Genomic DNA, 57479 nt, shown 5'->3' with positions numbered 1-57479 from the left:
TGCGACCTGGTGGCGGTGCACAAGCGCTGAGCAGCACCGCCGAGGGAGCGGCGGGGGAGCACGCAGGAGGGCAGGAGCCCCTCTTCGCGGCCCCCGCCGTTCCTGTTCCCGCCTCCCCGCCGGCCGCCGCGCCGAGCGACCCGGGCCGCCCTGCCGCGGCCCGGGCCTCCGGCCTGCGCACCACCGCCGGCTTCGACGTGGTCGAGGAGCTCCCGGTGGCGAGCGTGCGCCTGGTGGGAGTGCTGCCTCACCTGGACCGTCCCTTCGAGTACGCCGTCACCCCCGCCACGCAGGCCGCAGGGCCCGGGATGCGGGTACGGGTGCGCTTCTCCGGCAAGGACACCGAAGGGATCGTGCTCGGGCGCCACGCCGCGCCGACCACCGATCGCGCCCTCGCCCCGCTGCACCGCCTGGTCTCCGAGGACGTCGTGGTCCCGCCCGCGATGATGCGCGTGTGCGAGGAGGTCGCCGAACGCTGCGCCGGGACTGTCGGGGACGTGCTGCGCCTGGCCCTGCCGCCGCGCCACGCCCGCGCCGAGAAGGCCGATCGGGCCGCCGCCGAGAAGGAACCCGAGGCGGGCGAACCTGCTGAACCCCGTCGGCCGCGACGCCTGACGCGGACGCACAGCCCGCCCCCGCCCGCCCCGGGGACCGTTACCCGGGACTCGCCGCCCTGCTCGCGCGCGCCGGCAGCCAGGAGGGACCGGTGCCCCGCGCCAGCCTCACCCTGGACGCGAACGACACCTGGACCGAGATCGCCGCCGATGCGATCGGAGACCTCGATACCGAGCAGGGAGCGCTCGTCATCGCCCCCGATCAGCGGGACGTCGCCCGGCTGAGCCGGGTGCTCGACGAACGCGGCATCGCGCACGAGATCCTCGCCGGCACCGAGGGCCCCGAGAAGCGCTACCGGACCTTCCGCCGGATCCTTCGCGGCGCGACCCGCGTGGTGCTCGGCAACCGCTCCGCCGCCTTCGCCCCGGTCCAGGGGCTGGCGCTGGTCATCTGCTGGGACGAGGCGGACGATCTGCTCGAGGAGCCTCGTTCTCCCTACCCGCACACCCGCACCGTGCTGCAGTGCCGCTCCGCCGAGGAGCGCTGCGCGCTGCTGTTCCTCAGCGCGAGCGACTCCGTGACGCTGCGGGCCCTCGGCGATCTGGGCTACCTCGCGCGCCTGGAGCCGCTGCCCGGCCCCGTCACCGCGGTGCGACCACGGATCGTGGCGATGGACGAATACCTGCGTGAGCGCGAAGGAGCCTCGGGACGCTCACGGCTGCCGCAGGAGGCGATGCGGGTGATCCGCCGCGGGCTCGAGAAGGGGCCGGTGCTCGTCCAGGTGCCTCGCTCCGGCTACGCGCCCGCGATCGCCTGCACCTTCTGCCGCACCCGGGCCCAGTGCCCGCACTGCTCCGCCCCCCTCTCGCAGAGCGGCCGCAACGGACCCCTCCACTGCCGGGTCTGCGGCCGCCGCGAGGACGGGTACCGCTGCCCCGAATGCGACCGCACCCAGGTGCGGGCCATGGTCATCGGATCCACCCGCACCGCCGAGGAGCTGCACCGCGCCTTCCCCGGTACCACGCTCAAGGTCGCGGGCGGGGCGCACGGCGCCGTCGAGGACGACGCCGTGCCGGACCAGGCGATCATCGTCGCCACCCCGGGCGCCGAACCCGCACCCCCGGGCCGCTACGCCGCCTGCCTGCTGCTGGACGCGGACGCGCTGCTGGGACGCGCCGCCTTCGACGCGGACATCGAGGCGGTGAGACGCTGGCGCGGCGCGATCGCCCTGGTGCGCAGCGCCGACGAGGGCGGGGAGGTGCTGGTGGTGGGCACCTCCACGCTGCCCGCGATCCGGGACCTGGTGGCGCACCGCTCCACGTTCTTCCTCGACCGGGTGCTCGAGGACCGCCGTGAGCTGGACCTGCCGCCGTTCCGCCGCGTCGCGGAGATCGTGGGAGACCGCGAGGCCTGCCGCGCCTTCCTGGAGGCCGTCGAGCTGCCGGACGGCACCGACGTGTTCGGCCCGGTCGATCTCGAGGGGCCCGATGCCGCAGGCCGGGCCCGGGCCGTGGTGCGCATCGAACCGGCCCGCTCGCGAGAACTCGCCGTCGCGCTGCGCGCCGGAGTCGCCGCGCGCAGCGCCCGTAAGGCACGCGGATCGCTGCGTGTGCGGCTGGACCCGCCCGACGTGTTCTGAGCGGAATCTGCGCCGGTTCCCTCCTGCTCCCGTAGTGTGCGGTGTCACACGTGCCACACCGCGACGATGCGATGCAGGAGACATGATGACGCCCCACACCGGGAGCACGCCGCAGGAGTCCTCGACGGAAGACCGTCCCGATCTCTCCGAGGGGGAGCGCGCACCGGCGGAATCCGGCCGCACCCTGCTCGTGCGTCGACTGGGCCTGGCGCTCGGGCCGCTCTTAGCGGTCGCGATCTACCTGCTCATGCCGGCCGATGTGCCCCACGGGGCCAAGCTCACCGCGGCCATCGCGATCCTCATGGCCGTCTGGTGGATGACGGAGGCACTGCCGATCCCCGCGACCGCACTCGTGCCGCTGGTGGTCTTCCCCGTGCTGAACTCCGAGGTCGCGGTCGATGACGTGGGCGCCTCCTACGGCAACAACGTGATCTTCCTGTTCATGGGCGGGTTCATGCTCGCGCTGGGGATGCAGCGCTGGAACCTCCACCGACGGATCGCCCTCGCGATCGTCGGCTCGATCGGCGCCAGCCCCTCCCTGCTGGTGCTCGGCTTCATGGTCGCCACCGGCTTCATCTCGATGTGGGTCTCGAACACGGCGACCGCGGTGATGATGCTGCCGATCGGGCTGTCGGTGCTGATGCTGGTGAACAAGCTCCGCCTGGAGGACGCCGCGGCCAAGGGCGAGGAGCCCGGCGAGGGCGTGGACCCCCATCCGGAGGAGGGAGCCCCGGGCCCCTCCTCGGAGGCCGTGCGGTCGAACTTCGGCACCGCCATGATGCTCGGCATCGCCTACGCCGCCTCGATCGGATCGCTCGCCACGATCATCGGCACCCCGCCCAACGCGCTGCTGGCCGCGCACATGAGCCAGGAGTTCGGCATCACCCTCGGATTCGGCCGCTGGATGCTGGTGGGGGCCGCTGGCTGTGATTTTCATGGTCATCGCCTGGCTGCTGCTGACCAAGGTGCTGTTCAAGCCCGAGATCGCCGAGATCCCCGGCGGCGCCGAGCTGATCCGTGAGGAGCGGCGCAAGCTGGGCCCGCTCTCCTCCGGTGAGATCCGTGTCGCGGTGATCTTCGTGCTGGCAGCCCTCTGCTGGGTGTTCATCCCGCTCATCTCTGATGCCCTCGGTGCCGAGGACCCGCCGATCTCGGACGCCGGGATCGCGATGCTCGTCGGCCTGGTGCTGTTCGTGATGCCCGCCGGCGCCGCCCGCGGCGTGCGCCTGCTGGACTGGGATGCGGCGGTGAAGCTGCCCTGGGGCGTGCTGCTCCTGTTCGGCGGCGGCCTCGCGCTGTCCTCGCAGTTCAGCTCCTCGGGCCTGACCACCTGGATCGGCGAGGTCACCGCCGGGCTCGGCGGCCTGCCGGTGGTGCTGATCGTGGCCATCGCTGCAGCCGGCATCCTCTTCCTCACCGAGCTGACCTCCAACACTGCCACCGCCGCCACCTTCCTGCCGGTGGCCACCGCGGTCGCCGTGGGCATCGGCATCGACCCGATGCTGCTCGCCATCCCGGTGGCGATCGCCGCGACCTGTGCCTTCATGCTCCCGGTCGCCACACCCCCGAATGCGATCGCCTACGGCTCCGGCTATGTGCAGATCCCGCAGATGGCGAAGGCGGGCGTGGTGCTGAACCTCATCGGGATCGTCCTGATCACGGCCGCCACCATGAGCATCGCCGTGTGGGTGTTCCAGCTCGTCTACTGACCAGTGACGCCGCCGTAGACTCGGGGCATCATGCGTCTCCTCTTCGCCGGCACCCCCGAGGCCGCCCTCCCGTCCCTGCGCACGCTGCTCGACTCCTCGCACGAGGTGGTGGGCGTGCTGACCCGACCCGACGCCCCCTCCGGCCGCGGCCGCAGGCTCGCGCCGTCCCCCGTCAAGGCCCTCGCCCTCGAGGCGGGGATCCCGGTGCTCACCCCGCGCACGCTGCGCGACGACGCCGTCCAGCAGCAGATCCGCGAGCTCGCCCCCGACGCCGCGCCCGTGGTCGCCTACGGGAACATGGTTCCGGCCGCAGCGCTCGAGATCCCCCGCCTTGGCTGGGTGAACCTGCACTTCTCACTGCTGCCGGCCTGGCGGGGTGCAGCCCCCGCCCAGCGCGCCGTCCTCGCCGGACAGCGCAGCACCGGCATGAGCGTGTTCCGGCTCGAGGCGGGCCTGGACACCGGTGACGTGATCGCCACCGAGCAGACGGCCGTCGGCGAGTTCGAGACCTCCGGCGAGCTGCTCGAGAGGATGTCCATCGACGGGGCCGCAGTGCTGCTCCAGGCGCTGGACGCCCTCGAGGACGGCACCGCCGAGCTCACCCCGCAGGACCACGACGCCGCGACCCACGCTGCGAAGCTCACCACTGCAGAGGCGCGGATCGACTGGACCCGCAGCGCCGACGAGGTCAGCGCCCACATCCGTGGCATGAGCCCGCAGCCCGGCGCCTGGACGCTGCTGGACGGCGCCCGTGCAAAGATCCTCGGCGTCGAACAGGCCCCGGAGCACGCACCGCTCCCACCCGGTCGGATCGAGGCCACCAAACGCCAGGTGCTCGTGGGCACCGGCACCGATGCCATCGCCCTGTCCACCCTCGCACCGGCCGGGAAGCGGCCGATGCGGGCGGCGGACTGGGCCCGCGGCGCGGCGCTGGACGCCGAAGCCCGATTCACCGACGAGCTGCAGGACGGAGAGAGCGCATGAGCGAGGAGCGACGGGGAGGTCAGGACCGCGGCCGCCGCGACGAGGCCAGGGGAGCAGCCGCGGCCGAGGACGCGACGGGGACCGCTCCCGCGACGCCCAGGGCCGTGAACGCTCCGGCTCCCGCGGCCAGGGCGGCCCGCGCCGTGGCTACTCCACCTCCCGCCCCTCCGAGCGCTCCCGCAGCTCGACCCCCTCCCGCCAGGTCGCCTTCGAAGGGCTGCGCCTGGTGCGCGAGGAGGACTCCTACGCCAACCTGGTGCTGCCGCGCCTGCTGCGCAGCCACCGCGTCTCGGGGCGTGACGCCGCCTTCACCACCGAGCTGTTCTACGGCTCGCTGCGCGCACAGGGACGGCTCGACGCGATCCTCGCCGCCTGCGTGGACCGCCCGCTGAAGGAGGTCGATCCGGCGCTGCTGGACGTGCTGCGGCTCGGCGCCTACCAGCTGCTGGACATGACCGTCGCACCGCACGCCGCGACCTCCGAGACCGTGGCCCTGGCCCGCGCCGAGGTCGGCGCAGGTGCGGCGAGCTTCGCCAATGCGGTGCTGCGCAAGGTGGGACAGCAGGATCTCGAGCAGTGGATCACCGAGGTCGCCCCCGACCGCGAGAAGGACCTCACCGGGCATCTCGCCGTGGTGCACTCCCACCCGCGCTGGGTGGTGCGCGCCCTGACTGACGCGCTGGCCGGTCACGGACGCTCGCGCGAGGAGATCGACGAGCTGCTCGCCGCCCAGAACGCGGCTCCGGCCGTGTCGCTGGTGATGCGTCCCGGCCTCACCGACCTCGACGAGCTGATCGATCACGGTGCGAGCCAGGGACGGCTGAGCATCTTCGCGGCCTCCTGGCCCTCCGGCGACCCCGGCGGCATGGACCCGGTCAAGGAGGGCCGGGTCGCGGTCCAGGACGAGGGCAGCCAGCTCGCGGCCCTCGCCCTCGCCCTCGGCGCCGACGATCTGGTCCTCGCCGAGGACGAGCACTGGCTGGATCTGTGCGCGGGCCCCGGCGGCAAGGCCGCGCTGCTGGGCGGCCTGTCCGTCGGCCACGACGCGGATCTGCTCGCGGTCGAGCTCCAGGAGCACCGCACCGAACTGGTGGACCGCGCCGTGGCCACGCTGCGCGAGGCCGGTTGCGAGATCACCACCCGCACCGCCGACGGAACCACCCTCGGCACCGAGCAACCTGGACGCTTCTCCCGGGTCCTCGTCGACGTCCCCTGCTCCGGCCTCGGCGCGCTGCGCCGCCGCCCCGAGGCCCGCTGGCGCCGCACCCCCGCGGATGTCGGCCAGCTCGGCGGGGTGCAGCGCGCCCTGCTCGCCTCCGCCCTCGACGCGGCCGCGCCCGGGGGAGTGGTGGCCTACGTGACCTGCTCCCCGCATCTGGCCGAGACGCGGCTGATCGTCGCCGATGTGCTCAAGCGGCGCGATGACGTCGAGCAGCTCGACGCGCGCGAGGCCGTGCGCGCTGGGGTCCTGCCCGCCGCACAGCAGGACATCGAGCTCGGCGAGGGCCCTGCAGTCCAGCTGTGGCCCCACGTCCACGGCACCGACGCCATGTACATCTCCCTGCTCCGCAAGCAGCACGCACCCACCGAGGAAGGACTCCCGACGGCATGAACACCCCGTACTCGACCGACGGTCACTACATCCACCCCAGCATCCTGAACGCCGATTTCATGACGATCGGCACCGAGCTGGACAAGATCTCCACCGCCGACAGCGTCCACGTCGACGTGATGGACAACCATTTCGTCCCGAACCTGACCTTCGGCCCGTCCATGGTCGAGCAGATCGTCGAGCGCAGCAGCATCCCGATCGACGCCCATCTGATGATCGACGATGCGGATGTCCAGGCACCCGTCTTCGCCGAGGCCGGCGCCTCCTCGGTCACCTTCCACCTCGAGGCCGCCCGCGCCCCGGTGAAGCTGGCCCGGGACCTGCGCCGCAAGAACGCGCAGGCGGGCATCGCCCTGCGGCCCGCCACCGCGGTCGAGCCGATCCTCGACATCATCGGCGAGTTCGACATGCTGCTGATCATGACGGTCGAGCCCGGCTTCGGCGGTCAGAGCTTCCTGGAGACGATGCTCCCGAAGATCCGCCGGGCCCGCTCGGCGATCAGCGAGTCGAACCTCGAGGTGTCGATCCAGGTCGATGGCGGGGTCAGCCGCGAGACCATCGAGCGTTGCGCGGAGGCCGGGGCGAACGTCTTCGTCGCTGGTTCTGCGATCTACCGCGCGCAGGATGCGGCCGAGGAGATCTCCGCCCTGCGCGAGCTCGCCCGGGGTCACGCCGCCCACTGAGCGACGCGGCCCAGCGCCCCACCGTTCACGGCCCCGTCACAGGTGTTCACCCCCACACCCGGTGACGGGGCCATCGGTCTAAGATGACCTGGTCACAACCAGTGACGTGCTCCGGGGTCGGTGAAATTCCGAGCCGGCGGTGATAGTCCGCGACCCGCTTCGGCGGTGGAGCCGGTGAAATTCCGGCACCGACAGTACAGCCTGGATGAGAGGCGCACGTCCTGCAGGTCCTCGGGGCGCTCTGCGCGCGCCGTGATGCCCTGCCGGAACCCTTTTCCCCCGGAGCCACTGCATCCGACGGCGAAAGGACCGACATGGATCTCCTGCAGTGGCTCTTCGACGCGCGAATCGATTTCGCGGGCGGACAGTTCCTCCTCCTCAGAGAGGTGCTGGGCAATGTCTTCGGACTCCTCAGCGCCCTGGGCGGCATGCGACGAAAGGTCTGGGCCTGGCCCATCGGGATCGTCGGCAATCTGCTGCTGCTCACGGTCTTCATGGGCTCGGTGTTCGGCAGCGCGAACACCGTGGACCTGCTCGGCCAGGCCGGACGACAGGTCATGTTCATCGCGACCAGCGTCTACGGCTGGGTGCGCTGGCAGCAGGCCAAGCACGAGGGCGGCATCGCAGTGGAGCCCCAGTGGGCCTCCTGGGGTACCCGCGCCCTGCTGCTGGTCGCACTCGTCGGCGGCACCGCCGCACTGACCCCGCTGTTCCGGATGCTCGGCTCCTACGAGCCGGTCTGGGCCGATGCCTGGATCTTCATGGGCAGCCTGCTGGCCACCTTCGGGATGGCCAAGGGCTGGGTCGAGTTCTGGCTGATCTGGGTGGCGGTCGACATCGTCGGCGTGCCCCTGCTGCTCAGCGCCGGCTACTACGCCAGCGCCTTCATGTACCTGTTCTACGGAGCCTTCACCCTGGTCGGCTTCTTCGTCTGGTGGGGCGTGCGCCGACGCCACGATGTCGATGAATCCCGGGTGACGGTGGAGACCGCCCACCTGGATCCCACGGTGCGCCGGGAGTGAGACTCCTCCCGGCAGGCGGTCCGATGAGCGGACCACCTGCCGGGGCGCGTACTCTGGGCGCGTGAAGGATTTCGAGGCACTGTTCGCCGAGCTCACCGAGAAGGCCCGCACCCGACCCGAGGGGTCGGGCACCGTCCGCGAACTCGATTCCGGCGTGCATCAGATCGGCAAGAAGATCGTCGAGGAGGCCGCCGAGGTGTGGATGGCCTGCGAGTACGAGTCCAAGGACGATGCGGCGATGGAGATCAGCCAGTTGCTCTATCACCTGCAGGTGATGATGATCGCCAAGGGCATCTCCCTCGACGACGTCTACCGCCAGCTCTGACCCCGGCGGTCGTTCCGCGCCGCCCCCTCTGTCGTCCCTCCCTGTCCACCCATCTCGTGGCCGCTGCGCCGGCCGAGGAGGATCTGTGCTCCGCATCGCCGTGCCCAACAAAGGCGCCCTGTCCGACCCCGCCGCCGACCTGCTGCACGAGGCCGGGTACCGCCGCCGCGGCACGGCCAAGGAGCTCGTCGTGGTCGACGAGGAGAACGACGTCGAGCTGTTCCACCTGCGCCCCCGGGACATCGCGGTCTACGTAGGCTCCGGCACCGTGGACGTCGGCATCACCGGGCAGGACATGCTGCTGGATTCGCGCACCCCGGCCGATGAGATCCTGCCGCTGGGCTTCGCCCGCTCCACCTTCCGCTTCGCCGCGCCAGCCGGGACCCGCACCGACGTCTCCGAGCTGCAGGGCGCACGCATCGCGACCAGCTACGAGAACCTCGTCGAGGATTATCTCGCCGAGCGCGGTATCACCGCAGAGGTCGTGCACCTCGACGGCGCGGTCGAGTCCTCGATCCGGCTGGGCGTCGCAGATGTCATCGCCGATGTGGTCGAGACCGGCACGACGCTGCGCCAGGCCGGTCTGGAGCCGTTCGGCGAGCCGATCATGACCAGCCAGGCCGTGCTCTTCTCGCGCCCCGGGCTGGAGCTCGACGAGAAGGGCGCGCACGTGCTCGATGTCCTCGCGCGCCGCATCCGCGGTGTGCTGGTCGCCCGTGAGTACGTGATGCTCGACTACGACATCCCCTCCGCGCTCCTCGAGCGTGCCGTCGAGATCACCCCGGCCTGCAGTCGCCGACGGTGTCCCCGCTGCACGGCGGCGAGTGGTCTGCGGTGCGCGCGATGGTGGACACCCGCTCCGCCCACCGCATGATGGACGAGCTCTACGACGCCGGCGCCCGCGCCATCCTGGTCACCGCGATCCAGGCCTGCCGCATCTGAGATGCCGATGAGCACCCCGGAGCGCTGGACGGGCACGGGGACGGGAATGCCACGATCGTGCTGCGTCCCCGCGCAGTGCGCGTGGCCGCCTATCTCAGCGCCGCGATCGTCATGGCCGGCATGATCGCCGGCGCAGTGATGATCACGAGCTTCCAGCTCGGCGGCCGCATCGGGCTGCTCCTCATGGGCGTGCTCGTGGCCGTCTTCTGCCACCTGGAGGCCTCGGTGATGGTCACTGCGCGACCCCAGGAGCTCGTGGTCCGCAATCTGATGCGCACCCGCACCCTGGAATGGCCGGAGGTGATCGGGATCAGCTTCCCGATGGGTGACCCGTGGGCGCACCTCGATCTCGCGGACGGCACGACCCTCGCCCTGCATGCGGTGCAGCGCTACGACGGGCAGCGGGCGATCGCTGCGGCCCATCTTCTGCGCCGCCTCGTACGCGAACGAGGAGAGGCCAGTCGCGGGGACTGACGTCTCAGTCACGCGCGGCGAGGGTCGCGGCGCAGCGACCGGCGAGGGCCGCGTACTGGAACGCCGCGGGATCCTCCGCCAGGGTGCGGCCCATCGTGGTCATCCGCACGGGCATCTCCTCGAGCGCATCGCGCAGTCCCTTGGCGTCGACCTCAATGAGGTGGTGCAGCACCCCCGCTTCTTCGCCGGCTTGAGGATCGTGGTTTTCACCTGTTTCCGCACGGACTCATGAAAAGGGTTGTAACGGCTGTCGTTCCGGGGAGCACGGGGAGGTGCACGGGTGCCAGGAGCGCGCGGCCGTAGGCGGTCGAGGAGTGGTGCGAGAGGCCTCGGTGGCGCTTGCGCTCGTCGGCCCCGGAGACCCTGAGCGTCGCGACCGGCCGGCCGCCCAGCACTGCGGCGGCATGGATCGCTTCCGCGGCCTGCACTCCGGAGAAGCCCCAGCCGGTCCCCGTGCCGAGGTTGCCCGGGCCCTGGATCACGATCGCGACATCAGCGCCCACCACGTGCTTCGCCCCGAGCAGTGCGGAGTGGACGGTGACCGCTTCGAAGTCACCCCCGAAGGACTGACCGGCGCTGATCACTGCGGAGAGCAGATCCGCGGAGCGGAGTCGGGCGGCGCTGCGCGAATAGGCGGCCGGCAGGGCGGCGGCGTCGGTGTGCACGTAGGCGATCTTTGCCGAGCGTCGCTCGGCCCGGATTCCCGCGATGATGGCCGGCAGCGAGGAATGGAGGTCCGCGACCACCACCGGCATCCCGTCGATCCCCTTGGCGGTGCGGATGGTCTCGTAGTGCTCGCTTTCGGGATCATCCAGCGCGTTGACCATGGTCTGCATGGGCGTGTAGCGGGCCTTGACCATGTGCCCGCCGATCTCCTCGGGCTCGGGCAGCACGTCGAGGCGGGCCACCACCATGGCGTCCCCGCCGGTGCCCAGCTCGCGGCGCAGGGCGTTGGTGTTCAGCAGCACCCGCTCACCGACCCGGGGCTGTCCGGTCAGCTCGCGGTACGCGATCGCGGTGATCGTGCCTGCCTCGTCCTCGAGCTCGATCTCGAGCCGATCCACACCGTGCCAGGAGCTCAGCGCGTCCTTCACGGTTCCCCGTTCCCATCGCAGCATGGGCCCAGCCTAGGGCCGACGGGTGCAAGCGGCCCACTCCCGGTGCTCGGCCCGTTAGTCTGACCATGTGGCTTCGAAGAATGTGGAGAGACTCCTCAACGTCATCATGACGATCGGATCGCGGCGCCGGATCGACCGCGCCAAGCTCTTCTCCGTCATCCCCGATTACGCGAATGCAGTCTCGGACCAGGCTGCGGAGCGCATGTTCGAGCGTGACAAAGCGGCGATCCTCGAGCTCGGGCTGCCCCTCGCCACCGAGCGCGACGTGCTCGACGAGAACACCGTGTACTACCGGATCGAGACGGCGCAGTCCGGTGCGGTGCTCGATCTCACCACGGAGGAGTACACCGTCCTGCTCGCGGCGAGCCGCGCCTGGGATGCCGCGGCGGCCGGGGAGCGGCCCGCCGGGTCCGCTCCAAGCTGCTCAGCCTCGGGCACGACGCCGACCCAGATCTGCTGCGCCGTACGCCGCGCGGCGCGATCGAATCGCTCCCCGTGCTCTCGCCGCTGCTGGACGCGGTCGTCGCCGGCCGCTCCGTGCGGTTCTCCTACCGGGGCACCCATGGCACCCCGTCCGAGCGCCGCGTCGAGCCCTGGGTGGTCGGTGTCCACGACGGGCACTGGTACGTGTACGGCTGGGATCGCGATCGCTCCGCGCCGCGACTGTTCCGTGCTTCCCGCATCGAGTCCTTCCCCGCTGACGGCCCCGCCGCCCAGCAGGCCCGTCCCGAGGTCACGGATCTCTCCGCGATCCTCGAGCGCATGCTCGACAGCGACGACCGGGCCTCCGCCGTGCTGCGGGCCGCCCCCTACAAGGCGCTGTCCCTGCGTGACCGTGCCGGTGCGGCGATGGAGGCCGAGCAGCTGGTCCTGCCGAGCCTCCCGCGCCCGGCCGCACGTCGCCTGCTGCTGGGCGACATCCGCTGGGTCGAGCTGATCGAGCCCTCGCCGTGGCGGGAGGAGCTCGCGCAGGTGCTGCGCACCATCGCCGATCTCCACGAACGACAGGCTGATCTCTCGATGCTCGAGAGCGCCCCCGCGCGCCCCTCGCCGCGCATCCGGCTCACGCCGCAGAGCGGTGATCATCTCTCCCGGCTGATCTCCGCAGCGTCCTACGTGATGAGCCGGGGCGAAGCCGATCTGTCGGAACTCGCCGAGGCGCTCGACATCAGCGAGAAGCAGCTCGTGACGGACCTCCAGGTGCTCTTCGTCTGCGGTGACATGGGCGCGGGCTGGGAGGACCTGATCGAGGCGGAGTGGGAGCACGGCACGGTGCGCGTGCGCAATGCCGAACCGCTGCGCCGCGCGCTGAGCCTCAGCGCCGTGGAGATCACCGCCCTGCTGGCCGGGCTCGCGGCCCTCGAGCCCGTCGCGGGCCGGACCGAGGAGATCGTCGCCGGAGCGCGGGAGAAGCTGCTCGCCGGCATGCACGACGCGCCCGCCGATCCGGCGCGGGCCCCCACCCGCACCGAGCTCGCCGAGGCGCTCAGCGCCGATGAGATGGCCGCCCGCACCGCGGATCGCGCCGAGGCGGTCCTTGCCGCCGTGCAGGCCGCACTGCATGCCGAGACGGACGCCGAGGGCTCCTCGCTCACCATCCGGTACTCCTCCTCCGATCGGCCCGGCACCAGCGTGCGCCGGATCCGTCCGCTGCGCATCGAGACCGGTGGCGCGAGGTCCTACCTGCTGGCGGATTGTGAGCTGGCCGGTGCCGAGCGCAGATTCCGCCTGGACCGGATCGTCGAGATCCTGCCTGCCGGCACGGCGATGAGCCACGCGGACGCCGGGGAGGTGCCGCGCTCGCGGGAAGGGTCGACGGCGAGGTCTGGCTCCGCCTCGAACCTGCCGGACACTGGATCGCCGAATCGTTCGGGGCAGCCTCCCTGCGCGACGGCGAAGAGGACACCACCTACGCCCGGCTGGACTCCCCGCTACTGGCGCCGCTGGTGGACGCGGTGCTGGAATCCGCCGGCGCCGCCGAGGTGCTCTCCCGGACGGTCTCAGAGACACGATCGTGACCGTGGCGCGGGACGCAGTGGTACGTCACACGTCCTAGGAGCCGTTACCCTGGGACGACCCGCCGTGCGGTGGGCCGAGCCGCCACCGGGGTGGCCCGTCCGGCGCCCAGTCCGCTGTGGGATGATAGGTGCGCCCGCGCTGTCTCGTGGCGCTGTTGAAAGGGACTTCCATGAACTTCTTCCGCAACCCCTGGGCGATCGTCCTGCTGATCGTGCTCGTGATCCTCCTGTTCGGGGCCAACAAGCTCCCGGGCCTCGCCCGCAACATGGGCAAGTCGATGCGCATCTTCAAGAGCGAGGTCGAGGAGCTGCGCGGCGACGAGAAGGGCTCCGAGGACGAGGATGACGAGCGTCCCACCCGTGCCGCTCGGCCGCGCGATGACCGCGCCGACGACCGCCGCGCCCGTGATGAGCGCGAGTACGACCCCGTGATGACGCCGAACGCGATCGTGAGCCGATCCGTGCGAACGAGGATGACGACTCCTACCGTCGCGACTGAGCATCTCGACGCAGAACGCGTCGTCGACAGCGGGTCCGCGCGGGTGACCGCACGGGCCCGGAGCGCTGGGAGGAAGCAGATCCGTGGCGAGTGATACGCAGGGACGCGAAGGATCCGCGGCGAAGCCCGCGAAGAATCTGGGCAGGGACCCCGAGGGCCGCATGTCCCTCGGCGAGCACCTCATCGAGCTCCGCAACCGGTTGATGATCAGTGCGATCACCGTGCTGCTGCTCTCGATCGTCGGCTGGTTCCTGTTCCCCTGGGTCTTCGATGCCGTCAAGGCACCGATCGAGGCCGCGGGCAAGGACTCCGACCTCCAGGCGCTGATCAACTTCCAGGGCGTGGGCCAGGGGCTGAACGTCAAGCTGCAGATGGCTGCGTACATCGGCCTGATCCTGTCCTCCCCGATGATCATCGCGCAGATCTGGCTGTTCGTGATGCCGGGCCTGCACAAGAACGAGCGCAAGTACGCGATCGGGTTCTTCGGCAGCGCGATCCCGCTGTTCTTCCTCGGCTGCGTCGCCGGCTACTGGGCCGTGAACCAGCTCGTGCCGGTGCTGATGAGCTTCACCCCCACCGAGGGTGCGACCTCGCAGATCATCCCGTACGACCAGTACCTGGCCCTGCTGATCAAGACCATGCTCGCCTTCGGCGTCGCCTTCGTGATCCCGGTGGTCATGGTGCTGCTGAACTTCATGGGCCTGGTCAGCGGCAAGGCGATGCTCAAGGCGTGGCGCTGGATCATCTTCCTCAGCTTCGCCTTCACCGCCGTGATGGTGCCGACGCCCGAGCCCTTCACCCTGATCGCGATGTCCGCCGCGATCGCGAGCCTCTTCTTCGGCGCGATCGTGATCTCGCTGATCCATGATCGTCGCGCGGCCCGCAAGAGCGGCGACGAGGATCTCGGGGACGACGAGGCCAGCCGGATCGATGACGAGGTGGAGAAGATCGACGGCCCGTCCAGCCTGGACGACGCCGACGAGGACGGGCGGTGAGCAGGCTCCGCGTGGGCCTGCTCGCCAATCCGACGGCGGCCCAGGGGACCGCCCACCGGGTCGGTCGCCAGGTGGGACACCTGCTGCGCCTGGCGGGGATCTCCGTGGTGGATCTCTCCGGCCCCTCCGCGCACGTCGCCCGGGCCCGTGCGCTGGAGATCCGTGACTCCTTGACCGCCCTGGTCGTCGTGGGCGGGGACGGCACCGTCTCGCTCGGGGCCGAGATCGTGGCGGGCTCCGCTGTGCGGCTCGGCATCGTCCCGGCGGGCAGCGGCAACGATTTCGCCCGTGCTCTGGGGCTGACCGTCAACGATCCGGAGGAGTCCACCCGTGCGCTGCTGCACGCGCTGTCGCGCCCGGTGGTGACGATCGACGCGATCGAGATCCTCGCCGCCGGCGAGCACGCGCTGCCGCACCGGTCGCTCGCGCTCGGCAACGTCAACTTCGGTTTCGATGCACTGGTCAACGAGCGGGCAAACGGCTCCCGGGCCGGGCACACGGTCCGCTACACCGCCGCGATGATGCGCGAGCTGCCCGCTTTCTCGCCCCTGCCCTACTGGCTGGAGATCGACGGCGGTGAGCGGATCGAGCTGGATGCCACGATCCTGACCCTGTGCAGCTCCGGGATCTTCGGCGGCGGGATGAGGATCGCTCCCGACGCTCGGATCGACGACGGCGCGCTGGAGCTCGTCTCGGTCTCCGGCATCGGGCGCAGGCAGCTGCTGCGGCTCTTCCCCCGCGTCTACAAGGGCACCCACACCACGCTGGACGCCGTCGACATCACCCCGGTGCGCGAGGTGACCGTGGGGCTTCGTCACGGCCGCTCCGTCCGCGCCTACGCGGACGGCGAGCCCCGCGCGGTGCTGCCCCTGACCGCCAGGGTGCTGCCCGGCGCGGTCCGCCTGCTCGCGGACCTGCCGGGCGCTCCTGGGGGCGCCGACTACAGCGGAGGAACGCCATGACCTCACCCGCAGACCGCTACGCCCGATGGAGGACAGCGCAGCAGGACGAGCAGCCCGCCGCCGAGCTGGCCGCCTTCAGGGACCGCTATCCCTTCGAACTCGACGACTTCCAGCTGGCCGGCGGGCGCGCGCTCGAGCGCGGCAGCTCGGTGCTGGTCGCGGCCCCCACCGGCGCCGGCAAGACGGTGGTCGGGGAGTTCGCGGTCCATCTGGCGCTGGCCCGCGGCCACAAGGTCTTCTACACCGCCCCGATCAAGGCGCTGTCGAATCAGAAGTTCGAGGAGCTGGTGGACTGCTCGGCTCCGACCGGGTCGGGCTGCTGACCGGCGACACTTCGATCCGGCCCGACGCGGACGTGGTCGTGATGACCACCGAGGTGCTGCGCAACATGCTGTACGCGGATTCCGACCTCCTCGAGGGTCTCGGGTTCGTGGTGATGGATGAGGTGCACTACCTTGCCGACCGCCTGCGCGGGCCGGTGTGGGAAGAGGTGATCATCCACCTGGACCGCTCGGTGCAGCTGGTCTCGCTGTCCGCGACGGTCTCCAACGCGGAGGAGTTCGGCGCCTGGCTGCAGGAGGTCCGCGGCAGCACCGACATCATCGTCTCCGAGACCCGGCCGGTGCCGCTGTGGCAGCACGTCATCGTCGGGGACGAGCTGCTGGACCTCTTCGTCGACGCCGACGGCGAGGCCGTGGTCTCCCAGGGCCCCGGAGCCCGCAGCGACCGGCAGGTGAACCCGCAGATCGAGCGGATCACCTCCTTCTCGCTGCCGGTCGATGAGCGCTCCGGCGGGCGCGCGGCAAGGGGTATCGGGGGCGCAGGGGCACCAGCGGGCGTCACCGCCCGCGGGGCTCCGGGCAGCACCGGCCGCCGCACAGGCGCAAGGGGCGCGGTGGCGGTGGGCACCCCGGCGATGACGCACGTCGCAACGATCATCGGGAGGGTCCCCGCGGCGGCGCCCACGCCGGGGAGGCCCGGGCGGGGCCCAGCGGCCGATGCGTCGGCCGGAGGTGGTGGAGCTGCTCGATGACGCCGCACTGCTGCCCGCGATCATGTTCATCTTCTCGCGCGCGGGATGCGAGGGCGCGGTGCAGCAGTGCGCACGCGCGCGCCTGCGCCTGACCGATGACGCGGAACGTCGGGAGATCCGCACCGTGCTCGATGATGAGCTCGCAGGGATCGGCGTCGAGGACGAGGAGGTGCTCGGCATCACCGCCTTCCGACGGGCGGTGATGGACGGCTACGCCGCGCACCACGCGGGGATGCTGCCGCTGCTGAAGACGGTGGTCGAGCATCTCTTCGCACGCGGGCTGATCAAGGTCGTCTTCGCGACCGAGACCCTCGCCCTGGGCATCAACATGCCTGCCCGCTCGGTGGTGCTCGAGAAGCTGGTGAAGTTCAACGGGGTCGAGCACGCCGACCTCACACCGGGCGAGTTCACCCAGCTCACGGGCCGTGCGGGACGGCGCGGGATCGACACCGAGGGGCATGCGGTGGTCGTGGGCGGCCCCCGCTTCGACGCCCCGGCCGTGGCCTCGCTCGCCTCGAAGCGCACCTATCCGCTGCGCTCGGCGTTCCGTCCCACCCCGAACATGGCCGTGAACCTGCTGGACCGTTTCGATCTCGCCCGCGCCCGCGAGACACTCGAGACCAGCTTCGCCCAGTTCCAGGCGGACCGCTCCGTGGTGGGGCTGGCCCGTCGCGCCCGGGAGATCGAGGACACGGTCGCGTCCTATCGCGACGCGGTGACCTGCGATCGCGGTGACCTGCTGGAGTATGCGGAGATCCAGGAGCAGGTCGCCGAACGGGAGAAGACCCTCGCGCGAGCCCGTGCGGCCGCGGACAGGGATCGCACCCGCACCGTGCTCGGGGACCTCCGTCGCGGCGAGGTGATCGCGCTGCCCGGCGGGAAGCGTCGGGGCTACGCCGTGGTGCTGGACGTGGATCGTGCCGTGCTCGGCGGCCCCCAGGTGGATCTGCTGGACACCGAGGGCCGGCGTCGCAGCCTCCGCCCCGGGGACGTGCCCTCACCCCCGCGGTGATCGACACCCTCCGCCTGCCGCGCCAGGACTCCCTCGGCAGCGGCAAGGTGCGCAAGGACACCGCCACCGCACTGCGACAGCGCCTCGCCGGACAGGACGATGACGCCCGGCAGGAGGTGCGCCGGCGCGCCGGACGCACCCCCTCGACCGCTGCGACCGATGAACAGCTGCTCGCGCTCCGCGAACGGATGGACGCCCATCCCTGCTCCGACTGCCCGGACCTCGAGTCCCATCTGCGCTGGGTGGGTCGCTGGCGCAAGTCCCGCGCGGAGCTCGAGGGCGTCCACCGCCGTATCCGGGGACGCACCAGCTCGCTGGCCCGCCAGTTCGATCGCCTCACGGACCTGCTCGTCGAGCTCGGCTATCTCGAGCGCACCGGACCGACCGAGCAGGAGGGATTGGAGCAGGAGCTGCGCCCCACGGCCAGCGGCCTGCGGCTACGGCGCCTGTTCAGCGACCGTGACCTGCTGATCGCCGAATGCCTCGAGCACGGGGCCTGGGCGGGACTGACGCCCGCGGGGCTCGCAGCGGTGGTCTCCGCCGCCGTCCACGAGACGCGCCGGGACGACCGCGCCCCGGAGATGATCCCCGAGCCCGCCGTCGGCGTCGCACTGGAGGCCTCCACCCGCATCGCCGCACGTCTGCAGTCCGCGGAGACTCGCCACGGGATCACCCCCACCAGCTCCCCGGATCCCGCGATCGCCGCGATCGTGCACCGCTGGGCCCAGGGGATGCACCTCGCCGCCGCGCTCGAGGGCAACGATCTGCCGCCCGGGGACTTCGTGCGGCACTGCCGTCAGGTGATCGACCTGCTCGATCAGCTCACCGCCGACGAGGAGCTCGGACGCGTCGCCCGGGAGGCGATCAGGGCCGTGCGCCGCGGGCTGGTGGCCCAGGAGATCGACCGATGAGCGTTCTCCCAGGCGGACGCGAGAAGCTGGGGGACGTGCCGAAGAACGACTTCTCTGCGACCGCCCCCGGGCAGACTGCCCCGCCGACCCTCTACACCGGCATCGTGCTGTACAGCGCGAACGATCCCGAGGCTTCGGCGATGCTCGTCGCCGATGGCCTGATCGCCTGGACCGGGCCTGAGGACACCGCCCACGTGCTCCACGGGGACGCCCTCCACGTGGACGCCACAGGCTGCCTCGTCACCCCGGATTCGTCGACGCCGCCGCCACCCCGGACGGTTCCGCACCGCCCGCTTCCCAGGACGCCCAGGCCGCGTCGCTCGGAATCGTGCTGCGACTGCCGGGCCCCACCGGTATGCGCGAAGGGGTGCGCGTCGTGGCTCCGGTCACCGAGAGCGCCGACTACCTGGATCTGCTCGCCGATGGCACGCCCCTCGCCTTCGGCTCCGCCGGTGAGCCCGCCGCCGCCGATCCGTGGGACTGGGTGCGCGGCGCGGCCCGCACCAGCCCTGCTCCCCAGCGCATCAGCGACCGGGCCGCGTTCCTCGCCGCCTCGCGCGGCGGGCAGCGCGTGGCCGGGCACCGTCATCCCGGGACGCTCCAGACGGGGATCGAGGCGACGTTCGTGCTCTGGGAGCCGTGGGACCTCACCGTCCGCTCCCATGCCGAACGGGTCGACAGCTGGTCCACCGACCCACGCTCCCGCACCCCGCTGCTGCCGGACTTCGACCAGGGCTCCCCGCGCGCGCTGCGCACGGTGGTGGACGGCCGCATCGTCCACGACAGGCTCCAGCAGGACGGCGCATGACGGCGACCGCCCGGGCCACGACGGCGAAGCCGCGCGCGGTCGTCGGCCGCGTGACGAGTTCGATCCCACCCCATGGCCCGTCGCACTGCTGTGCGGCGGCTTCGGCGGGTTCTGCGCCCTGCTGGCCTTCCCTCCGTACGGCATGTGGATGCTGCTCCCGGTGGCGATCGCGCTGCTCGGGGCAGGGCTGCTGGTGCGTTCCGCCCGGCTGGCCGTCCTGGTCTCCCTGATGTGGGGTGCGGCATTCTTCATCCCGCTCACCCAGTGGGCGAGCACCTACGCCGGCTCGATGCCCTGGATCGCGCTGGGGCTGTTCGAGGCCCTCTATATCGTTCTGTTCGGGCTGCTCGCCCGCACCGTGATGGTGCGCCGCGGCCTGTGCGTCACGACCGCCCTGTTCGTCTCCGCGCTCTGGGTCGGGGTGGAGACCCTGCGCAGCAGCGCCCCCTGGGGAGGGCTGCCCTGGGGCGCGAGCGCCTTCGCCCTGGCAGATTCCCCGCTGCTGAACCTGGCGCCCTGGATCGGGATGGCCGGGCTCGCCCTCGTCGTCGCCCTGATGGGTCAGCTGCTGCTGTTCGGCGCACTCGCCCTGCTGGGCAGGCGGCGACGCGGCCTGACCGGCTTCTCCGGGGTCTGGCCCTGCGCTGTCGCGGTCGCCGCGGTGCTGGTGACCGTGGTGGTCCCGTATCCCCAGAACCGGGCGCCCAGCGACCGGCCGACGATGACGATCGCCGCGATCCAGGGATCGATGGACGGGATCGACCCGGTCTCCTACACGATGCCCGACGACGTCTTCGACAACCATCTCGCCGTCACCCGCACGACCATCGACACGGCAGCGGAGAAGGGGGCCGAGCTGGATCTGATCGTCTGGCCCGAGGACTCGACCGGCTGGGACCCGCGGCAGGACCCGCACCTGGCCTCCCAGCTGACCTCCGCGGCGCAGGACGCCGGGGCGCCCATCCTCGTCGGCACCCAGACCCGGGTGGGGGAGACGGAGCGGCTGAACCAGTCGGTGCTGTTCACTCCCGAGCAGACCACGCCCTACCAGTACTCCAAGCGCCACCCCGTGCCCTTCGGCGAGTTCATCCCGATGCGGGACGTGTTCCGCATGGTCACCGACAAGGTCGACCTGGTCTCGCTGGACATGATCGCCGGCGAGGAGGTCGGGGTGATGGACCTGGCCGCACTGGATCAGGGTGAGGGCCGGGTCGGGATCCTGATCTGCTTCGAGATCGCCTATGACGCCCTCGTCCAGGACATCGTCGATGACGGCGCCGAGGTGATCGTCGTGCAGTCCAACAACGCGCTGTTCGGCGATTCGCATGAGGCGATCCAGCAGCTTGCCCAGGCGAAGGTGTCGGCGGTGATGTCCGGCCGCAGCGTCGTGCACATCTCCACCGTGGGTCATTCGGCGATCTTCAGCCCCGAAGGGCGTCAGATCGACTTCGTCGACCACTGGGAGGAGGGCGTGCTGATGGCTGACGTCCCCCTGCGCACCGGCATCACCCCTGCGGTCGCCGCCGGGCCATGGATCTCGGTGGGGATCGCCGCCCTGGGCATGGTGGGGCTGCTGCTCGCACTGTCCACCGACCGCCGGGCCCTCGCCCCCGCACCGTCCGCCGAGCTCGAGGTCAGTGACCATGCATCCCTCCCACGCCCCCTGCCGCCGACGCTCATCGTGATCCCCACCTATGACGAGCGTGAGGCGCTGCCGGGCACACTGGCCCGTCTCCGTGCCGCAGTGCCCGAGGCCCACGTGCTGGTGGTCGACGACTCTTCACCGGACGGCACCGGGCAGTGGGCGGAGTCGATCGCTGCGCAGGATCCGGCGGTGCATGTGCTGCACCGCGCGGGGAAGCAGGGCCTGGGCCCGGCCTATCTGGCCGGGTTCGCCTGGGGCCTCGAACGCGGATACCGGCTGCTGGGAGAGATGGACGCGGACGCCTCCCACCGCCCGGAGCAGCTGCCCGGCCTGCTCGAGGCGGTCCGTCGCGGCGCCGACCTCGCGATCGGCTCGCGCTGGGTCCCCGGTGGTGCGGTCCACGACTGGCCCCTGCACCGGCAGCTGCTCTCGCGCGGCGCGAACCTCTACGTGCGCGTGCTCATGGGCCTCGGCGTATCCGATGCGACCGCCGGCTTCCGGGTGTTCCGCGCCGAGCTGCTCGAACGCCTCGTCTCCGACGACATCGCCTCGCAGGGCTACTGCTTCCAGGTCGACATGACGCGGCGCGCCCGGGATCTGGGGGCCGTGATCAGGGAGGTCCCGATCGACTTCGACGAGCGCACCGAAGGGGCGAGCAAGATGTCCTCGGGCATCGTCCGCGAGGCGCTGGTCAAGGTCACGCTCTGGGGACTGGCACGGCGCACCCAGCCTCTGCGCAAGGCCCTGCGTTAGGCTGAACGGATTCGTCGTCGCAGGAAGGGAGCCACCCATGGCCGCACAGCAGCGCAGCAGGCCTGACGCCTCCGGACGCCCTTCCGCAGACGGCACCGACACCGGGCGCGCCCGCTCCCGCTGGGGATCCGTCGTTCCCTTCGCGATCGTCCTGCTGGGACTGCTCGAGCTCACCATCCTGGTGCTGATCGGCATCAACACGAGCCTGTGGTGGTCGGTGCTGATCATCGCGATCGGCTGGGTGATCGGGGTCGCCCTGCTGGTCGCCGCCGGTCAGCAGTCGTTCGTGCGACTGCGCTCGCTGATCCGGGCCGTGCGCGGCCGCGGCGACGTCCAGGACCACCTCTCCCGTCCCGCGTTCACGCTGCTGTCCGCACTGTTCTTCTTCTTCCCGGGGATCCTCACCGATCTCATCGGGCTGGTCCTGCTGCTGACCCCCGTCCAGCGCCGATCAGTCAAGGCGATGGGGCTCAGCAGCGGCTCCGAGGGTGCCCGCACGGTGCTCTACCGTCGCTCCGGCACCGGCGTGATCGACGGGGAGATCATCCTCGACAACAGCCCCGCAGATCCTCCGCGGGGCGAGAACGGCACGCCGCCCACGATCACCCAGGACTGAGAGGTCCCACGGAAGCGCCCCCGCTCCGCCGAGAGGCGGAACGGGGGCGCTGTCGCGTGCTGAGCGTGTTCAGAGATTGCGGCGCTGGTGGAGCTTTCCGGCGCGGAGCAGTGCGAGGCGCTGATCGAGGAGCACCTGCAGGTCCTCCTCGCTGCGCCGCTCGAGCAGCATGTCCCAGTGGGTGCGCACGGGCTTGCCGGGCTTCACCTCGGGACGCTCATGGTCACGCAGCAGCGCGGAGGCGCCGCAGCGGCACTCCCAGACGGCCGGGACGTCGGCCTCGACCGAGAACGGGAGGACGATGTTGTGGCCGTTGGGGCAGTCGTAGACGGCCTCCTGGCGCGGTGCGGCGAGGACGCCCTCGTCGGTCTCCATGGAGAGGGAGCCCAGTCGGGTGCCTCGGAGGCTGCGGCTGTTCATGCGGTTCTCGCTTCCTGCCGGGGATGGGGGTCGGACGGGGTGCCGTCCGATGAGGTCTGTGGGGTGGTGGCACCCGAAGGTGCCAACGCGCACGGGGCCGGGAATGTTCCCGAGCCTGGGAGCACTCTCGAGTCTCAGGCGCTGTCGAGCAGCTCGGAGAGCGTATCGACCCGATTGGTGATGATACCATCCACGCCCTTGACCAGCAGATCCTGCATGGTCGGGGCATCGTCGATGGTCCAGACGTGCACCTCGCACCCCGCGCGGTGGGCCGCGGCGACGTTGGCCTCGGTCACCACCGGGACGCCTCTGTAGGTCGGAGGCACCTGGAGCGCCCCGTAGGGCGCGAGGATCCGACGGATGACGGCCTGCGGGGATTCGACGGCGCGGGCCGCGAGGAAGCTCCCGATGACGCCCCGAGAAGGGCTGCGCACCGGCAGCACGCCGGTGGCCGCCTGGATCGTGGCGACGGTCTTGCGGACCACGTCGCCGTCGAAGCCCGCGACGCAGATCCGGTCCGCGCTGCGGGTGCGGGCGATGGCCGCGACCGCGGGCCCGATCGCCGACGAGGCTTTGATGTCGACGTTGATCGGGACGTCGGTGAAGGTCGCCAGCACGTCCTCGAGCATCGCGAGCGGTTCATCGCCCGCGAGTCGGATGGAGCCGGCCTCGCGGGCGCTGATCTCTTCGATGCGTCGCTCATCGCCCGCGACGCGCAGCAGGTCCTCGTCGTGGAAGGCGAGCGCCAGCCCGTCCTGTGTGGCCCGGGTGTCGGTCTCGAGCATGTCGGCGCCGGCCGCGAGAGCGTCCTCGAAGGCGCGCATGGTGTTCTCCGCCCCGTCGAGGGCGAGTCCTCGATGGGCGATCCGGCGCGGCCTGGGGCCGGGCAGGAACCTCGAGCTCGGCGCGGCTGCGCGCTCACGGCGCCTGCTGATCGATGAGGGCATCCTCTTCCTCCTCGTCCTGGCCCCGGCGCCGGGCGCGGACCGCACGGCGGGGACGATGGTCATTGGGTCGTCGGGACGGGCCTCGCGGTGAGGAGGCGGGCTCCTCGCCGGCTCGCGCCGTGTCCGTGTCGGAATCGTGGTGCTGCGCAGGCTCTCGCCGCCGGGCTCCTCCTGCGCAGGGTCCTGCTGCCGCTGCTCATCCTCCGCGACGTCCAGGAACAGCCGGCGGGTGCGGTAGATCAGAGCGCCGGGGAAGAACAGCGCGAAGATCCACCACTGGAAGGCATAGGAGAGATGCGGGCCGAGCCCGGTGTCGGGGGAGGGCAGGGCAGTGGGCCGTTCAGCGGCCGGGTCCTCCTCGGCCAGCTCCCCGTACGCCTGGGCGACCAGCTCGGAGTCGTCCACGCCCATCAGCCCGGCGGACTGGCGCGGATTGACCGAGTGGGTCTGACCCTGCGGAGGCTCCCGATCCAGCACGGGCTCGGCATGGCGCATGCGCACGGTGACGGAGATATCACCCTCGGGCACCGCGGCCGGGTCAGCAGGCGCAGACTCGTCCTTGTCCTGCGGCACCCAGCCGCGCACCACCAGGAGGGTGGTGCCGTCGTCGGCCCGGAACGGCACCAGCTGCCAGAACCCGACCTCACCGGAGAGCTGGCGGTTGCGCACGTACAGGACGCAGTCGGCATCGGTGCAGTAGCTGCCATGCAGCGTCACCGGCGCCCAGGCGTGCTCCGCTGCGAGAGGCTGCTCCACATCGGGCAGCACCTCGTCGAGGGCAACGGGGGCCGCCTCGTAGTTGCTGTTCACCACCGCAGCTTCATCGCGCCGATCCTCGTAGCGTCCGTACTGCCACAGGCCCAGCAGCACACAGACGCCGGCCAGGACCAGCACAGCCACCAGTCCCACCAGGGTCTCGCGGCTGAACAGGATCTCCCGGCGGGCGGAACGTCCCGTCATTCGGCGACCGGTGCGGCAGCAGCCGCCTCGGGCCCCGGCACAGCGAGATGCAGGTGCCCAGCGGCCTCGCCCAGGACCGTGGCGAGATCCTCGACGGCGAAGTCCACCAGCATCACGAACATGATCGCGGTGAGCGCGGCGATCACGAAGCCGAGCACGGTCACGCCGATCGTCATCCCGAGCCTCAACCGCGGGCGCTGGGTGCGCTGCTTCGCGGGAGGGAAGCCGTAGTCCTCCGCCTGGAGGTGGTTCTCCGTCCACATCCCCGGGTTCAGGACAGCGACGGGGTACTGATCCACCCGGTTCCGCGGGCGGGCACCGCTGGCAGGGACGTCCTCGGAGTCCTGCAGCGGTGCCGCGCCCCGGACCGCCGAGTGTTCCTTCAGCCATAGCCTCCACCCCGCCGGCACCGGGCCCCAGGTGTGCTGGGGTCGGAAGTCCGCTGGCGGGAGCCATCCGTCATGGGGCGGCTCCGGCCAGTTCGGCGGAGGGTTGAAGCGCTGGCCCTGGGTCACGCAGGGACGTCCCAGGAGTAGTTGTCGGTGTAGGTGTTGAAGTCGAGCGTGAGACCACCAGCACGCTGGACGTCGAAGAGGATCTTCATGGTGTACTCGTCCCCGGCCTTGAAGTCCATCGGTCCATCGGTGCCGGAGCCCGCCAGTCCGAAGGTCGCGGAGGCGGGCGAGATCTTCCGCCGTAGGGGGTGTTGACGCTGAACTGGTGCGGGTTCAGGCTGAGCTCGCCCTCGGCGACGGTGAGCTTGGCGGTGAGGACGAGGTACTCGTCCCCGTTCTCGGGCTCGTCCATCGCGCCGCCGTAGCTCCGCTCGAGATCGCTCGCGGGCACGTAAGCCATGTGCACGGCCATGGTGCCCGTGCCGTCGGTTCCCACGATGTTGACGGCTTCCTTCTCCGCCTCGGGGTCGATGGTGGGCAGATCCGTGGGCCAGGGAGTCTCTTCCTCGGTGGTCTCCTCCGTGGCCGGATCCTCCTCCGCGGAGGTCTCCTCCTCGGTGGTCTCCTCCTGAGTGGTGGTCTGACCGTCGCCCTTGGCCTCTTCCCCGCCGGAGCGGTTGAACAGGACGAAGCCACCCACGGCGATCAGCGCCAGGACCAGCAGCAGGACGAAGAGGCAGCCGACCCACCAGAAGCGCTGGATGATGCCCTTCTTCGGGGGCTCACCGGCTCCGGTCGAGGCGGTCCAGGCGGACCCGGAGTCGACGCCGGGGACTGCTGGCCGTAGCCCTGGGCAGGGTAGTCGGAAGCAGAACCCTGGCCCGGGTACTCCGGACCGGACGTGGGACCGTAGCCCTGAGCGGGGGAAGCCTGGCCATAGCCCTGGGAAGGAGACCCCTGGCCGTACCCCGGTGCAGGGGAAGCCTGGCCGTACCCCGGTGCAGGGGAAGCCTGGCCGTACCCCGGTGCAGGGGAAGCCTGACCGTAGCCCGGTGCGGGGGATGCCTGGCCGTACCCCTGTCCGGGCTCCTCCGGATGGCCCTGGGCAGCTGCTGCGCCGCCCATCGCCGCGGCACCACCCGCAGCTGCGCCAAACCCGGCACTCTGCTGGCTGTCATCGGTCTCGTACGGGGCCTGCTGTGCGAGCCCGGCATCGAGATCCGGGCCCTGGTACTCAGCGGTCTCCGCGGAGCCGCCCTCCTTCGCGACCGGCTCCTCGGCGGCAGCGGCGACGTCGTCGCGCTCTCCGGAATCGGTGACATGGGTGGCATCGTCCGCGGCCTCAGCCGCAGGCTCTGCGGCATGGCGCCCGGTGGGCGCCGGGCTCTCAGCTGCGGGCTGCGCGACGTCCTGCTCAGGCGCCGCCCCATAGGGGTTCATCATCCCGTACTGGCCCGCGGGCTCCGGCGCTGCGGCAGCGGCAGGCTCCTCAGGAGCAATCGGCTCCTCGGCGGGGGCCGGCTCGCCCGCCTGCTCATCCGTCGAGGCGACGTGCGTGGCGTCGTCATCCGCGGAGGCGGCGGGGGTCTCCGGCTGCTCCGGCTGCGCTGCCGGTGCCTGCTCGGCCGAAACCCAGAAGTTCCATCCCTCGGGGGCGGGGCCCCATGACGGATCCGGCTGCCATCCCGGAGGCGGGCTCCAGTTGGCATCGTCGATCGGCCAGTTCGGCGGAGGATTGAAGCGATATGCCATCGGGTAGCACCTTCCGGGGCGATGTGCGTGGACGGGCTCCCCCATGGACCCCGACACTGTCTCGCCCCGTATCGTAGAGCACGAGCACACGCCGAGGCATTCGCCCTCGCCGCGTGGCACAGCCCTCCGTGGCACCATCCGCCCCGTCCCGATCCGTCATCCAGGAGTCCGTATGTCCGACGCCATCACCGAGCCGCGCAGTGTCCTGATCACCGGCGGCAATCGAGGGATCGGCCGCTCGATCGCCGAGGAGTTCCTCCGTCGCGGCGACAAGGTGGCCGTGACCAGCAGGTCCGGCGAAGGTGGCCCGGAAGGTGCGCTCACCGTCGCTGCCGATGTCACCGACGGTGAGAGCCTCGACACCGCGATCAAGGCCGTGGAGGAGGCTCATGGTCCGGTCGAGGTGCTGGTCGCGAACGCAGGCATCACCGACGATCAGCTCCTGCTGCGGATGGGGGACGAGTCGTTCGAGAAGGTCCTCGACACGAACCTCACCGGGTCCTTCCGCACCGTCAAGCGGGTCATCAAGTCGATGATGCGCAAGAAGAAGGGCCGCATCGTCCTCATCAGCTCGGTGGTGGGCCTGTATGGCTCGCCCGGGCAGGTCAACTATGCGGCATCGAAGTCCGGGCTCATCGGCATCGCCCGGGCGCTGACGCGCGAGCTCGGCTCCCGCGGCATCACCGCGAACGTCGTGGCTCCCGGGTACATCGACACCGAGATGACACAGGCGCTCTCGGAAGATCTCCAGGCCTCGTACCGCAAGGCCATCCCGGCAGGCCGTTTCGCGGACCCCACCGAGGTCGCCAAGGCGGTCGCGTTCCTGGCGAGCGATGATGCGGCGTACATCTCGGGAGCCGTGATCCCGGTCGATGGCGGCCTCGGCATGGGACACTGAACCCGTTCCCTCACCATCGATTTCCTAAGGCGTGAACGCACCTCCATGTCATCTTCCGACCCTGACAGTCGCCTGCTCCTCCTGATGCGCCACGGGAAGGCGGAGAGCGGATCCGGTCAGCCGGACCACGACCGCGCCCTGGCCGAGAAGGGCGTCACCCAGGCGCAGCTGGTGGGGGAGTACCTCGCCGCACAGAGCGTGCAGGTCGCCCAGGTGCTGGTCTCCGACGCACAGCGGACCCTGCAGACATGGGACTCCGTGGCCACGAAGATGCCCGGCTTCGACGGACAGGTCTCGTTCCACGAGGAGATCTACACCGGAGGCGCGGCAGAAGTCCTCGCCCTCGTGCACGGCGTCGATGCTCATCTGCCGGTGGTGCTGGTCGTCGGTCACGAGCCGACGATCTCGACCCTCGCCTCGGCCCTCGCGGGCGACGAATCGGACGCGAGCGCGATCGCCCAGGCCCGGATCGGCATGCCCACCGGCAGCGTGGCGGTGCTCTCCGGAAATCTCAGCAGCTGGCAGGACCTGCAGGAGGAGTCGCTGACCCTCCACACCATCGTCCGCCCCTGACCGGGAGGAACCGGCCGGGGTGAGCACGGCTGCTCATGCCCGGCTGGCAGCTAGTCATGCCCGGCTGGCAGCCTCGAGGTGAGGCCAGGCGTCCCACAGGGACTCCCCGTCCAGCACCACGTCGGCCACCTCGCGCAGGGCGGGCTTGGCCCTGAACGCGATCCCGGTGCCCGCCGCGACCAGCATCTCCCGGTCGTTCGCGCCGTCGCCCATGGCGACGGTCCGAGCCGTCGACACGCCGTGCCGCTGCGCGAACTCCTCGAGGGCGACGCGCTTGGCGGCACCATCGATGATCGGCCCGGAGACCCTCCCGGTGAAGCGCCCGTCGACGATCTCGAAACGGTTGGCGCGCACATAGTCGATGCCCGCCTCGGCGGCGAGCTCATCGATCACCTCGTGGAAACCGCCGGAGACCAGAGCGGTCACCCAGCCGGCCTCCTTCGCACGACGCACCAGCTCGAGCGCGCCGGGCGTCGGCACCAGGATGCCGCGCACAGTGGCGAGAACAGTCTCATCGAGGCCCTCGAGCAGCGCCACTCGCGCACGCAACGACTGCGCGAAGTCGAGTTCGCCGCGCATCGCCGCGGTGGTGATCTCCTCGACCCGGTCACGCACCCCGGCATGCTCGGCGACGAGCTCGATCACCTCCTGGGTCAGGAACGTGGAATCGACATCCGAGACCAGCAGACCCGTCGCCACCACAGGCGCCGCCTCCTTCACTGCGCTGCCGGTCACGGCGTGATGACCGTTCCCTTGCCCAGCACCGTGATGCCGGATTCCGTGACCACCCAGCCGCGGGCACGGTCCTTCTCAGGATCCAGGCCGATCTGCGTGCGCGGCGGCACCACCACCCCTTATCGATGATCGCGCGATGGATCTGGCAGTGACGGCCCACGATCACGTCATCCATCAGCACCGAGTCCGACACGTTCGACCAGGAATTCACCCGCACACCGGGGAGAGGACCGAGCTCGAGACCTGGGCCCCGGAGACGACCACCCCGGAGAGATCACCGAATCGACAGCGGAGCCGACACGGCCCGGACCGGCATGGACGAACTTCGCCGGCGGCGGCGCGTTGCGGTGCCCCGTGAAGGTCGGCCACTCCTCGTTGTAGAGGTTGAAGACCGGATGGATCGAGATCAGATCCATATGCGCGTCGTAGAAGGCGTCCAGCGTGCCGACATCACGCCAATAGTCGCGGTCACGATCGGTGGATCCGGGCACGTCGTTGTGGATGAAGTCGTAGACGGCGGCGTCGCCCTCAGCCACGAAGGCGGGCACGATGTCCCCGCCCATGTCGTGCTTGGAGGAGTCGTCCTCGGCATCCCGGGTGACCGCCTCGACCAGCGCGTCGGCGTTGAAGATGTAGTTGCCCATGGAGGCGAGGATCGAGCTGGGGTCGTCGACCAGCCCCTCCGTCACGCTCGGCTTCTCGACGAAGGCCTTGATCGTGGTGGGATCGGCGGCATCGGTCTCGATGACACCGAACTGGTCGGACATCTCGATCGGCTGGCGGATCGCCGCGACCGTGCAGGACTTGCCCGACTCGATATGGGCCTCGAGCATCTGAGAGAAGTCCATGCGATAGATGTTGTCGGCGCCGACGACCACCACGTGCTCGGGCTTCTCGTCATAGATCAGGTTCAGCGACTGCGCGATCGCATCAGCGGAGCCGCGGAACCAGTGCTTGCCCATGCGCTGCTGCGCCGGGACCGGGGCGACATAGTTGCCCAGCAGCGAGCTCATGCGCCACGTCTGGGCGATGTGCTTGTCCAGCGAGTGCGACTTGTACTGCGTCAGCACGACCACGCGCAGATAGCCGGAGTTGGCGATGTTCGACAGGGCAAAATCGATCAGGCGGTAGATACCGCCGAACGGGACCGCGGGCTTAGCCCGGTCGAGGGTCAGCGGCATCAGCCGCTTCCCCTCACCGCCGGCGAGAACGATGGCGAGGACCTTTTTGGACGACATGATGCGAGGATAGTCCAGACGTGGCACCCATCACGCGGGGAGCGTTCCTTTCGGACCCGGCGGTGTCCCGAGAGACTCCGACGCACCCCGCCCAGAACGAGAAGGAACCCGATATGCGTGTCGATCTGCTGACCAGGGAGTACCCGCCGGAGATCTACGGCGGGGCGGGAGTGCACGTCGCCGAGCTCACGAAGGTGCTGCGGCCCCACATCGACGTGCAGGTCAGGGCCTTCGGCGCCCAGCGGAACGAGGAGGGGACCCACTCCTACTCGACCCCGGCAGAGCTCGCAGGCGCCAACGCTGCGCTGAGCACCCTGGGCACGGACCTGCTGATGGCCGCGGACTGCGCGGGAGCGGACCTCATCCACTCCCATACTTGGTACGCGAACTTCGCCGGGCACATGGCGTCGCTGCTGCACGGCGCCCCGCATGTGCTCTCCGCCCACTCCCTCGAACCGCTGCGGCCCTGGAAGGCCGAGCAGCTGGGCGGCGGCTACGCGGTGAGTTCCTTCGCCGAGCGCACCGCCTATGAGGGCGCTGCCGGTGTCATCGCCGTCTCAGCCGGGATGCGCGAGGACATCCTGCGGGCTTACCCTCGGTCGATCCAGCCAAGGTCCACGTGGTCCACAACGGCATCGACATCGACGCCTGGTCCCCGAACCCCGAGACCTCCGCCCTCACCTCGCGAGGCATCGATCCCGAGGCGCCCACGATCGTGTTCGTCGGCCGCATCACCCGCCAGAAGGGGCTCCCGTACTTCCTGCGCGCGGTGCGAGAGCTGCCCCCGAATACCAGGTGGTGCTGTGCGCCGGGGCGCCGGACACCCCGGAGATTGCGCAGGAGGTGAACACGCTGGTCGAAGAACTGGCCAAGGAGCGAGGCAACGTGCACCTGATCACCGAGATGCTGCCGCGCCACGAGCTCACCCAGATCCTCACCCATGCCACCACCTTCGCGTGCCCGAGCATCTACGAGCCTCTCGGCATCGTGAACCTCGAGGCCATGGCCTGCGGCATCCCCGTGGTCGCCTCCGCCACGGGTGGCATCCCGGAGGTCGTGGTCGATGGCGAGACCGGATACCTCGTGCCGCTCGAACAGGTCACCGACGGCACCGGCACACCGGTGGACCCGGAGAAGTTCATCGCGGACACGCGCGACGCACTGGTGCGGATGGTCTCCGATCCGGAGCGCGCGAAGCAGATGGGCGAGGCGTCCCGCCGCAGGGCCGCCGAGCACTTCGCCTGGACGTCGATCGCCGAGCGCACCCTCGAGCTCTACCGGACGGTCCTCGCACAGGCGTCCTGACCCCGGACGGGCTCGGTCGGCCTCAGCCCGTCTCAGCGGCCAAGATCGCGTCGACCGCTTCGACGAGCGCCCCGCGCGCTGCGTCGTGCAGCTCATCGAGGAGGCCGCGCCGCGCGAGCGCCTCTGCCAGGTGCACCGTGTGGCCGTGGCCCTCCTCGATCTCGCCGCGGGTCAGGAGCAGCGTGCGTGCAGCGAGCACCAGCAGGTGCGCCGAGGACCGTTCGAGGTGCCGCGGCAGCGCGGTCGAGATCCAGGTGGCTGGGATCCGCGCCGGCTCGACCGGCTCCTCGGGCACCAGGTCCAGCTCGATCGATCCCTCGGCCGCGCGGCGCAGTGCATGCAGCAGCTCCTGACGGGCACCGCCGGAACCGGCCGACGGAGGGACATGCGCGCCCATCGGTGCGGGCACCCGCATCCACGTGACCGCGGTGGCCGGACGCTCCTCGTGCTCGACCGCCATGGTGAGCGGGATCAGCGTGTGATCAGCGATCCCGGCACCGGTGACCACGATGGCCTGCTCCGCCTCAAGTGCCGGACCGATCGCCGCCGGAGGGCCCACGAGCCCGGCGAGACGACCCGGGGCGGGCAGCACCAGGCGCAGCTGCGCGAGCGGCAGCCGGCGCAACCCGGTCATCCACGAGAACAGGTCCTCTCCCTGCCCGCTGGGGCCGGAACGGCCCACCCCGTAGCTCATCTGCGCGGCGTCGTCCGGGCCGAGATCTCCACGGAGATAGGCGGCGGTCCACAGCATCAGCACCGCTGCACGGGGAGTGCGACCAGGTCCCTGCCTGCGGCGGCCTCGCTCATCTCACGTCCCCGTCGGCCGGGACGAACTCCGCCCGACGGGCGACCGTATCCACGGAGTCGAGCCGGACCCGCACCAGATCGCCGACGGAAGCGTCCATCGGCACCCACGCCGTCACCGGGGGATCGGTCAGCTGCACCTCTACCCTGGTGGGGGCACCGCCGTTGCCGTCCTTCGACTCGCTCGCCTCTCGCCGCTCGATCACCGCGGCCTCGAAGGTCTCAGCCTCCCAGGCGGCGAGCGCAGCGGTCTCGACCAGCTCGATCGCGGCCCGCTCGAGGCTCCCCGCCCGCGTCCCGGTGGAGCGCATCGCCTCGGGCACCTCGACCAGCGCCGCCAGCAGCTCCTGCGCCGGCCGCACCCCGCGCACATGGTCGTGGCAGATCATCAGCACGAAGCGGTCCACCAGGCGGCGCAGAGGCGCTGTGGTGTGGGCATAGGGCGCGGCGATCGCGGCCTGCGCCGGATCCTCGGGAGCTTCTTCCGCTGTCGTGAACGCCGCGTAGGAGGCGCCGCGGAACAGGGACGTGGCCTGGTTCAGCAGGGCCAGGTGCGCCGGCTCCCGCCAGTCCAGCGAGCGGAGGAACTCCCCGTAGCTCTGCGCCTCGTCCCAGGGCACGCCGAGCACCTCGCTCTGGCGGCGGAACCGGTCCACGGCCGGCTGCTCCGCGGGCGGCATGGTGCGGAGGATCCCCACGCCGTGCTCGAGCATCAGCGTGGCGGCGGCCATCCCGGTCATGAGGGAGATCTGTGCGTTGGCGTCCTCGATCGGGTTCGGGCGCCGCCAGCGCAGCCGCACCAGGTCGCCATCGGCCACGACCTCCTGCTCGGGCACGTTGAGGCTCGCCCCGCCGCGCTCCGCCTCGAGCCGGGTGCGCAGGGCCCCGATCTCCTGGAGCAGGAGCATCATCGGATGCCCTTCTCCGCGGTCCAGCTCCTCCTGCACCTGGTCGTAGGCGAGCTTCACGATGGACCGGACCAGTGCGCGCTCGAGGTCGATGCCGCGCACCTCCCCGGCCTCGTCCAGTTCCAGCACCCATACGAAGGCCGGGGTGGGCTGGTCCGGCAGCAGGGAGGCGACCCCTTCGGAGAGCACCTCGGGATGCAGCGGGATGCGACGATCCGGCAGGTACAGCGTTTCGCCGCGGCGCCGCGCCTCCTGGTCGAGCGGGCCGCCGAGCTCGACGAACCAGGGCACATCGGCGATCGCGTAAAGCACCCGGTAGCCGGCCTCGGTGCGCTCCAGATGCATCGCCTGGTCGAGGTCCGTCGAACTCTCGGGATCCAGGGTCACGAATGGGACCTCGGTGCGGTCGGTGCGCTCGGCGGGCGAGTGGTCACGGGCTGCGGCGTGCTCGGCCGCGGCGAGGACCTCGGGCGGGAAGACCAGCGGCACCTCGCCTTCCTTATCGGCGAGAAGAGCGTCGATGCCCTCCCGGATCACGTCGGCCGCGACCGAGCCGCGAGGTGCGTGCAGGGAAACGGGCCGATGCGCCACGGGGCCTCCTGGAACGGCGGTGCTGTTCCGACCAGTCTATGGGCGGCCGTCGGGCCCACGGGTGCGCCCCGACGGTGTGTGCGACTACTCGGTGTCGGGGCGGGGACACGTCGAGCGCGCGGGGATCTGGCAGCGGTTCTGACGATAGGCTCGGAACATGTCCGTCTCAGCAGCTTCACTGAACGATGTCACCGTCCGCCGCAGCGGCGCCGCGATCCTCGACGGGGTGTCCCTCGAGATCGGGGAGGGGGAACGCTGGGCGGTCCTCGGCCCCAACGGTGCCGGCAAGTCGACCCTCGTGCGCCTGCTCTCCGCACGGATGCACCCCACCGCGGGCACCGTCGAGATCCTCGGCGAGCGGCTCGGCAAGGTCGACATCTTCGAGCTGCGCCCGCTGATCGGTCTGGCCAGCCAGGAGCTCGCGGATACCGTCCCGGTCGAGGAGAGCGCCGAGAACGTCGTGGTCACCGCCGGGTACGGCGTGGTGGGTCGCTGGCGCGAGGAGTACGACGAAGTGGATCTGGAGCGTGCCCGCACCCTGCTGGCCGCCTTCGGGGTCGGCGACCTGGCCTCCCGGATGTTCGGCACCCTCTCCACCGGCGAGCGCAAGCGCGTGCTCGCCGCCCGCGCCCTGATGACCGACCCGGAGCTGCTGCTGCTCGACGAGCCCGCCGCAGGGCTCGATCTCGGCGGCCGCGAGTCGCTCGTGCGCACCCTGGGCCGTCTCGCCAAGGACCCCGCGACCCCGGTGACGGTGCTGGTCACCCATCACGTCGAGGAGATCCCTCCGGGCTACACCCATGTGGCGCTGCTGCGTGAGGGCGGCGTCGTCGCCGCGGGCCCGATCGGTGAGACGCTCACCTCCCAGAACCTCACCCGCACCTTCGGCCTGCCGCTGGTGGCCGAGCAGCGCGGGGAGCGCTTCACCGCCCGCTCGCTGTCGTTGAACTGACCCACAGGTGGAGCACCCTCAGCTGCGGAAGGTCACCGACCTCGCCGATCCGGCGCTGGACGACTACCTGCGCATGACCGATGTGCGTCTGCGCTCCCGCGTCGAGGTGGAGCGGGGCCTGTTCATGGCCGAGAGCTACGAGGTGATCTCCCGGGCGATCGAGGCCGGGATGGCGCCGCGCTCCTTCCTCATGAACGAGCGGTGGCTCGCGAAGTTCGCTCCGCTGTACGAGCAGTTTCCCGAGGTGCCTGTGTTCGCGGGAGAAGAGTCGCTCGTCGAACAGCTCACCGGCTACAACCTCCACCGCGGGGCACTCGCGGCGATGCAGCGGCCGGAGCTGCCCGCAGCCGCGGACCTGCTGCGGGAGGCGCGCACCGTCGCCGTGCTCGAGGACCTCGTCGATCACATGAACGTCGGCGCGATGTTCCGCTCCGCTGCGGCGCTCGGCGTCGATGCCGTGCTGGTGACCCCGCAGTGCGCGGACCCGCTGTACCGCCGCTCGATCCGCGTGTCGATGGGCACCGTCTTCCAGGTGCCGTGGACGAAGCTCGAGGCCTGGCCGGGTGCCGGGATGGACCTGCTGCACGAGGCCGGCTTCGACGTGCTCGCTCTCGCCCTGACCGAGGGCGCGGTGGAGCTGGACGCTGTAGATCTGAGCCCGGAGCGGAAGGTCGCCTTCGTGCTCGGCGCCGAGGGCCACGGGCTGAAGCCCGCGACGCTGCAGGCGGTCGACGAGCACGTCGTCATCCCGATGGCCGGGGAGTGGACTCGCTGAACGTCGCTGCGGCGAGCGCGGTCGTGTTCTGGCAGCGACGGTCGGCGCTCACGGCGAGCTTGCCGAGGTAGCCGCTGTCGGCCTCGATGGCACGCTGGCGGTCCGCCAGCGTGCCATCCAGGTCCAAGAGGACCCGCAGGTGGGGCCTCAGAGCGCGATCTGGATCTTCACATCCGTCGGCCTGCCCTCGAGGAAGCGCTCGAAGGCCTGCACTGAGTCGTCGAAGGCGAAGGTCTCCGAGACGAAGCGGGAGAGGTCCACGCCATCGGTCGCGGCGAGGTCGATCGCCTTCTGGTAGACGTTCGCGTAACGGAACACCGTCTCCAGGGAGATACCGCGGCTCTGCGCGGTCGCGATGTCGAAGGGCACCGGGTCCACCGGCATGCCGACCAGCACGATGCGGCCGCCCGGAGCGGGCATCTCCCAGAGCTTCTTGTAGGCAGGCGCGGCGCCGGTGGCCTCGAACACCACCTGCGGGCCCCAGCCACCGGTCTCAGCACGCACCCGCTCGCCCAGGTCCTCCTTGGTGGCGTCGACGGTGACGATGCCCTCGAGCCCGTCTAGCAGGGCCAGCTTCTGCGGGAGCACATCGGAGATGAAGACGGTGCTCGCACCGCCCGCGCGAGCAGCGATCGCGGTCATGATGCCGATGGTGCCGGCGCCGACGACGGCGGCCACGTCTCCGGGCTTGATGCCTGCCTTCGTCGCGGCGTACATCCCCACGGAGAACGGTTCGATGAGCGCGCCCTCGGCGAAGCTGAGGTTGTCGGGCAGCTTGAAGGTGTAAGCGGCGGGGTGGATGACCTCGTCGACGAGGCAGCCGTGGACGGGCGGGGTGGCCCAGAACTGCACTCCGGGGTCGACGTTGTAGTTGCCTTCACGCACGGCGCGGGAGGTGGGGTCCGGCACGCCCGGCTCCATCGCGACCCGGTCCCCGGGGAGAGGTGCGTGACGCCCTCTCCGACCTCCACGACGGTTCCGGCGCCCTCATGGCCCAGGATCATCGGTGCCTCGACCACGAACGGCCCGATCTTGCCGTCGGTCCAGTAGTGCACGTCGGAGGCGCAGATGCCGACGGTGTGCATCGTGATCCGGACCTGTCCGGGGCCGGGGTGCCGACGGGCTCGACCTCCTCGATGGACATCCGGTTCTTCTCGTGCAGCATCAGCGCGCGCATGGGTCTCCTTCGAGGGGCGGGGCAGGCGGGTCATCGCCTCGCAGGAGACTCTGCCACACCGTCGCGCACCGGTGAGTGCTGGGTCACCGGTCGATCATGTCAGCGGCGTCGACCGGCTGCGCCCCGTTGCTCACCGCGCGGATGAGGATGGCGAGCAGAAGCGTCGCTGCGGCGAGAAGCCACCATCCCCACCCGCCGCTGAGCGCGATGGCGCCGCCGGGGACCGCTGGCGCGGCGGAGGACGTCAGCCCGTTGCTGATCCCGTAGAAGGCGCCGTATTGGCCCTGCTGCTGAGCCGGTGCCAGCCGGAACAGCAGCTCCATAGTGCCGGCGCTGTACAGCACCTCGCCCGCAGTATGGGCCACCAGGAAACCGATCAGCATGATGACCAGTAGGGGCGGTGAGACTGACCAGCCGGAGAGGAAGAAGAGGTAGGAGGCCGCAAGGAAGACGGCACCGATGAGCAGGCGCCTGCTCGCGGCGCCGATGCTCACGATCCCGGCGCTGGCCGGTATCTGGAAGGTGGCGGTGAGCAGAGCATTGAGCGCGATCAGGAGGCCGACGATCCACATCAGCTCCGGATGGTGGATCACCGTCCACAGCGGGAGCGCGAAGGACAGCACGTGCAGGTAGATGCCGATCGCCCCGTTGGCGAGCGAGAACACGGCGAAACGCCTGTCAGGAACGACCGGGTACGGCCGCCCCGTCGCCCCGTCCGGGGCTGGCGGCAGGGTGATGCGCGTGAGCAGCACAGCAGCGATGACGAAGGTAAGTGCATTGCTGAGGATCGCGATCTGGAACGCGGCCAGGCTGCCGCTGCCGAGCACGAGCCCGGCCAGCAGGGCACCGGCGGAGATACCGAGGGTCAGCAGCGACCTCAGCGATGCTCTGGCAAGCGCTGGGCTCTCCTGCGCCAGCCGGCGGATAAGTGCCGTGTTCGAAGACATGCACAGCCCCTGCCGAAGACTGATCACTCACAGCGCGACGACGAAGCTCACCTGATCCCAGACCACCAGCAGCAGGGCGGTCGCGATGGCCGAGAGTACGAGTCCGGCCAGGAGCACCGGCTTCGGACTCGAGGCATCGGAAAACCTGCCGCTGATGAGGTCGCCCCCGATCGCGAGCAGGGTCGCGGCGACGAGGCCAGCGGAGACGAAGCTGACGGAGAAGCCGAGATGTTGGGTGTAGAACAGGATGCCGATCGTTGCGAACAGCCCGTTGCCCAGGGCGTTCACTCCGGTCAGGAGTCCGAGTGTGCGCATCGCGGGCGAGGCCGTCAGCGTTGCGGCGGCGGAGGCGTATGGGGCTGCGAGCATCGCCCCGAGAGAGGGGCGTCGGCGGTCGCGCGCATTCTTCTGCATTGCCCGACAGTAGCTCTTGTGTGGTGCGCTTAGCATTCTTCTTCATAGCCTTATAGCGCCTCTGGCCGGTGTGTTACCGTGCCGAGATTTCTGTCGACGGGGCGGTGATGGAAGTCCTCCCGTTAAGGATTTTCGTCGCGGCTTTCAATAGGGCTCGGCGAAGATTGTGGGAACCGCCGTGAGCCTTTTGTCAATCACGGAAAGCATCAGGGCTCCCCGTCCAGTCTTCTGCAGTGGGCAGTCGGCGACGGCGGACTGCGCGACCTTTCCTCCACAGTGGCCGTTCATCCACAATGCCCAGCAGTACCTTTCCTCCCCACCGCCCACTTATCCACATTATCCACAGATTCAGGGAGAGGTCTTGCGCCAGCGTCGGGCGGCACTAAAATAATGGGACGACGTTTATTCGACCTGGCGGCATTCTGCGATTCTGCCCCATGCGGGCAATCTGCAGCCATGTGATGGGAGGAGGTGTGTGCGATGGGTGAACTCCGCGAAAGTGCGAACGTGTCGTTCGATGAGGACGACAGCGACGGGAACTTCGCCCGGCAGAGCGTTTCCGGCGCCGTCGGGCCGGCGCTCGGGGCGACCGGCGACGCCACGCCTGAAGGGTCCCCGGACCCCACTCCCGCAGCGCCCGTGCTCCCGCCCCACCTGCAGCCGGTCCATGCCGCATCGATCGAGGAGAGCCGCCGGCTCGCCACCCGCTTCACCGCGCTCGCACCGTCTTTCCACGACTCGGAGGGCGAGGACTATGACGAGGACGTGGCCGAGGCCGAGCTGCTCTCCGTGGCGCTCGCCCTGCGCTGCACCCGCACCGTTGCGGACCGCATCCTCCACGATGCCCACATCGCAGTGACCCAGCTGCCGCGCACTCTGGTCCACCTGGACAGCGGGGAGTACCCCGCGGCATGGTTCGACCGCATCCTGCGCCGAACCCGCCACCTCACCGCGGGCCAGATGGGCTTCGTGGATGCCACCGCCTCACTGTGGCCCACGACCCTGACCACGGAGCAGTTCCACCAGCGGCTCTCCCGGCTCCTCGGTCGGCTGGAGTCCCAGCTGGAGACGCCCACGCACCTGACCCCGGAGGGGCGGCGCCGAGTGGAGCTGCTTAAGGACCGGGATGACGGGATCGGCTGCCTGCGAGTGACCGGCCCGGCCCCGGAGATCCTCGCTCTGGCCCAACGACTCGACGCCGCAGCCCGTGCCGTACAAGGCGAGCAGCGCCGCGCCCTCGAGGCGGGGGAGGTGCCGCCGATGGACCCGCGAGGCACCGTCGCCGAGACGGCGATGCCCGCCTCCCTCGCCCTCCTCCAGTACGACCTTCTGGGAGGTGCGGTTCTCGACACGGACGGGGTCCAGGTGCCGAAGCCCCGCTTCCGCCTCAACATCACCGTGCCCGTCATGACCCTGCTCGGCGGCTCCCAGGAGCCCGGCATGCTGGAGGGCACGATCCCGATCCCTGCGGCGATGGCGCGGGAGCTGGCCGGGCAGAGCGAGACCTGGTACCGAGTGCTCACAGATCCGTGCAGCGGCGTCTTCCTGCCGCTGCCCGCGCAGCGCTACGCTCCCACCCGCGCCATGCTCGAGCATCTGCGCCTGCGCAACACCACCTGCGCGGTCCCCGGCTGCACCCGGGCCACTTCCTGGGCCTCCGAGGTTGATCACATCGAGGAGTACGACCACGGGGACCCGGAGCGCGGCGGTCTCACCGACATCGAGAACCTGCACCTGCTGTGCTGGCAGCATCACCGCGCGAAGACCTCCGGCCTGCTCGATCCCACCCGCCTGCCGTGCACGCCCGGCCTCCCCGGACAGACCTCCTGGTCACTCCGGGACCGGGCACACGTGATCGTCCGCGACAACACCGACCTCGCCACCCCGGCCATGACCACGGAGCTCATGGACTCCTGGACCCGCTACCAGGCAGAACGCGAGGCGCGACAGCGAGCCCTCGAGCGACGGAAGAACCCTCCACCCCCGCCGTTCTGACCACTTGCATTCCTCAGCGGACCAGCCGTACTTCGGTGAGGTCGAGCGTCTCGTCGTGGAAACGAGCTCCGTCAGGAGTGAAGCCGTTGCGCTCGTAGAACCGCCGGGCGCGCGGATTGTCCTCGGCGACCCAGAGCTGGGCAGGGGTGCCGACCGGCAGGACCGCCTCGAGCAGGGCCTGACCGGCCCCGCTGCCGTGGTGCGCGGCCAGTACATAGAGCGAGTACAGCTCTCGATCGCGTACCGGAGCATGTGCGCCGACCTGCCGCCCGGAGCCAGCGATGGTGAACCCGACGATCAGCTCGCCGGACTCCGCCACCGTGACAGCAACGCCGCCCTCCAGCCATCGACGCCAGGTCTCTGCGCGCCGCTCGAGCGTGTCCGTCTCCCAGTGCGATGCCGGGAGCAGCGCGGAGTACGTCTGGACCCATGACGTGTGGTGCACGCTCGCACAGCCGTCGGCATCGCCCGGCACGGCTGGACGAAGCACGTGCGGAGCGCTGTGGAGCTGTGCCATCCGGCGATCCTGCCCCATCTGTCGGACCTCTCCGCAATGCTTCGCATGCATGTTCGAAGCCACAGCCTGGATACCTTGAGGCGCCCCCTCCGGGGCGTACAGTTCGAACCCCTGTTCGAGCATGTGTGCGAAGAGGCGTCCGGATCGGGAGGAGGACACATGGGGAGCACAGCCCTCCAGGTGGAGGATCGTGAGCAGCGCCTGTCCCGAGCCCGGGCCGCGCTGGGTGCGGCCGAGCGCTCCGCCGCCCGCTGGGGTGGGCGGATCGATCGCACCGCCCTGCAGCCGTCGGTGCAGTCCCTCCCGGACTCCGCCGACGACGGGCTCGGCACCCGGCTGCCGGTGCCGGGACCGCTGGCGACCCTGTTCCCGCGCGGCAGCCTGCGCGCCGGCAGCTCCGTGGCGATCGAGGGTGCCGCGACCACCTCTTTGCTGCTGTCCCTCGCTGTCGCCGCAGTGGGGAGGACTCCTGGTGTGCGATCGCCGGCATGCCCGACCTGGGCCTTCGCTCCGCCCTGGACGCCGGCCTGGACCCCTGCCGCCTCGCCCTCGCCCCGGCCGACGGAGACCAGCGCCCCCAGGTGCTCTCCGCTCTGGCCGACGGGGTGGGCGTGCTCGTGCTCGGCCCTGACCTGGACCTCGCCCCCGCACTCTGGCGCAGCCTGCTGAACCGGGCCCGCACCGCGGACACCCTGGTCCTCGCCGCCGCCCCGCCGCCGGGCCGATCGGACCTCACCCTGCGCGCGGTCACCCAGGGCTGGGCAGGGCTCGGGGCCGGCTCGGGGCGGCTGCGCAGGCGCCGCCTCGCGATCACCGCAGAAGGGCGGGGGTCGCCGGTCATCGCACTGCCGAGGTACTGCTGCCGCAGGTCAGCGGCATGATCTCGGATGCTCCGCAGCGCCCTGCGGTCCACGCGAGCGCGGAGCCCATGCGCCTGCTGCGACCGGTGAGGAGGGCTGGCTGATGAGCACGGCCACCCGCACCGTCGCCGTCACCGTTCCGGACTGGCCGCTGCTCGCGGCACTGGACCGCCACCAGCGCCGCACCGAGAGCGAGACTCAAGGTCAAGCTGAGGTTGAGGTTGAGGGTCCGTCCGTTCTCGATCCCGCCGCCGCTCCCGTGATCCTGCTCGATCAGCACCGCGTCACCCACGCCGGGGCCGCCGCACGGGAAGCGGGAGTGCTGCCGGGGATGAAGCGTCGCGCCGCTCGCGCCGCCTGTCCTGAGGCGCTCGTGCTGGAAGCGGACCGGGAGCATGAATCCGCCCTGTTCGAGCTGGTCGCCGCCGCGGTGGACACGATCGCCGCCGGGGTCGACGTGCTGCGCCCCGGAGTGCTGCTGATGTCGGCCCGCGGCCCTGCCCGCCATCAGGGCGGCGAAGAGCCGCTGGCCGAGAGGATCCTCGACGCGGTCGCCGAGCTCACCGGCTGGGACTGCGCGGTCGGCATCGCCGACGGCCCCTTCGCCGCCCTGCTCGCCTCCCCGCGCGGGCGGATCGTGCGTGAGGGCCGCAGTGCCGAGTACCTCGCCCCGCATCCGATCACGACGCTGCGCAGTGCACCCGTAGGCCCCGGCTGGGGGCATCGCGGCCAACCCTCGGCCACCCGCCCGGAGCGGCGGCTGGACCTCGCCGAGACCGTCGACCTGCTGCAGCGGCTCGGCATCGCCACGCTCGGGGACCTGGCCGCGCTCCCGTCGGCCGCAGTCGCCGACCGCTTCGGGCCCGACGTCGCGACCCTGCACCTGCTGGTCCGCGGCCAGGAGCCCACTCCGCCCGCGGCGCACCATCCCACCCAGCCGATCCTCGCCGAGACCACGCTGGAGACCCCGCTGGTGCGCACCGACCAGGCGGCCTTCATCGCCCGCCCCTGGCTGAGCAGCTGCACACGATGCTCGTCGCGAACGGACTGGTGTGCACCCGGCTGCGGATCGTGGCCCGCACCGAAGGCGGCGAGGAGATGGAGCGCACCTGGCGGCACGACGGAGCGCTCACCGTCGCAGACGTCGTGGACCGCATCCGCTGGCAGTGCGACGGCTGGATCACCCGCGCCCGACTGGGCGGCCCCGCAACCGGGGCGATCACCCGGATCGGCCTGCATCCGCTGCAGCTGGCCCCGGCGGGGGAGAACGCCCCCGCGCTGTGGGGCAGTGCCGGAGAGGCGGCCCAGCGCGCCTCCCGCGCCCTCGCCCGAGCCCAGGGGCTCGCCGGGGAGGACGCGGTGCAGGTCCCCGTCCTCACCGGCGGGCGGCTCCTCGCCGAGGAGATGGCCCTGGTGCCCTGGCGCAGCGAGAAGCCTGCCCGGCGCGACGGGCCCTGGCCGGGCTCCCTGCCACGCCCGACGCCCGCCACTGTGTTCCGGCAGCCTCCGTCGGTGCGTCTCGAGGATGCCTCCGGCCGGCCCGTCGTGGTCACCGCCCGCGGCCTGCTGAGCGCCGCGCCCGCCCGGCTGCTCATCGCCGCGCCCGGTCTCCCGGCGCTGCAGCGGGCGGGGCTGCGCGCGGGCTCCGGCTACCCGGTGCTCGGCCACGGCGCGCCCACCGTGATCGATGAGCGCTGGTGGGCACGGGACGGCCACCGGGCCGCGCGTCTGCAGCTGGTGGTGCGCGGCGCGAGCGCGGAAGAGACCGCGGTGCTCGCGCTGTCGAGGACGGGGGAGTGGACGGTGGAGGGGTTGTATGACTAGGGAGAGTCGTTGATGGCCCGCTGGTTCCTGGGGCCCCCGCGTGGAAGGACCTCGAGGCGATCCTCTCGGACCGTCCCGCCGAGCTGGTCTCCCCGCCGGTCGTCATCGAGCACACCGGACAGACCGCCGAGGACGCCTACCGGCCTGCCCGCACCGTCGACTACGCGGAGCTGCACGCCCACTCCCACTTCAGCTTCCTCGACGGCGCCTCGAGCCCCGAGGACATGGTCGAACAGGCCGCCCGGCTGGGGCTGGGGGCGATCACCCTGGTCGATCACGATGGCCTGCCCGGGGCGGTGCGCTTCGCCAAAGCTGCGGGGGAGGCGGGGATCGCCACCGTGTTCGGCGCCGAGCTGACCCTGGGCCTCGAACCCGGAGCACAGGCCGCGAGCACCACCCCGGTGATCTCCGCGCCCCGCGCCGGTGTCCCGGACCCGGAGGGGGAGCATCTGCTGGTGCTGGTGCGTGACACCGCCGGTTACCGGCAGCTCTCGGCCGCGATCGCCCGCGCCCACCTCGACAGCGGGCAGAAGGCCGCCCCGCGGTACCGGCTCGCAGAGCTCTCGCGCCTGGCCCGGGACGGGCACTGGCTGGTCCTCACCGGCTGCCGCAAGGGCGCCGTGACCCGCGCAGCGGCCCCGCACCTGGAGCTCGGGGACCTCGAAGCGGCAGCACATGCAGCAGCGGAGGCGATCGCCCGCCTGGTGGAGCTGTTCGGTCCCGGCAACGTCGCGGTCGAGCTGATCGCGGGTGGCGGGGGAGAGGCGGATGAGCTGCACGACGCCCTCGCCCAGGGCGCCCGCCTGGTGCGGGAGTCGCATGGTCTGGACGAGATCTCGCTGCCGCTGGTGGCGAGCACCAACGCCCACTACGCCCGCCCGGCGGACAAGCGTCTCGCAGACACCCACGCCGCCCTGCGCGCCGGGGTGCCGCTCGCCCAAGCCGATCCGTATCTCTCCTCCCGCCCCGCCCACCTGCGCAGCGGCGAGGAGATGGCCCAGCTGCTGCCCCGCTATCCGGGAGCGATCGCGCAGGCCGCGCGGCTGGGCCGGGACTGCGCTCTGGACCTGCGGCTGCTGGCCCCGGATCTGCCGCCCTTCCCGGTGCCGGCCGGGCACGACGAGGCCAGCTGGCTGGTGGAGCTGGTGGAGATCGAGGGCCGGGAGCGCTACGGGTCGCGGCCCGCGCCCGGGCGTCCCGAGCGGATCCCGGGGGCATGGGCACAGATCGACCACGAGCTGAAGGTCATCACCGATCTGAACTTCCCCGGCTACTTCCTCATCGTCCACGAGATCGTCGACTTCTGCGCCGAGGAGGGGATCCTCGCCCAGGGGCGCGGCTCCGCGGCCAACAGCGCCGTCTGCTACGCGCTGGGGATCACCGCGGTCGAGCCCGTCGGCCACGATCTGCTGTTCGAACGCTTCCTGGCTCCTGAGCGCGATGGGCCGCCGGACATCGACATCGACATCGCCTCCGACCGTCGCGAGGAGGTGATCCAGCACGTCTATGACCGCTACGGCCGGGAGAACGCCGCTCAGGTCGCCAACGTCATCACTTACCGGGCGAAGCTCGCCGTGCGTGATGCGGCCCGGGCACTCGGCTACGACACCGGCGCGCAGGACGCGTTCTCCAAGCGGATCGAGCGCTCCTTCTCCTCGCTGGCCGATGCCGATGTGCCCGAGGACGTCGTCGCCCTCGCCCACCAGCTGCGCGACGCCCCCGCCACCTCGGCATCCACTCCGGCGGGATGGTGCTGTGCGATCGGCCGGTGATCGAGGTGTGCCCGGTGCAGTGGGCCGCGATGGAGGACCGCTCCGTGCTGCAGTGGGACAAGGATGACTGCGCCGACGCAGGCCTGGTGAAGTTCGATCTGCTGGGCCTGGGGATGCTCACGGCGCTGGATCATGCGTTGCAGATCGTCGCTGAGCATCACGGTCAGCGCTTCGAGCTGCGCACTCTCCCGCAGGAGGACGAGGCGGTGTACGACATGCTGTGCGAGGGGGACAGCGTGGGCGTGTTCCAGGTGGAGTCCCGTGCCCAGATCTCCACGCTGCCCCGGCTGCGGCCCCGCTGCTTCTACGACCTGGTGGTCGAGGTGGCGCTGATCCGGCCCGGCCCCATCCAGGGCGGCTCCGTGCACCCCTACATCCGGCGCCGGAACAAGGAGGAGGAGGTCACCTTTCTCCATCCGCGCCTGGAGAAGTCCCTGGGCCGCACACTCGGCATCCCGCTGTTCCAGGAGCAGCTGATGCAGATGGTGGTCGACGTCGCCGACTTCACCCCCGCCCAGGCTGATCAGCTGCGCCGCGCGATGGGATCCAAGCGCTCCACCCAGAAGATGCTCGACCTCTCCGACGCCCTGTTCGAGGGGATGGCCCGCCACGGCATCGTGGGGAGGACGCCGACGCGGTCCACCGCAAGCTGCTGGCCTTCGCCAACTACGGCTTCCCCGAGTCCCACGCGTACTCCTTCGCGTACCTGGTGTACGCGAGCTCCTACCTGAAGTGCCACTACCCGGCGGCGTTCACCGCGGCGCTGCTGCGCTCCCAGCCGATGGGCTTCTATTCCCCGCAGTCGCTGGTCGCGGATGCCCGCCGGCACGGTGTGCTCACCCGCGGTCCGGATGTTCTGCGCAGCCGTTCCCGCACGGATCTGGAGACCGACGAGGACCACATCGGTTACCGGGTGGATCCGCCGCGCGAGCAGATCCAGGGGAGGCCGCGGCGGCCGGGCCCGCGATCCGGCTGGGCCTGGACCAGGTGCGCGGCATCAGCACGGAGACCGCCGAGCAGATCGTGGCTGAGCGGGAGCGGGGCGGGACGTTCGCCTCCGTCCCGGATCTGGCCCGACGGGTGCGGCTGACCGCCCGGCAGCTCGAGGCGCTGGCAACGGCCGGGGCGCTGGATGCGCTGGCGAGCTCGCGCCGGCAGGCGCTGTGGGCCGCGGGGGCCGCCGCCCAGGAATCCCCGGACACCCTGCCGCACCTCGCGATCGGGGCGCAGGCGCCGATGCTGCCGGGGATGAGCGACGCCGAGCTCGCGGCCGCTGATGCCTGGGCCACCGGCATCACCCTGGACGATCACCCGATGGCGCTGCTGCGCGAGGAGCTCACGGCCGACGGGGTGCTCTCGATCACCGGCACCCGTGAGGCGGAGGACTCCACCCGGATCCGGGTGGCCGGCGTGATCACCCACCGTCAGCGTCCGGCGACCGCCGGGAACGTGACCTTCCTCAGCCTCGAGGACGAGACCGGAATCCTCAACGTGGTCTGCTCCCAGGGTTTCTGGATCCGTCACCGGGCGCTGCTGCGCACCGCCCGCGCGATCGTGCTGCGCGGCATCGTGGAGAACCGCAGCGGTGCGGTGAACCTCGTCGCCGACGACGTCGCGTCCCTGGACCTGGTCGCAGCCGGCAGGTCCAGGGACTTCCAGTGACTCAGACCGCGGCCGGGACCGCCCCGCCGCCCACCCGCTCGGAGCGTCCAACGAGACGCGCCCGGCGAGAGGCCACCAGGGTCAGCACCAGCGACACCGCAGCCCACGCCACGATCGCCAGCAGGGTGCTCGAGGTGCTCACCAGAGAACCGCCGAGCGCCGCATGCACCAGGCCCTGGGTGACGATCGACAGCGGCATCAGCGAGCCGATCGACTGCAGCAGCTCGGGTGCGGTCTGCACCGGCACGATGCCCACCAACGTCACCACCTGCAGCACCATCAGCACGACCGAGGCGATCCGGCCGATGCGGTCACCCAGCACCGTCAGCAGCATCTGGTGCAGGGTCGCGAACATGAGCGCGCCGGCGAGAGCCACCGCCCCCACCGACAGCGGTGAGAGCGGGGAGATCCCGATGGCGGTCAGCACGGCCAGCACCGCCACGGCCTGCACCACAGCGATCAGCAGCGCCGGGGCCAGGGAGCGCAGCACCACCCGGGACATCGGCAGCGCCCGATCCAGCAGACGGCGGGACAGGGCCGGCAGCAGCAGGAAGGTGCCGAAGGCACCCAGCCACAGCGCGAGCCCGGTGACGAACGGGAAGGTCGCGGTGCTCGCACCGTTCGCCTCGTTCTGGCGCTCCGCCTCGGTGCCGACGGGGAGGAGGCCATCTCCGCCATCCTGGTGCGCTCCGCCTCGGAGTAGGAGGGCACTCCCTCGGCGCCCTCGCGCAGACCGCCCGCGAGCTCCTCGGTGCCCTCTGCCAGCTCGGTGGTGCCCTCGGCGAGCTCCTCGGTGCCGTCGGCGAGCTCCCCGGTGCCATCGGCCAGCTGCCGATTGCCCTCGGCGAGCTGGTCCGCGCCGGTGCCCAGCGCGTTCGCACCCTCGGCGAGCTGATCGGTGCCGTCGGCCAGCGCACCGGCGCCGTCGGCACTGGTCCGGGTGCCGGTGGCGAGCTGCTGCGCGCCCTCGGCGAGTCCATCCACGCCCTGGCCGTACTGGATCAGGCCCTCACGGAGGCCGCTGATCCCGCTGACCAGCTCGCCGGCGCCGTCGGCGCTGGCCTGGGCGCCGGTCGCGAGCTGCTCGGCGGAGGCGGTCAGGCCCGGGTTCTGCGCGGTGCCGTCCCCCTCGAAGGCCGTCTCGATGCCCTCGGCGTAGGCGACCATGCCCTGCGTGCCCTGGACCAACCCGGGCTGGCCCTCGGTGCCGTTGATGCCGTCGGCGATCTGCTGGACGCCGTCCGAGGCGGCCGAGGCGCCGTCGCCGACGCCCTGCGCGGTCGCCGTCAGGCCGGGGTTCTGGGCGGTGCCGTTACCGTTCACGACCGTGTCGAGACCGGAGGCGTATCCGTCCACACCGGCGACGTACTCGGTCATCCCGCCGGCCTGCTCGCAGAGCATCTGCGCCTGCTGATCATCGGGGTAGCGCTCGGCGAGCGCACACGCGGATTCCTGCATGCTCCCGGACAGCGCGGTCATGCCCGGCTCCTCCGCGGTGCCCGCACCGTCCACGAGCTGGTCGAGGCCGCCGGCGATCTCGCCGGTGGACTCTGAGTAGGCGACCACGCCCTCGGCGCCCTGGGCGAGGCCCGGCTCCTCTGCGGTGCCGGCCAGGCCATCGGCCGCCTGCTGGGCACCCTGGCCGAGCTCCTGGGTGCCCTCCGCGACGCTCTGCGCGGTGGGGACCAGGCCCGGGTTCTCGGCGGTGCCGTCACCGGAGACCGCGGTCCCGGCCTGGGCGACGCCGCCGGAGAACTGCTCGAGGCCGGTGGCGAGCTGCTCGGCTCCTGCCTCCAGGCCCGGGTTCTCCGGCGTGCCGTCGCCCTCGACCCCTTCGGCCAGGAGCGAGGCGCCGTCGAGCAGGCCCGGCTGGCCGTCGGTGCCGTTCAGGCCGTCCTGCAGCTGGAGCACGCCGCCGGCGAGCTTCGCTGCCGGTGGCGAGCTCATCGAGGCCGTCGGCGAGGGTGCGGGTGCCGTCGGCGGACTGCCAGGTGCCGTCGGCGAGGGTCCACACCCCACCGGAGAACTCCTCCGCGCCGTCGGCCGCATCCTGGGTGCCCTCGGCCAGGTCGCGGCTGCCCTGTGCGAGCTCCTGTGTGCCGTCGTCGAGTCCAGTGGTGCCCTCGGAGAGCTCCTCCGCACCGTCGGCGGCCTCGCGGAATCCGTCACCGAGGTCGTTGAAGCCCAGGTAGAGCCCATCGAGATACTGCTTGGCCATCGTCCCGCCGGTGGTGGAGGCCGAGGCCTCCGTCACCGCGGTGCCCACCAGGGCGTTGATCTGGCCGCTGGCATCGTTGGTGACGACCTCGAGGATCGCCTGGGTGGCTTCCGGGGTGCCGATGGAGGCGAGATCCTCCGAGAAGTTCTCCGGGATCACCACGACCGCGGAGTAGGAGCCGTCCTGCAGGCCCTCCTCGGCATCGTCCTGGCTGGTCAGCTGCCAGTCGAAACCGGTGGTCTCCGGGGCGTCCTGCCCTTCGACGGTGCCGGGCTGGGTGAGCGCCCCGGCGAGCAGACGGCCGAAGGGCACGGTCTGCACCTCGCCGTCGGCGTCCTCGATCTCGGCGCCCTTGTCGAGGTTCACGACCGCGGCGGGCACCGTGTCGAGGCGGTCCACACGACCGCTGAGCGCCCACATGCCCAGCGCGGCCACCAGCAGCGGCAGCACCAGGACCACGATCAGGGTGCGGGGATGCGTGAAGCGGCTCATGCGAGGGCTCCTTCGGGGGTCGAAGCGGTGGAGCGCTGGACGGACAGGGCGAGCAGCCGTCGCGGATCGCGCAGGCTCCTGGCCAGATGGCGTTCGGCGTCGACGGGGTTCTGGGCGCGTGAGCCCACGATCACGGTCGCGCCCTTCTCGAGCATCGCGTCGAGGCGCTCGATGAGGGTGTCGTCGCTGACGGTGGCGGCGTGCGCGAGATCCTCGATCTGCTCGAGCACGATCACCGAGCGACCGATACCGCGGCCGTCGATCTCGGCCAGACGCCGGGCCACCGGGGCGCCGGCACCGATCCAGTGGGCGCGGCCCTGGATCGCACCGAGGTCATCGGGTGCGAGCCGATCGTGGACGGCGAGGATGCCGGAGCTGGGGAGACCCGGCCCGCGGCCATCGCCAGGAAGGTCTCCCGGGCGGCGTCGTCGGGGGCGCGGACCACCAGCAGGGTGCCGGGGGCGACGGACCCGGTGAGCGGGCCGATGCTGCCGGCGACCCCCTGCAGCGGGGCGACGGTCTCCTCGAGGCGGAGGGCATGGGCGCCGTGCTCCTCGGTCCAGTGACGGTGCTCGAGCACACCGGCCAGGCCCTCGCCCTCGACGTCGACCGTGGGCAGCGCTCGGGACAGCCATCCCGGAAGCCACCAGGCGTGCCGGCCCAGCAGGGCGAGCACGGCCGGCACGAAGGTCATCCGCACCACGAAGGCGTCGACCAGCACGCCCACGGCGAGCGCGACCGCGATCGGCTGCAGCATGAACCAGCCGGAGGTCACGAAGCCGGCGAACACGGCGACCATGATCAGCGCGGCGGCGGTGACCACCGGCGCATTCGCGGTGAAGCCCCGCTCGATCGCTCCCCGGGCATCGCCGGTGTGCACGAACTCCTCGCGCATCCGGGAGACGAGGAAGACCTCGTAGTCCATCGCGAGCCCGAACAGCACACCCATCACCATGATCGGCATGAAGGAGACGACCGGGCCGTTGACGTCGACGAACAGAGGTCCGTTGAACCAGCCGTACTCGAACACCATCGAGGTCACGCCGAAGGCCGCCGCGACCGAGAAGAGATAGCCGACGGACGCCTTGAGCGGCACCCAGATCGAGCGGAACACCATGGCCAGCAGGATCAGGGAGAGCCCGACGACGAACAGCCCGAAGGGCAGCAGCGCATCGGAGAGCTTGTCGGTGACATCGATGCCGACGGCGGTGGCGCCGGTGACCGTGACGTCGGAGATCGACAGATCACGCTCCCAGCCCTCGGCGCTGTCGCGCAGCGCCGCCACCAGGTCCTTGGTGGACTGATCGGTGGGCCCGCCCTCGGGGATGACGACCACCACAGCCATATCGGCTCCCTGGTTGGGGGTCGCCATCTGGATCTCTCCTGACGTCGTCCAGGGCGGCGACGTCGCTCTCGAGCTCATCGACCACACCGAGCGGATCGGTGGTGTTGATGATGTCCGCAGTCACCAGGAGTGGACCGTTGTAGCCCGGACCGAACTCCTCGGCCACCACGTCATAGGTGTCGCGGGCGGCAGTGCCCTGCGGCTCGGTGCCCAGGTCCGGCAGGGCCAGCTCGAGGTCCTTGATCGGGATCGCGAGGGCGCCGACGCCGACGACCACGATCAGGATCGTCAGCGCGGGCACCTTGGTGACCAGGCGCACCCAGGTGCGGCCGATGCTGCGCGGGGGCGTCGCCTGCGGGTCGGGAGCGGGCAGGGCGCCGTCGTTCTCCGCCATCAGGCGGCGGATCCGGCGCGGGCGCAGGCGTTCACCGAGGATCCCCATGATCGCCGGGAGCATGGTGAGTGCGACCACCACGGACAGCGCGACGGTCGCGGCCGCGGCGACGCCCATCACGGTGAGGAAGGGGATGCCGGTGATGAACAGGCCGACCAGGGCGATGATCACGGTCATGCCGGCGAAGATCACGGCGCTTCCCGAGGTGGCCAGCGCCTTGCCGATCGATTCGTGCACGTCATCGCCCTGGCTGAGCTGGTCGCGGTGACGGGAGAGGATGAACAGCGCGTAGTCGATGCCGACGGCGAGGCCGAGCATCGCGCCGAGCGCCGTGGTGACCGAGGGGATGTCGATCCCGGCGGAGAGCGCGACGAGGGCGAGCATCGAGACGCCGACGCCCACGATCGCGGTGACGATCGGGATGAGGGCTGGCAGCAGGGACCGGAACACGATCGTGAGGATGATCAGCGCGACGACGACGCCGATGATCTCGCCGGCTCCGAAGGGGATGTCGGCGCTCTGGAGCACCTGTCCGCCGAGGTGCGCCTCCAGCACATCGGAGTTCGTCTCCGAGACCAGCTCGGTGATCTCGTCGACGGATCCGGCGGGGTACATCCCTGCCGGGAAGTCCATCTGGAACTGGCCGATCAGCGCGCTGTCGTCCTCGGCGCGGGTACCGGGGAGAGGTCGTCGAAGGGAGACGGAGCGACGGAGACGTGCTCGACCTCTCCAACCTCGGTCATGAGCGCGTCGATCTCGTCCTGGTGCTCGTCGACCGGGGAGCCATCCTCGGTCACGAAGACGATCTGGCCGGCGGTGCCGCCCATCTCGGGGAACCGGTTGGCCAGGGCGTCGATGCCTTCTTGACCCTCGGTGCCGGGGATCTCGATGTCGGTGGAGAAGGTGCCGGCGAGGCCGATGGCGAGGGCGCCGACGATCACGAGCAGCGCCAGCCAGGCCCCGACGATCTTCCAGCGGAGCGAGGCCATTCGCAGGCCGAGACGGTACAGGGACGAGGACACACGGCCTCCATGGCGAGCACGAGCAGGGGAGACGCCGGACCTCCCCACTCGAGACGCCCACGCATTCGATACACGAATGTATCGATGCGATAGTATCGGGCGATCTAGCGGGACATCAACGTCCGCTGAGTGCCGCGGAGTGAGAGTCATCCCACCCGCCCTTCCCCTCCGAGGAGCCATGACCGATCTGTTCGAGCCGCTGCCCGAGTCCACGGGCACCCGGCGCCGGGAGAACACTCGCACCAAGCTGGTGCGAGCGTCGCTCGAGGTCTTCGTGGAGAAGGGTGTCGATGGCGCGACGGTCGACGACCTCGTGAAGGCCGCAGGGTTCACCCGTGGGGCCTTCTACTCGAACTTCTCCACCAAGGAGGAAGTCTTCAGCGCACTGTTCGACGAGGTCACCGCGGAGCTGATCGCCATCGCGAACAGCGCGGTCGACTCCGCAGTCGCTCAGGGCACCCCTCAGGAGGGCCGGGAGGTTCCGGATCTCGACGATGCCGGCGTGATGCTCGCGGTGTTCGAGGGGATCCGACCTTTCGGGCGGCAGTGGTACCTGCTCTACTCCGACGCGATCGCGCGTTCTCTGCGCGACGAGCAGATGCGCGCCGAGCTCGCAGTCCAGCGCGAGCGGCTGCGCGACCAGATCGGTGCGCTGCTCACGATGCGCCTCGAGGCCTCCGGTGCCCGTGCACTGCTGGCCCCGGAGGATCTCGCGCAGCTGCTGATCGGCATCTTCATCGATCTCATGCTGCGTGAGCACATGGAGGAGCGGGACGTGACCGAGCTCGCCGCGACCACCATCCTGGGCACCCTGCATGCCTTCATAGCGCCGCGCTGATCTGTCCGATTCGTCGAGACACGCCTGGTTCGCGCAGCCCGTGGACAGCGAGGGGTGGCGGGGGCGTACGGTGGTCCAGGTGTGACGGCCGTCGCACCGCGCTTCCCCTCTTCCCCAGGAGACGCCATGTCGTCGTACCGCCCCCGCCATCTCGCACCTCCTCCCGCCGCCTCTGGAACCTCCCGCCGCTCCGTCCTGCGTGGGGTGTGCTCGGCGCCGCCGCGCTCAGCACCGGCACCGCCGCTCTCGCCGCCCCGTCCGCGAACGCCGCGGGCATCCACGGCCAGGATGTCTCCGGCTGGCAGGGGAGGTCGACTGGGCTGCGCAGGCCGAGCTCGGTTCCCGGTTCGCGTACGTCAAGGCCACCGAGGGCCGCACCTATCGCAGCCCCGACTTCGATCATCAGTACCTCGGTGCGGGTGGCGCAGGCCTGGCGCGCGGCGGATACCACTTCGCGCGCCCCGACTCCGGCGACCCGGCGGAGCAGGCCGATTTCTTCCTCAACAACGGCGGCGGCTGGAGCGAGGACGGCATCACCCTGCCCGGCATGCTCGACCTCGAGGGCTACAGCGGCATCCCGCGCAACTACGGACTCAGCCAGCAGGAGATGCGCGACTGGATCATGGGCTTCTCCGACCATTACCGCGAGCAGACCGGTCGTCGGCCGGTCCTGTACACGAACCTGCACTGGTGGAACGACGTGGTGGGGGACTGGACCCCGGTGAACTCCCCGCTCTTCCTCGCCTCCTACAGCAGCGAGCCTCCCACCACTCTGCCGGGCCGCTGGTGGGGCTGGGAGATGTGGCAGTACTCGGACTCCGGCCCCTTCGCTGGCGACTCGAACCTCTGGCACGGCAGCGAGGAGCAGTTCGCGCGCTTCGTCGGCGAGTACGACTACGGCGCCGACGGCATCTGAACGCACCACCGGCCGGCTGTGTACCCTGCCTCGGTGACTTCAGAACAGAACCCCACTCCCACCGCTGAGCAGTCTGGACGCCCGGTCGGCGCCGTCTACGCCGACCGGGGCAGCTCTCACTTCGACATCCTCCTCGCCGCCATGGTCACCGTGGTGGTGCTGTCGGGGATCGGCGCCGCCAAGGGCGTCAGCTTCGGGACAGTCCCCGGCACCGGCTTCGAGATCATCACCGATGGCGGCTTCTTCCTCTTCCCCCTCGCCTATGTGCTCGGCGACATCATCACCGAGCTGTACGGTGCCCGCAGTGCCCGCCGCGCGATCCTGACCTCCTTCGCCGTCAGCATCCTGGCCTCGATCAGCTATCAGGTGACATCATCGCGCTGCCGCCGTTCCCCGACGAGTACGGCCTCGCCAAGCAGGAAGCGCTCGAGCTCGCACTCGGCCCGGTCTGGATCGTGGTGCTCGCGGGCCTGGCCGGCTTCCTCGTCGGTCAAAGCCTGAACTCCTTCGTCGTCACGCGCATGAAGCGCCGGATGGGGGAGAGGGGCCTGATCGCTCGCCTGTTCACCTCGTCCGGACTCGGCGAGCTGGTGGACACCATCATCTTCTGCTCGATCGCCTCCGTCGCGATCGGGATCACCACCATCGAGCAGTGGGCCGAATACACGATCCTCGGCGTCCTCTACAAGGTGCTCGTCCAGTACGCGATGATCCCGGTGACCTCCGCCGTGATCCGCTGGATGAAGCGCACAGACGCCAGCTACCAGCGTCGGCTCGCCGAGGTGCAGCGCACCGACGGATGACGCAGGGAAGTCGCCGGACGCCCCGACGAAGGTCGAACAGGCGCTGACCGATCCGTGCATGTGCGCTGCGGCACCGGCGGGGGGGGTGGACCCATGGATACGACGATTCCCCACTCCTCCCCTCCGCCGACCGTCGACCCCCTCGAGACCGCTGGCGCCCAGAACCCGGCACCTGCCCAGGCCGTGGACGACACCCGCTTCTTCGGCACGCACCTGCGGATGCGCTGGTGGAAGCCGCTGGTGATCATCCCGGTGCTGCTCATCGCTATGTTCGTGCTGCAGATCCTGTTCACCCTCATCGTGATCCTGGTGGAGCAGGCAGCCTTCGGGCGGGACCCGATGGACATGACGATCTCCCCGCTGATGATGGTGGCGATCAACCTCAGCCTCGCCGCGATGGGACCGCTGGCCGTGCTCCTGACCGCGCTGATCGGTCGGGTGCCGTGGCGTTCCCTGCTGGCCTCCCCGCGACGGATGAGCCTGCGGCGCTGGGGCGTGTACTTCGGCGCCTTCTCCCTGCTGGTCCTCGTCGCGCTGGGGCTGTCCGCGCTGGTCGCGCCCGAGGCAGCAGGCCTGAAGAGCTTCGCCATCACCGGCACGACCGTCGGCCTGGTGCTGGTGGCGCTGCTGACCACTCCGCTGCAGGCTGCAGGGGAGGAGCTGCTGTTCCGCGGCGCGGTGATGCCCGCCGTGGCCAGCTGGGTCCGCGCCGCCAAGCCCGCCCTGATCGTCGGCATGATCGGCTCGAGCGTCATGTTCGGCCTGGTGCACATGTCGATCGATCCGTGGCTGCTGACCTACTACACCGCCTTCGGTCTCTGCATGGCGGCGATGGCCGTGATCAGTCGCGGGCTCGAGGCCCCGATCGCCTTCCACGTCGCCAACAACGTGATCATGATGGTGGCCGCCGCGCTGTTCGCCGGAGGCCAGGGGATCGAGATCGACCGCTCCGTCGGGATGGGCGGACCGTTCATGCTCCTGTTCATCGCGGTGGACCTGGCCGCCGTGGGCATCGTGTGGATGTACGAACGCCGTCAGCGCTCCTGAGATGACCTGAGGCCCGCAGCCTCGGCAAGACCCCTTCACTGTCAGCTGCGGGCAGACATAGGATGAGAGCTTCGAGCCGGGCGAGATCCCTGGAGGGATCCGCGCGGCTCGACGCATGCCCATTCCGTTCCGCGCCGCCAGGAAGGCCCGCAGTGTCCCGCGCCGACGACACCTCGAACGAGGAGCCGACCCCCACCGTGACCGGTGGCATCCCCACCATCACCGGGGCGATCCCCACCATCACCGGTTCGATCCCCGTGCTCGAGGACCCAGCGGACCACGAGTTCGCCCAGCGGCCCACCGAAGAGGAGCTGCGCCGCACCCGCGGCAAGGTCACCGCCATGGTGATCGTGGTGCTGACCACGCTCAGCGCGATCGGCCCGCTCGCGACGGACATGTACATCCCCGCGTTCCCGGAGGTCGCCGCGGAGCTGGGGACGACCGCCTCGCGGATGCAGCTGACCCTCACCGCCTTCTTCCTGGGCACCGCGAGCGGACAGGTGGTCGCCGGACCGCTCTCGGACCGGATCGGCCGCCGCGCCCCGCTGCTGCTCGGGATCATCCTGTGCCTGCTCGCCTCCGTGGGCTGCGCCTTTGCCCCGAGCGCCGAGGTCCTGCTGGGAGTGCGGGTGCTGCAGGGCATCGGCGGAGGGTTCGGGATGGTGCTGGGACGGGCCGTGCTGATCGACATGACCGACGGCCCTGAGCTGTTCCGGATCATGAACATCATGCAGGGCGTGGGCGGTGTCGCCCCGATCGTCGCTCCGCTGCTGGGCGGGCTCATCCTGGTGTTCGGTCAGTGGCAGGAGATCTTCCTGGCGATCGCTGTGATGTCGCTGATCTCGCTGATCGGCGTGCTGTTCCTGATCCCGGAGTCCCTGCCCGTCTCACGTCGCCATTCGGGCGGGTTCCGCACCTTCCTGCGGAACGTGCGCACACTCCTGCGGCGACGGATCTTCGTCGCATACATGCTGGTCAACGCGTTCTCCGCATTCGCGCTGATGGCGTACGTGTCCGCCTCCTCCTTCGTGGTCCAGGAGATGCTCGGCTTCACCTCGACCGAGTACTCGGTGAGCTTCGCGATCAACTCGGTGGGCATGATGACGCTGTCGCTGCTGTCCGCCCGGCTGACCCGCACCATCCATCCCCGCAAGCTCATCCGGGTGGGGCTGGCCGTCGTATCGCTCGCGAGCTTCTCGCTGCTGATCGGGAGCCTGTTCCTCGATACCCCGGCATGGATCGTGCTGCCGGCGTTCTTCTTCACCGTCGCGCCGCAGGGCATGATCTTCGGCAACGGCGGAGCGCTGGCCTCGGACCAGGCGCGGGAGTTCGCGGGCACCGGCTCTGCGATGCTGGGGCTTGGCTTCTCCTTCTCCGCCTCGATCGCGGCGCCGCTGGTCGGGATCGCCGGCACCCATTCCGCGCTGCCGATGGCGATCGCGATGGTGGTGGGATCGATGCTCTCGGTGACCTTCTTCGTGCTCGCGGGCCGGGGAGCAGCACCGCCAATCCCCATACCGGCGTGGTCTGACGGGCGACGGGGATACCGAGACAGCGTACGCGAGGCTGTGACCTGCAGGAACGTTACGTTAGTGGAGGTCAGGGGACTTTTTGGTGCCTGTCAGGGGAGCGGCGCGACTGGACCGTTCCGGTGCGGCTGGGGCCGTG

Annotated in this window: 49 protein-coding genes, 12 pseudogenes and 1 riboswitch (2 of these 62 cut by a window edge); of the genes and pseudogenes, 37 read left to right on the top strand and 24 right to left on the bottom strand. The window is 70.7% G+C overall.

Features of this window, described 5'->3' with window-relative positions:
• The 10 genes and pseudogenes from H3H54_RS09545 to H3H54_RS09500 all read left to right on the top strand — a co-directional run.
• A protein-coding gene (locus tag H3H54_RS09545; RefSeq protein WP_262423717.1) for an FKBP-type peptidyl-prolyl cis-trans isomerase crosses the window boundary here: on the top strand, positions 1-30 show its 3' portion. The gene continues 354 nt to the left of window position 1, outside the view; the window shows 30 of its 384 coding nt (coding positions 355-384); the start codon falls outside the window, past its left edge; the stop codon is at positions 28-30.
• Positions 31-215: 185 nt separating this feature from the next.
• On the top strand, positions 216-839 hold the full coding sequence (locus tag H3H54_RS09540; protein WP_262423716.1) for a hypothetical protein: 624 nt from the start codon (positions 216-218) through the stop codon (positions 837-839).
• 1440 nt (positions 840-2279) lie between these two features.
• Positions 2280-3903, top strand: a pseudogene (locus H3H54_RS09535) (SLC13 family permease).
• 30 nt (positions 3904-3933) lie between these two features.
• Positions 3934-4887, top strand: coding sequence for a methionyl-tRNA formyltransferase (gene fmt / locus H3H54_RS09530; RefSeq protein ID WP_262423715.1), 954 nt, complete (start codon positions 3934-3936; stop codon positions 4885-4887).
• A 226-nt stretch (positions 4888-5113) separates the two neighbouring features.
• The gene (locus H3H54_RS09525; RefSeq protein WP_262423714.1) at positions 5114-6499 is read left to right on the top strand and encodes an RsmB/NOP family class I SAM-dependent RNA methyltransferase; all 1386 of its coding nucleotides are present in this window, start codon (positions 5114-5116) and stop codon (positions 6497-6499) included.
• Complete coding sequence (gene rpe, locus H3H54_RS09520) at positions 6496-7182, top strand: ribulose-phosphate 3-epimerase (RefSeq protein ID WP_262423713.1); 687 nt, start codon at positions 6496-6498, stop codon at positions 7180-7182. The genes H3H54_RS09525 and rpe overlap by 4 nt, the downstream gene beginning before the upstream one ends.
• A gap of 103 nt (positions 7183-7285) precedes the next feature.
• A riboswitch (FMN riboswitch) is annotated at positions 7286-7403 on the top strand.
• A 93-nt stretch (positions 7404-7496) separates the two neighbouring features.
• Positions 7497-8204 (top strand): nicotinamide riboside transporter PnuC, encoded by a 708-nt coding sequence (gene pnuC, locus H3H54_RS09515; protein WP_262423712.1) that lies wholly within the window; start codon positions 7497-7499, stop codon positions 8202-8204.
• Between the two features lie 61 nt (positions 8205-8265).
• Positions 8266-8529, top strand: coding sequence for a phosphoribosyl-ATP diphosphatase (locus tag H3H54_RS09510; RefSeq protein ID WP_262423711.1), 264 nt, complete (start codon positions 8266-8268; stop codon positions 8527-8529).
• Between the two features lie 85 nt (positions 8530-8614).
• Positions 8615-9471: pseudogene (gene hisG / locus H3H54_RS09505) on the top strand (ATP phosphoribosyltransferase).
• A 57-nt stretch (positions 9472-9528) separates the two neighbouring features.
• Positions 9529-9945: a PH domain-containing protein gene (locus H3H54_RS09500; RefSeq protein ID WP_316248998.1), complete on the top strand. Its 417-nt coding sequence runs from the start codon at positions 9529-9531 to the stop codon at positions 9943-9945.
• A gap of 4 nt (positions 9946-9949) precedes the next feature.
• Here the strand turns inward: H3H54_RS09500 and H3H54_RS09495 are convergent, their stop codons facing one another.
• Complete coding sequence (locus H3H54_RS09495) at positions 9950-10117, bottom strand: DUF3866 family protein (protein ID WP_262423710.1); 168 nt, start codon at positions 10115-10117, stop codon at positions 9950-9952.
• Positions 10118-10151: 34 nt separating this feature from the next.
• A complete protein-coding gene (locus tag H3H54_RS09490) occupies positions 10152-11063 on the bottom strand; it encodes a DUF3866 family protein (RefSeq protein ID WP_262423709.1) in 912 nt (303 codons plus the stop codon).
• A 495-nt stretch (positions 11064-11558) separates the two neighbouring features.
• Between H3H54_RS09490 and H3H54_RS09485 the strand changes: the two genes are divergently transcribed.
• The 12 genes and pseudogenes from H3H54_RS09485 (at position 11559) to H3H54_RS09435 (ending at position 22315) form a co-directional block, all read left to right on the top strand.
• Entirely contained in the window at positions 11559-13427 is a 1869-nt protein-coding gene (locus H3H54_RS09485; protein ID WP_262423708.1) for a WYL domain-containing protein, read from the top strand.
• Entirely contained in the window at positions 13309-13674 is a 366-nt protein-coding gene (locus H3H54_RS09480) for a twin-arginine translocase TatA/TatE family subunit (RefSeq protein WP_262426448.1), read from the top strand. The genes H3H54_RS09485 and H3H54_RS09480 overlap by 119 nt, the downstream gene beginning before the upstream one ends.
• The gene (tatC, locus tag H3H54_RS09475; protein WP_262423707.1) at positions 13664-14575 is read left to right on the top strand and encodes a twin-arginine translocase subunit TatC; all 912 of its coding nucleotides are present in this window, start codon (positions 13664-13666) and stop codon (positions 14573-14575) included. The genes H3H54_RS09480 and tatC overlap by 11 nt, the downstream gene beginning before the upstream one ends.
• Positions 14572-15537, top strand: coding sequence for a diacylglycerol kinase family protein (locus H3H54_RS09470; RefSeq protein ID WP_262423706.1), 966 nt, complete (start codon positions 14572-14574; stop codon positions 15535-15537). The genes tatC and H3H54_RS09470 overlap by 4 nt, the downstream gene beginning before the upstream one ends.
• Positions 15534-15860 carry a DEAD/DEAH box helicase gene (locus H3H54_RS19585; protein WP_395962545.1) on the top strand — a complete coding sequence of 109 codons (327 nt, stop codon included), beginning with the start codon at positions 15534-15536 and terminating at the stop codon, positions 15858-15860. The genes H3H54_RS09470 and H3H54_RS19585 overlap by 4 nt, the downstream gene beginning before the upstream one ends.
• Positions 15861-15901: 41 nt before the next feature.
• On the top strand, positions 15902-16570 hold the full coding sequence (locus tag H3H54_RS19580) for a DEAD/DEAH box helicase (RefSeq protein ID WP_395962543.1): 669 nt from the start codon (positions 15902-15904) through the stop codon (positions 16568-16570).
• A complete protein-coding gene (locus H3H54_RS09460) occupies positions 16554-17582 on the top strand; it encodes a helicase-related protein (RefSeq protein ID WP_262423705.1) in 1029 nt (342 codons plus the stop codon). The genes H3H54_RS19580 and H3H54_RS09460 overlap by 17 nt, the downstream gene beginning before the upstream one ends.
• Entirely contained in the window at positions 17579-18493 is a 915-nt protein-coding gene (locus tag H3H54_RS09455; RefSeq protein ID WP_262423704.1) for a hypothetical protein, read from the top strand. Before H3H54_RS09460 ends, H3H54_RS09455 begins: the two co-directional genes overlap by 4 nt.
• Positions 18494-18821: 328 nt before the next feature.
• Positions 18822-19301 (top strand): hypothetical protein, encoded by a 480-nt coding sequence (locus tag H3H54_RS09450; protein ID WP_262423703.1) that lies wholly within the window; start codon positions 18822-18824, stop codon positions 19299-19301.
• Between the two features lie 142 nt (positions 19302-19443).
• Positions 19444-20739, top strand: a pseudogene (gene lnt, locus H3H54_RS09445) (apolipoprotein N-acyltransferase); the annotation flags it as partial.
• Positions 20740-20964: 225 nt separating this feature from the next.
• Complete coding sequence (locus H3H54_RS09440) at positions 20965-21699, top strand: polyprenol monophosphomannose synthase (protein WP_262426447.1); 735 nt, start codon at positions 20965-20967, stop codon at positions 21697-21699.
• A gap of 37 nt (positions 21700-21736) precedes the next feature.
• The gene (locus H3H54_RS09435) at positions 21737-22315 is read left to right on the top strand and encodes an FxsA family protein (protein WP_262423702.1); all 579 of its coding nucleotides are present in this window, start codon (positions 21737-21739) and stop codon (positions 22313-22315) included.
• Positions 22316-22384: 69 nt separating this feature from the next.
• Here the strand turns inward: H3H54_RS09435 and H3H54_RS09430 are convergent, their stop codons facing one another.
• From H3H54_RS09430 to H3H54_RS09405, 6 genes are all read right to left on the bottom strand, one after another.
• Positions 22385-22735, bottom strand: coding sequence for an RNA polymerase-binding protein RbpA (locus tag H3H54_RS09430; protein WP_262423701.1), 351 nt, complete (start codon positions 22733-22735; stop codon positions 22385-22387).
• Between the two features lie 134 nt (positions 22736-22869).
• Positions 22870-24642 (bottom strand): SURF1 family cytochrome oxidase biogenesis protein, encoded by a 1773-nt coding sequence (locus H3H54_RS09425; RefSeq protein ID WP_262423700.1) that lies wholly within the window; start codon positions 24640-24642, stop codon positions 22870-22872.
• Positions 24639-25157: a hypothetical protein gene (locus tag H3H54_RS09420; protein WP_262423699.1), complete on the bottom strand. Its 519-nt coding sequence runs from the start codon at positions 25155-25157 to the stop codon at positions 24639-24641. Before H3H54_RS09420 ends, H3H54_RS09425 begins: the two co-directional genes overlap by 4 nt.
• A complete protein-coding gene (locus H3H54_RS09415; protein ID WP_262423698.1) occupies positions 25154-25276 on the bottom strand; it encodes a hypothetical protein in 123 nt (40 codons plus the stop codon). The genes H3H54_RS09420 and H3H54_RS09415 overlap by 4 nt, the downstream gene beginning before the upstream one ends.
• Positions 25243-25737, bottom strand: coding sequence for a hypothetical protein (locus H3H54_RS09410; RefSeq protein ID WP_262423697.1), 495 nt, complete (start codon positions 25735-25737; stop codon positions 25243-25245). The genes H3H54_RS09415 and H3H54_RS09410 overlap by 34 nt, the downstream gene beginning before the upstream one ends.
• A 5-nt stretch (positions 25738-25742) precedes the next feature.
• Positions 25743-26789: a hypothetical protein gene (locus H3H54_RS09405; protein WP_262423696.1), complete on the bottom strand. Its 1047-nt coding sequence runs from the start codon at positions 26787-26789 to the stop codon at positions 25743-25745.
• A gap of 172 nt (positions 26790-26961) precedes the next feature.
• Between H3H54_RS09405 and H3H54_RS09400 the strand changes: the two genes are divergently transcribed.
• Positions 26962-27687, top strand: a complete 726-nt coding sequence (locus H3H54_RS09400; RefSeq protein ID WP_262423695.1) for a beta-ketoacyl-ACP reductase — start codon at positions 26962-26964, stop codon at positions 27685-27687.
• An 84-nt stretch (positions 27688-27771) separates the two neighbouring features.
• Complete coding sequence (locus tag H3H54_RS09395; RefSeq protein WP_262423694.1) at positions 27772-28260, top strand: histidine phosphatase family protein; 489 nt, start codon at positions 27772-27774, stop codon at positions 28258-28260.
• A gap of 54 nt (positions 28261-28314) precedes the next feature.
• Here the strand turns inward: H3H54_RS09395 and serB are convergent, their stop codons facing one another.
• Positions 28315-28995 (bottom strand): phosphoserine phosphatase SerB, encoded by a 681-nt coding sequence (gene serB / locus H3H54_RS09390; protein ID WP_262423693.1) that lies wholly within the window; start codon positions 28993-28995, stop codon positions 28315-28317.
• Positions 28992-30233 (bottom strand): annotated as a pseudogene (gene glgC, locus H3H54_RS09385) (glucose-1-phosphate adenylyltransferase). The gene serB and the pseudogene glgC overlap by 4 nt, the downstream one beginning before the upstream one ends.
• Positions 30234-30346: 113 nt before the next feature.
• On the opposite strand from glgC, the pseudogene glgA reads away from it, so the two are divergent.
• A pseudogene (glgA, locus tag H3H54_RS09380) lies at positions 30347-31538 on the top strand (glycogen synthase).
• A 22-nt stretch (positions 31539-31560) separates the two neighbouring features.
• On the opposite strand, the gene H3H54_RS09375 reads toward glgA, so the two are convergent.
• Positions 31561-32289, bottom strand: a complete 729-nt coding sequence (locus H3H54_RS09375) for a hypothetical protein (RefSeq protein WP_262426446.1) — start codon at positions 32287-32289, stop codon at positions 31561-31563.
• Positions 32290-32341: 52 nt separating this feature from the next.
• The gene (locus H3H54_RS09370) at positions 32342-33841 is read right to left on the bottom strand and encodes an RNB domain-containing ribonuclease (protein WP_262423692.1); all 1500 of its coding nucleotides are present in this window, start codon (positions 33839-33841) and stop codon (positions 32342-32344) included.
• Positions 33842-33998: 157 nt separating this feature from the next.
• Between H3H54_RS09370 and H3H54_RS09365 the strand changes: the two genes are divergently transcribed.
• Both H3H54_RS09365 and H3H54_RS09360 read left to right on the top strand, forming a co-directional pair.
• Entirely contained in the window at positions 33999-34793 is a 795-nt protein-coding gene (locus H3H54_RS09365; RefSeq protein ID WP_262423691.1) for an ABC transporter ATP-binding protein, read from the top strand.
• A 73-nt stretch (positions 34794-34866) separates the two neighbouring features.
• Positions 34867-35639, top strand: a pseudogene (locus tag H3H54_RS09360) (TrmH family RNA methyltransferase).
• Between the two features lie 76 nt (positions 35640-35715).
• Here the strand turns inward: H3H54_RS09360 and H3H54_RS09355 are convergent.
• From H3H54_RS09355 to H3H54_RS09340, 4 genes and pseudogenes are all read right to left on the bottom strand, one after another.
• Entirely contained in the window at positions 35716-36477 is a 762-nt protein-coding gene (locus tag H3H54_RS09355) for a zinc-binding dehydrogenase (protein ID WP_262423690.1), read from the bottom strand.
• Between the two features lie 80 nt (positions 36478-36557).
• Positions 36558-36653, bottom strand: a pseudogene (locus H3H54_RS09350) (hypothetical protein); the annotation flags it as partial.
• 175 nt (positions 36654-36828) lie between these two features.
• Positions 36829-37692, bottom strand: a complete 864-nt coding sequence (locus H3H54_RS09345) for an MFS transporter (RefSeq protein ID WP_262423689.1) — start codon at positions 37690-37692, stop codon at positions 36829-36831.
• 27 nt (positions 37693-37719) lie between these two features.
• Positions 37720-38106: a hypothetical protein gene (locus H3H54_RS09340; RefSeq protein WP_262423688.1), complete on the bottom strand. Its 387-nt coding sequence runs from the start codon at positions 38104-38106 to the stop codon at positions 37720-37722.
• 507 nt (positions 38107-38613) lie between these two features.
• Between H3H54_RS09340 and H3H54_RS09335 the strand changes: the two genes are divergently transcribed.
• Positions 38614-40101, top strand: coding sequence for an HNH endonuclease signature motif containing protein (locus H3H54_RS09335; RefSeq protein ID WP_262423687.1), 1488 nt, complete (start codon positions 38614-38616; stop codon positions 40099-40101).
• A gap of 13 nt (positions 40102-40114) precedes the next feature.
• On the opposite strand, the gene H3H54_RS09330 is transcribed toward H3H54_RS09335, so the two are convergent.
• The gene (locus tag H3H54_RS09330) at positions 40115-40618 is read right to left on the bottom strand and encodes a GNAT family N-acetyltransferase (RefSeq protein WP_262423686.1); all 504 of its coding nucleotides are present in this window, start codon (positions 40616-40618) and stop codon (positions 40115-40117) included.
• A 488-nt stretch (positions 40619-41106) separates the two neighbouring features.
• Here H3H54_RS09330 and H3H54_RS09325 point away from each other — a divergent pair, with 488 nt between their 5' ends.
• From H3H54_RS09325 to H3H54_RS19575, 4 genes and pseudogenes are all read left to right on the top strand, one after another.
• Positions 41107-41499, top strand: coding sequence for a hypothetical protein (locus H3H54_RS09325; protein WP_262423685.1), 393 nt, complete (start codon positions 41107-41109; stop codon positions 41497-41499).
• 82 nt (positions 41500-41581) lie between these two features.
• Positions 41582-42040, top strand: a pseudogene (locus H3H54_RS09320) (DNA polymerase Y family protein); the annotation flags it as partial.
• Positions 42041-42507: 467 nt separating this feature from the next.
• Positions 42508-43302 (top strand): hypothetical protein, encoded by a 795-nt coding sequence (locus tag H3H54_RS09315; protein WP_262426539.1) that lies wholly within the window; start codon positions 42508-42510, stop codon positions 43300-43302.
• A gap of 12 nt (positions 43303-43314) precedes the next feature.
• Positions 43315-46736 (top strand): annotated as a pseudogene (locus H3H54_RS19575) (error-prone DNA polymerase).
• Position 46737: 1 nt separating this feature from the next.
• On the opposite strand, the pseudogene H3H54_RS09305 reads toward H3H54_RS19575, so the two are convergent.
• The 7 genes and pseudogenes from H3H54_RS09305 to H3H54_RS09275 all read right to left on the bottom strand — a co-directional run.
• Positions 46738-47334: pseudogene (locus tag H3H54_RS09305) on the bottom strand (YhgE/Pip domain-containing protein); the annotation flags it as partial.
• Positions 47335-47504: 170 nt separating this feature from the next.
• A pseudogene (locus H3H54_RS09300) lies at positions 47505-47903 on the bottom strand (YhgE/Pip domain-containing protein); the annotation flags it as partial.
• A gap of 544 nt (positions 47904-48447) precedes the next feature.
• The gene (locus tag H3H54_RS09295; RefSeq protein ID WP_262423684.1) at positions 48448-49446 is read right to left on the bottom strand and encodes a YhgE/Pip domain-containing protein; all 999 of its coding nucleotides are present in this window, start codon (positions 49444-49446) and stop codon (positions 48448-48450) included.
• Positions 49443-49682, bottom strand: a complete 240-nt coding sequence (locus H3H54_RS09290) for a hypothetical protein (RefSeq protein WP_262423683.1) — start codon at positions 49680-49682, stop codon at positions 49443-49445. The genes H3H54_RS09295 and H3H54_RS09290 overlap by 4 nt, the downstream gene beginning before the upstream one ends.
• The gene (locus H3H54_RS09285; RefSeq protein WP_262426445.1) at positions 49679-50791 is read right to left on the bottom strand and encodes an MMPL family transporter; all 1113 of its coding nucleotides are present in this window, start codon (positions 50789-50791) and stop codon (positions 49679-49681) included. Before H3H54_RS09285 ends, H3H54_RS09290 begins: the two co-directional genes overlap by 4 nt.
• Positions 50691-51800: an MMPL family transporter gene (locus H3H54_RS09280; protein ID WP_262423682.1), complete on the bottom strand. Its 1110-nt coding sequence runs from the start codon at positions 51798-51800 to the stop codon at positions 50691-50693. Before H3H54_RS09280 ends, H3H54_RS09285 begins: the two co-directional genes overlap by 101 nt.
• A gap of 32 nt (positions 51801-51832) precedes the next feature.
• The gene (locus tag H3H54_RS09275; protein ID WP_262423681.1) at positions 51833-52207 is read right to left on the bottom strand and encodes a hypothetical protein; all 375 of its coding nucleotides are present in this window, start codon (positions 52205-52207) and stop codon (positions 51833-51835) included.
• A gap of 178 nt (positions 52208-52385) precedes the next feature.
• Between H3H54_RS09275 and H3H54_RS09270 the strand changes: the two genes are divergently transcribed.
• The 5 genes and pseudogenes from H3H54_RS09270 to H3H54_RS09250 form a co-directional block, all read left to right on the top strand.
• Positions 52386-53045: a TetR/AcrR family transcriptional regulator gene (locus H3H54_RS09270; RefSeq protein WP_262426351.1), complete on the top strand. Its 660-nt coding sequence runs from the start codon at positions 52386-52388 to the stop codon at positions 53043-53045.
• A 199-nt stretch (positions 53046-53244) separates the two neighbouring features.
• Complete coding sequence (locus H3H54_RS09265) at positions 53245-53961, top strand: GH25 family lysozyme (RefSeq protein ID WP_262426350.1); 717 nt, start codon at positions 53245-53247, stop codon at positions 53959-53961.
• 33 nt (positions 53962-53994) lie between these two features.
• Positions 53995-54764, top strand: a pseudogene (locus H3H54_RS09260) (queuosine precursor transporter).
• Positions 54765-54857: 93 nt separating this feature from the next.
• A complete protein-coding gene (locus H3H54_RS09255; RefSeq protein ID WP_262426349.1) occupies positions 54858-55811 on the top strand; it encodes a CPBP family intramembrane glutamic endopeptidase in 954 nt (317 codons plus the stop codon).
• A gap of 152 nt (positions 55812-55963) precedes the next feature.
• Positions 55964-57479, top strand: partial view of a multidrug effflux MFS transporter gene (locus H3H54_RS09250; protein ID WP_262426348.1) — the 5' portion only. Its footprint extends 155 nt past the window's final position; only the first 1516 of its 1671 coding nucleotides appear in the window; it begins with the start codon at positions 55964-55966; the stop codon falls past the right edge of the window.

Origin of the sequence: Brachybacterium sp. Z12 (assembly GCF_014400405.1) — a bacterium.
Lineage (GTDB): Bacteria > Actinomycetota > Actinomycetes > Actinomycetales > Dermabacteraceae > Brachybacterium.
This window is presented reverse-complemented; position numbering and strand designations above follow the sequence as displayed.

Bases quoted from the DNA above. Each gene is read 5' to 3' on its own strand.
- fmt (WP_262423715.1), top strand. From the start codon at position 3,934: ATGCGTCTCCTCTTCGCCGGCACCCCCGAGGCCGCCCTCCCGTCCCTG.
- rpe (WP_262423713.1), top strand. From the start codon at position 6,496: ATGAACACCCCGTACTCGACCGACGGTCACTACATCCACCCCAGCATC.
- pnuC (WP_262423712.1), top strand. From the start codon at position 7,497: ATGGATCTCCTGCAGTGGCTCTTCGACGCGCGAATCGATTTCGCGGGC.
- H3H54_RS09490 (WP_262423709.1), bottom strand. From the start codon at position 11,063: ATGCTGCGATGGGAACGGGGAACCGTGAAGGACGCGCTGAGCTCCTGG.
- H3H54_RS19585 (WP_395962545.1), top strand. From the start codon at position 15,534: ATGACCTCACCCGCAGACCGCTACGCCCGATGGAGGACAGCGCAGCAG.
- H3H54_RS19580 (WP_395962543.1), top strand. From the start codon at position 15,902: ATGACCACCGAGGTGCTGCGCAACATGCTGTACGCGGATTCCGACCTC.
- H3H54_RS09435 (WP_262423702.1), top strand. From the start codon at position 21,737: ATGGCCGCACAGCAGCGCAGCAGGCCTGACGCCTCCGGACGCCCTTCC.
- H3H54_RS09430 (WP_262423701.1), bottom strand. From the start codon at position 22,735: ATGAACAGCCGCAGCCTCCGAGGCACCCGACTGGGCTCCCTCTCCATG.
- H3H54_RS09425 (WP_262423700.1), bottom strand. From the start codon at position 24,642: ATGACGGGACGTTCCGCCCGCCGGGAGATCCTGTTCAGCCGCGAGACC.
- H3H54_RS09415 (WP_262423698.1), bottom strand. From the start codon at position 25,276: ATGGACTTCAAGGCCGGGGACGAGTACACCATGAAGATCCTCTTCGAC.
- H3H54_RS09405 (WP_262423696.1), bottom strand. From the start codon at position 26,789: ATGGCATATCGCTTCAATCCTCCGCCGAACTGGCCGATCGACGATGCC.
- H3H54_RS09400 (WP_262423695.1), top strand. From the start codon at position 26,962: ATGTCCGACGCCATCACCGAGCCGCGCAGTGTCCTGATCACCGGCGGC.
- H3H54_RS09395 (WP_262423694.1), top strand. From the start codon at position 27,772: ATGCGCCACGGGAAGGCGGAGAGCGGATCCGGTCAGCCGGACCACGAC.
- H3H54_RS09375 (WP_262426446.1), bottom strand. From the start codon at position 32,289: ATGCTGTGGACCGCCGCCTATCTCCGTGGAGATCTCGGCCCGGACGAC.
- H3H54_RS09365 (WP_262423691.1), top strand. From the start codon at position 33,999: ATGTCCGTCTCAGCAGCTTCACTGAACGATGTCACCGTCCGCCGCAGC.
- H3H54_RS09345 (WP_262423689.1), bottom strand. From the start codon at position 37,692: ATGTCTTCGAACACGGCACTTATCCGCCGGCTGGCGCAGGAGAGCCCA.
- H3H54_RS09340 (WP_262423688.1), bottom strand. From the start codon at position 38,106: ATGCAGAAGAATGCGCGCGACCGCCGACGCCCCTCTCTCGGGGCGATG.
- H3H54_RS09330 (WP_262423686.1), bottom strand. From the start codon at position 40,618: ATGGCACAGCTCCACAGCGCTCCGCACGTGCTTCGTCCAGCCGTGCCG.
- H3H54_RS09325 (WP_262423685.1), top strand. From the start codon at position 41,107: ATGCCCGACCTGGGCCTTCGCTCCGCCCTGGACGCCGGCCTGGACCCC.
- H3H54_RS09315 (WP_262426539.1), top strand. From the start codon at position 42,508: ATGCTCGTCGCGAACGGACTGGTGTGCACCCGGCTGCGGATCGTGGCC.
- H3H54_RS09295 (WP_262423684.1), bottom strand. From the start codon at position 49,446: ATGAGCCGCTTCACGCATCCCCGCACCCTGATCGTGGTCCTGGTGCTG.
- H3H54_RS09285 (WP_262426445.1), bottom strand. From the start codon at position 50,791: ATGGCTGTGGTGGTCGTCATCCCCGAGGGCGGGCCCACCGATCAGTCC.
- H3H54_RS09280 (WP_262423682.1), bottom strand. From the start codon at position 51,800: ATGTACCCCGCCGGATCCGTCGACGAGATCACCGAGCTGGTCTCGGAG.
- H3H54_RS09270 (WP_262426351.1), top strand. From the start codon at position 52,386: ATGACCGATCTGTTCGAGCCGCTGCCCGAGTCCACGGGCACCCGGCGC.
- H3H54_RS09255 (WP_262426349.1), top strand. From the start codon at position 54,858: ATGGATACGACGATTCCCCACTCCTCCCCTCCGCCGACCGTCGACCCC.